This is a genomic window from Pseudomonas tremae, from assembly GCF_001401155.1.
GTDB classification, from domain to species: domain Bacteria; phylum Pseudomonadota; class Gammaproteobacteria; order Pseudomonadales; family Pseudomonadaceae; genus Aquipseudomonas; species Aquipseudomonas tremae.
Genome location: NZ_LJRO01000194.1, coordinates 1 through 40,615 on the forward strand (window position 1 = coordinate 1; position 40,615 = coordinate 40,615).

The 40,615-nt window shown below is 59.0% G+C and carries 44 protein-coding genes and 1 riboswitch; of the genes, 22 read left to right on the forward strand and 22 right to left on the reverse strand.

Features of this window, described 5'->3' with window-relative positions:
- From ALO43_RS13805 to ALO43_RS13830, 6 genes are all read left to right on the forward strand, one after another.
- On the forward strand, positions 1 to 630 hold a 630-nt coding region (locus tag ALO43_RS13805; protein WP_459550561.1), incomplete at its 5' end, for a glutamyl-tRNA reductase.
- Entirely contained in the window at positions 627 to 1,709 is a 1,083-nt protein-coding gene (gene prfA / locus ALO43_RS13810) for a peptide chain release factor 1 (protein ID WP_053480649.1), read from the forward strand. The genes ALO43_RS13805 and prfA, both read left to right, overlap by 4 nt.
- A complete protein-coding gene (gene prmC, locus ALO43_RS13815) occupies positions 1,710 to 2,543 on the forward strand; it encodes a peptide chain release factor N(5)-glutamine methyltransferase (RefSeq protein ID WP_054997680.1) in 834 nt (277 codons plus the stop codon).
- Complete coding sequence (locus ALO43_RS13820; protein ID WP_162235586.1) at positions 2,537 to 3,307, forward strand: molybdopterin-synthase adenylyltransferase MoeB; 771 nt, start codon at positions 2,537 to 2,539, stop codon at positions 3,305 to 3,307. Before prmC ends, ALO43_RS13820 begins: the two co-directional genes overlap by 7 nt.
- Complete coding sequence (murI, locus tag ALO43_RS13825; RefSeq protein WP_054997682.1) at positions 3,300 to 4,115, forward strand: glutamate racemase; 816 nt, start codon at positions 3,300 to 3,302, stop codon at positions 4,113 to 4,115. Before ALO43_RS13820 ends, murI begins: the two co-directional genes overlap by 8 nt.
- 116 nt (positions 4,116 to 4,231) lie before the next feature.
- Complete coding sequence (locus ALO43_RS13830; protein ID WP_005891163.1) at positions 4,232 to 4,750, forward strand: acyloxyacyl hydrolase; 519 nt, start codon at positions 4,232 to 4,234, stop codon at positions 4,748 to 4,750.
- Positions 4,751 to 4,888: 138 nt separating this feature from the next.
- On the opposite strand, the gene ALO43_RS13835 is transcribed toward ALO43_RS13830, so the two are convergent.
- The 12 genes from ALO43_RS13835 to ALO43_RS13890 form a co-directional block, all read right to left on the reverse strand.
- Positions 4,889 to 5,203, reverse strand: a complete 315-nt coding sequence (locus ALO43_RS13835) for a YkgJ family cysteine cluster protein (protein WP_032618548.1) — start codon at positions 5,201 to 5,203, stop codon at positions 4,889 to 4,891.
- Positions 5,200 to 5,721, reverse strand: coding sequence for a DUF2878 domain-containing protein (locus ALO43_RS13840; RefSeq protein WP_053480651.1), 522 nt, complete (start codon positions 5,719 to 5,721; stop codon positions 5,200 to 5,202). The genes ALO43_RS13835 and ALO43_RS13840 overlap by 4 nt, the downstream gene beginning before the upstream one ends.
- Positions 5,714 to 6,982 carry an SAM-dependent methyltransferase gene (locus ALO43_RS13845; RefSeq protein WP_053480652.1) on the reverse strand — a complete coding sequence of 423 codons (1,269 nt, stop codon included), beginning with the start codon at positions 6,980 to 6,982 and terminating at the stop codon, positions 5,714 to 5,716. The genes ALO43_RS13840 and ALO43_RS13845 overlap by 8 nt, the downstream gene beginning before the upstream one ends.
- A complete protein-coding gene (locus ALO43_RS13850; protein ID WP_024690451.1) occupies positions 6,969 to 7,769 on the reverse strand; it encodes a DUF1365 domain-containing protein in 801 nt (266 codons plus the stop codon). The genes ALO43_RS13845 and ALO43_RS13850 overlap by 14 nt, the downstream gene beginning before the upstream one ends.
- A complete protein-coding gene (locus tag ALO43_RS13855) occupies positions 7,766 to 9,013 on the reverse strand; it encodes an NAD(P)/FAD-dependent oxidoreductase (RefSeq protein ID WP_005891178.1) in 1,248 nt (415 codons plus the stop codon). Before ALO43_RS13855 ends, ALO43_RS13850 begins: the two co-directional genes overlap by 4 nt.
- Positions 9,010 to 9,798 carry an SDR family NAD(P)-dependent oxidoreductase gene (locus ALO43_RS13860; RefSeq protein WP_053931895.1) on the reverse strand — a complete coding sequence of 263 codons (789 nt, stop codon included), beginning with the start codon at positions 9,796 to 9,798 and terminating at the stop codon, positions 9,010 to 9,012. Before ALO43_RS13860 ends, ALO43_RS13855 begins: the two co-directional genes overlap by 4 nt.
- Entirely contained in the window at positions 9,795 to 10,217 is a 423-nt protein-coding gene (locus ALO43_RS13865; protein ID WP_005891187.1) for a nuclear transport factor 2 family protein, read from the reverse strand. The genes ALO43_RS13860 and ALO43_RS13865 overlap by 4 nt, the downstream gene beginning before the upstream one ends.
- Entirely contained in the window at positions 10,210 to 11,658 is a 1,449-nt protein-coding gene (gene phrB / locus ALO43_RS13870) for a deoxyribodipyrimidine photo-lyase (RefSeq protein WP_054997683.1), read from the reverse strand. Before phrB ends, ALO43_RS13865 begins: the two co-directional genes overlap by 8 nt.
- A gap of 9 nt (positions 11,659 to 11,667) precedes the next feature.
- On the reverse strand, positions 11,668 to 12,579 hold the full coding sequence (locus tag ALO43_RS13875) for a MerR family transcriptional regulator (RefSeq protein WP_024670460.1): 912 nt from the start codon (positions 12,577 to 12,579) through the stop codon (positions 11,668 to 11,670).
- A 5-nt stretch (positions 12,580 to 12,584) separates the two neighbouring features.
- A complete protein-coding gene (locus ALO43_RS13880; protein WP_005891200.1) occupies positions 12,585 to 13,541 on the reverse strand; it encodes a YbgA family protein in 957 nt (318 codons plus the stop codon).
- Positions 13,542 to 13,703: 162 nt separating this feature from the next.
- The gene (locus ALO43_RS13885) at positions 13,704 to 13,919 is read right to left on the reverse strand and encodes a TIGR02450 family Trp-rich protein (protein ID WP_005891201.1); all 216 of its coding nucleotides are present in this window, start codon (positions 13,917 to 13,919) and stop codon (positions 13,704 to 13,706) included.
- A complete protein-coding gene (locus tag ALO43_RS13890; protein ID WP_024690448.1) occupies positions 13,916 to 14,902 on the reverse strand; it encodes an NAD(P)/FAD-dependent oxidoreductase in 987 nt (328 codons plus the stop codon). The genes ALO43_RS13885 and ALO43_RS13890 overlap by 4 nt, the downstream gene beginning before the upstream one ends.
- A 273-nt stretch (positions 14,903 to 15,175) precedes the next feature.
- On the opposite strand from ALO43_RS13890, the gene ALO43_RS13895 reads away from it, so the two are divergent.
- Both ALO43_RS13895 and hemH read left to right on the forward strand, forming a co-directional pair.
- Positions 15,176 to 16,078: a TIGR01777 family oxidoreductase gene (locus ALO43_RS13895; RefSeq protein ID WP_024670458.1), complete on the forward strand. Its 903-nt coding sequence runs from the start codon at positions 15,176 to 15,178 to the stop codon at positions 16,076 to 16,078.
- A 23-nt stretch (positions 16,079 to 16,101) separates the two neighbouring features.
- The gene (gene hemH / locus ALO43_RS13900) at positions 16,102 to 17,124 is read left to right on the forward strand and encodes a ferrochelatase (protein WP_005891208.1); all 1,023 of its coding nucleotides are present in this window, start codon (positions 16,102 to 16,104) and stop codon (positions 17,122 to 17,124) included.
- Between the two features lie 90 nt (positions 17,125 to 17,214).
- Here hemH and ALO43_RS13905 read toward each other — a convergent pair whose 3' ends face one another.
- Together ALO43_RS13905 and upp are read right to left on the reverse strand one after the other, a co-directional pair.
- Positions 17,215 to 18,492 (reverse strand): uracil-xanthine permease family protein, encoded by a 1,278-nt coding sequence (locus tag ALO43_RS13905; protein WP_005891209.1) that lies wholly within the window; start codon positions 18,490 to 18,492, stop codon positions 17,215 to 17,217.
- A 4-nt stretch (positions 18,493 to 18,496) separates the two neighbouring features.
- Positions 18,497 to 19,135 carry a uracil phosphoribosyltransferase gene (gene upp / locus ALO43_RS13910; RefSeq protein WP_002552170.1) on the reverse strand — a complete coding sequence of 213 codons (639 nt, stop codon included), beginning with the start codon at positions 19,133 to 19,135 and terminating at the stop codon, positions 18,497 to 18,499.
- Between the two features lie 208 nt (positions 19,136 to 19,343).
- Here upp and ALO43_RS13915 point away from each other — a divergent pair, with 208 nt between their 5' ends.
- From ALO43_RS13915 to ALO43_RS13925, 3 genes are all read left to right on the forward strand, one after another.
- The gene (locus tag ALO43_RS13915) at positions 19,344 to 19,901 is read left to right on the forward strand and encodes a hypoxanthine-guanine phosphoribosyltransferase (protein ID WP_005615224.1); all 558 of its coding nucleotides are present in this window, start codon (positions 19,344 to 19,346) and stop codon (positions 19,899 to 19,901) included.
- Positions 19,902 to 19,967: 66 nt separating this feature from the next.
- Positions 19,968 to 20,471 (forward strand): hypothetical protein, encoded by a 504-nt coding sequence (locus tag ALO43_RS13920; RefSeq protein ID WP_005891214.1) that lies wholly within the window; start codon positions 19,968 to 19,970, stop codon positions 20,469 to 20,471.
- Positions 20,472 to 20,537: 66 nt separating this feature from the next.
- Positions 20,538 to 20,825: a PA4642 family protein gene (locus ALO43_RS13925; protein WP_024670455.1), complete on the forward strand. Its 288-nt coding sequence runs from the start codon at positions 20,538 to 20,540 to the stop codon at positions 20,823 to 20,825.
- A 225-nt stretch (positions 20,826 to 21,050) separates the two neighbouring features.
- Here the strand turns inward: ALO43_RS13925 and ALO43_RS13930 are convergent, their stop codons facing one another.
- Together ALO43_RS13930 and ALO43_RS13935 are read right to left on the reverse strand one after the other, a co-directional pair.
- Positions 21,051 to 21,884 (reverse strand): amino acid ABC transporter permease, encoded by an 834-nt coding sequence (locus ALO43_RS13930; RefSeq protein ID WP_024670454.1) that lies wholly within the window; start codon positions 21,882 to 21,884, stop codon positions 21,051 to 21,053.
- Positions 21,881 to 22,702 (reverse strand): ABC transporter substrate-binding protein, encoded by an 822-nt coding sequence (locus tag ALO43_RS13935; RefSeq protein ID WP_005891219.1) that lies wholly within the window; start codon positions 22,700 to 22,702, stop codon positions 21,881 to 21,883. The genes ALO43_RS13930 and ALO43_RS13935 overlap by 4 nt, the downstream gene beginning before the upstream one ends.
- Positions 22,703 to 22,812: 110 nt before the next feature.
- Between ALO43_RS13935 and ALO43_RS13940 the strand changes: the two genes are divergently transcribed.
- A complete protein-coding gene (locus ALO43_RS13940) occupies positions 22,813 to 23,709 on the forward strand; it encodes a homocysteine S-methyltransferase family protein (RefSeq protein ID WP_005891220.1) in 897 nt (298 codons plus the stop codon).
- Positions 23,710 to 23,788: 79 nt separating this feature from the next.
- Here ALO43_RS13940 and mqo read toward each other — a convergent pair whose 3' ends face one another.
- Together mqo and ALO43_RS13950 are read right to left on the reverse strand one after the other, a co-directional pair.
- A complete protein-coding gene (gene mqo, locus ALO43_RS13945) occupies positions 23,789 to 25,342 on the reverse strand; it encodes a malate dehydrogenase (quinone) (RefSeq protein ID WP_005891221.1) in 1,554 nt (517 codons plus the stop codon).
- A gap of 720 nt (positions 25,343 to 26,062) precedes the next feature.
- Entirely contained in the window at positions 26,063 to 26,296 is a 234-nt protein-coding gene (locus ALO43_RS13950; RefSeq protein WP_005891223.1) for a hypothetical protein, read from the reverse strand.
- A gap of 204 nt (positions 26,297 to 26,500) precedes the next feature.
- On the opposite strand from ALO43_RS13950, the gene ALO43_RS13955 reads away from it, so the two are divergent.
- The gene (locus ALO43_RS13955; RefSeq protein WP_005891224.1) at positions 26,501 to 27,082 is read left to right on the forward strand and encodes a YajG family lipoprotein; all 582 of its coding nucleotides are present in this window, start codon (positions 26,501 to 26,503) and stop codon (positions 27,080 to 27,082) included.
- Positions 27,083 to 27,155: 73 nt separating this feature from the next.
- Here the strand turns inward: ALO43_RS13955 and ALO43_RS13960 are convergent, their stop codons facing one another.
- Both ALO43_RS13960 and ALO43_RS13965 read right to left on the reverse strand, forming a co-directional pair.
- Positions 27,156 to 27,362, reverse strand: coding sequence for a hypothetical protein (locus ALO43_RS13960; RefSeq protein WP_024690445.1), 207 nt, complete (start codon positions 27,360 to 27,362; stop codon positions 27,156 to 27,158).
- Positions 27,363 to 27,559: 197 nt separating this feature from the next.
- Positions 27,560 to 28,726: a 1-acyl-sn-glycerol-3-phosphate acyltransferase gene (locus ALO43_RS13965; protein ID WP_032618611.1), complete on the reverse strand. Its 1,167-nt coding sequence runs from the start codon at positions 28,724 to 28,726 to the stop codon at positions 27,560 to 27,562.
- Positions 28,727 to 28,831: 105 nt separating this feature from the next.
- Here ALO43_RS13965 and ALO43_RS13970 point away from each other — a divergent pair, with 105 nt between their 5' ends.
- The 4 genes from ALO43_RS13970 (at position 28,832) to ALO43_RS13985 (ending at position 30,936) form a co-directional block, all read left to right on the forward strand.
- The gene (locus ALO43_RS13970) at positions 28,832 to 29,014 is read left to right on the forward strand and encodes a CPXCG motif-containing cysteine-rich protein (RefSeq protein ID WP_005891229.1); all 183 of its coding nucleotides are present in this window, start codon (positions 28,832 to 28,834) and stop codon (positions 29,012 to 29,014) included.
- A complete protein-coding gene (locus tag ALO43_RS13975; RefSeq protein ID WP_005891231.1) occupies positions 29,014 to 29,274 on the forward strand; it encodes a putative signal transducing protein in 261 nt (86 codons plus the stop codon). The genes ALO43_RS13970 and ALO43_RS13975 overlap by 1 nt, the downstream gene beginning before the upstream one ends.
- A gap of 29 nt (positions 29,275 to 29,303) precedes the next feature.
- Positions 29,304 to 29,933: an SOS response-associated peptidase gene (locus ALO43_RS13980; protein WP_005891232.1), complete on the forward strand. Its 630-nt coding sequence runs from the start codon at positions 29,304 to 29,306 to the stop codon at positions 29,931 to 29,933.
- 184 nt (positions 29,934 to 30,117) lie between these two features.
- Positions 30,118 to 30,936: a M48 family metallopeptidase gene (locus tag ALO43_RS13985; RefSeq protein ID WP_005891233.1), complete on the forward strand. Its 819-nt coding sequence runs from the start codon at positions 30,118 to 30,120 to the stop codon at positions 30,934 to 30,936.
- A 53-nt stretch (positions 30,937 to 30,989) separates the two neighbouring features.
- On the opposite strand, the gene ALO43_RS13990 is transcribed toward ALO43_RS13985, so the two are convergent.
- Together ALO43_RS13990 and ALO43_RS13995 are read right to left on the reverse strand one after the other, a co-directional pair.
- On the reverse strand, positions 30,990 to 31,574 hold the full coding sequence (locus ALO43_RS13990) for a TMEM165/GDT1 family protein (RefSeq protein ID WP_005891234.1): 585 nt from the start codon (positions 31,572 to 31,574) through the stop codon (positions 30,990 to 30,992).
- 69 nt (positions 31,575 to 31,643) lie between these two features.
- Positions 31,644 to 31,782: riboswitch (yybP-ykoY riboswitch) on the reverse strand.
- 39 nt (positions 31,783 to 31,821) lie between these two features.
- Positions 31,822 to 32,820: a class I SAM-dependent methyltransferase gene (locus ALO43_RS13995; RefSeq protein WP_024670451.1), complete on the reverse strand. Its 999-nt coding sequence runs from the start codon at positions 32,818 to 32,820 to the stop codon at positions 31,822 to 31,824.
- A 261-nt stretch (positions 32,821 to 33,081) separates the two neighbouring features.
- Here ALO43_RS13995 and ALO43_RS14000 point away from each other — a divergent pair, with 261 nt between their 5' ends.
- The 5 genes from ALO43_RS14000 to ALO43_RS14020 all read left to right on the forward strand — a co-directional run.
- Entirely contained in the window at positions 33,082 to 33,714 is a 633-nt protein-coding gene (locus ALO43_RS14000; RefSeq protein ID WP_005891236.1) for a LysE family translocator, read from the forward strand.
- Between the two features lie 193 nt (positions 33,715 to 33,907).
- On the forward strand, positions 33,908 to 35,590 hold the full coding sequence (locus tag ALO43_RS14005; protein ID WP_024690102.1) for a fatty acid--CoA ligase: 1,683 nt from the start codon (positions 33,908 to 33,910) through the stop codon (positions 35,588 to 35,590).
- Positions 35,591 to 35,898: 308 nt separating this feature from the next.
- On the forward strand, positions 35,899 to 37,836 hold the full coding sequence (locus tag ALO43_RS14010; RefSeq protein WP_054997684.1) for a DUF1302 domain-containing protein: 1,938 nt from the start codon (positions 35,899 to 35,901) through the stop codon (positions 37,834 to 37,836).
- Positions 37,837 to 37,863: 27 nt separating this feature from the next.
- Positions 37,864 to 39,228 (forward strand): DUF1329 domain-containing protein, encoded by a 1,365-nt coding sequence (locus ALO43_RS14015; protein WP_054997685.1) that lies wholly within the window; start codon positions 37,864 to 37,866, stop codon positions 39,226 to 39,228.
- 221 nt (positions 39,229 to 39,449) lie between these two features.
- The coding region (locus tag ALO43_RS14020; RefSeq protein ID WP_459564954.1) for a MalT transcriptional regulator family protein at positions 39,450 to 40,615 on the forward strand (1,166 nt) is incomplete at its 3' end.

Consider the following 40,615-nt stretch of genomic DNA (forward strand, 5'->3'; position numbering starts at 1 on the left):
GCCAGCATGCTGGCCGCAGAGTTCGGTGCTCATGCCGTGCTGTTGTCGGATATTCCGGCTGAACTGGTCAACAGCGACATCGTGATCAGTTCGACAGCCAGCCAGTTGCCGATTCTTGGCAAGGGCGCGGTGGAGAGTGCGCTGAAGCTGCGCAAGCACAAGCCTATCTTCATGGTCGACATCGCTGTACCCCGCGATATCGAGCCTGAAGTGGGCGAACTGGATGACGTTTATCTCTACAGCGTCGATGATCTGCACGAAGTGGTGGCAGAGAATCTCAAGAGTCGCCAGGGCGCTGCGCTGGCTGCCGAGCAATTGGTCAGCCTGGGTGCCGACGATTTCATGTCGCGTCTGCGCGAGCTGGCAGCAGTCGATGTGTTGCGCGCGTATCGTCAGCAAAGCGAACGTCTGCGTGACGAAGAATTGAGCAAGGCACAACGCATGCTGGCCAACGGCAGCAATGCCGAAGATGTACTGGTCCAGCTGGCGCGTGGCCTGACCAACAAATTGCTGCATGCGCCTAGCGTGCAGCTCAAGAAGCTGTCTGCCGAAGGCCGCGTCGATGCGCTGGCCATGGCCCAGGAACTATTTGCCCTCGGTGAGGGCTCGACGGATAAAACCCCGCAATGAAAGCTTCACTGCTCAATAAGCTGGATGTTCTCAGCGACCGTTTCGAGGAACTGACCGCGCTGCTCGGCGACGCCGAAGTCATCAGCGATCAGACACGCTTTCGCGCCTATTCCCGTGAATACGCCGAAGTGGAGCCGGTCGTTGCGCTCTATAAACAGCTGATCAAGGTGCAAGGCGATCTTGAGGGTGCGCAGGCGTTGCTGAAGGACAGCGACCCCGACATGCGTGACATGGCCGTCGAGGAAGTCCGCGAAACCAAGCAGCAGCTGGTCGAGCTTGAGGCGCAACTGCAACGCATGCTGTTGCCCAAGGACCCGAACGACGGCCGCAACGTGTTTCTGGAAATTCGCGCCGGCACCGGTGGTGACGAGGCGGCGATTTTCTCCGGCGATCTGTTCCGCATGTATTCGCGCTATGCCGAACGACGAGGCTGGCGGGTGGAGATTCTGTCCGAAAACGAGGGCGAGCATGGCGGCTACAAGGAAGTCATCGCCCGGGTCGAAGGCGACAGTGTCTATGGCAAACTGAAGTTCGAATCAGGTGCGCACCGTGTACAGCGTGTGCCCGAGACCGAGTCCCAGGGCCGCATTCATACGTCGGCCTGTACCGTGGCGGTGCTGCCCGAGCCCGATGAGCAGCAGGCGATCGAGATCAACCCGGCCGACTTGCGCGTCGACACTTATCGCTCGTCGGGCGCCGGTGGTCAGCACGTCAACAAAACCGACTCGGCCATCCGCATTACCCACTTGCCATCGGGTATTGTCGTCGAGTGTCAGGAAGAGCGTTCGCAGCACAAGAACAGAGCCCGTGCCATGTCCTGGCTGTCTGCCAAGCTGAATGATCAGCAGACCAGCGCGGCAGCCAACGCCATTGCCAGCGAGCGCAAACTGCTCGTGGGGTCCGGTGACCGTTCCGAGCGCATACGTACTTACAATTTCCCTCAGGGGCGAGTGACTGACCACCGCGTGAATCTGACCCTGTACTCGCTGGATGAAGTGCTGGCAGGCGGAGTCGACGCAGTGATAGAGCCCCTACTCGCTGAATATCAGGCTGATCAACTTGCGGCACTGGGTGATTAAATGACCATCATCGCAAGTTTGTTGAGAAGCGCCGAGCTTCCCGAATCGCCGACTGCACGGCTCGATATCGAACTGTTACTGGCGGCAGCGCTGGGTAAACCGCGCAGTTTTTTGCACACGTGGCCCGAGCGCATTGTCAGCACCGAAGCCGCTTTGGCCTTTGCCGGTTATCTGGAGCGGCGACGCGCTGGCGAGCCGGTGGCCTACATTCTCGGTCAGCAAGGTTTCTGGAAGCTTGATCTGGAAGTCGCACCGCATACCCTGATCCCGCGTCCCGAAACCGAAATGCTGGTCGAGGCGGCACTTGAGCTGGTGCCTGCCTTTGCGTCTGCGCAGGTTCTTGATCTGGGCACCGGCACCGGCGCGATAGCACTTGCTCTGGCCAATGAGCGTCAGCAATGGAAAGTCACTGCGGTCGATCGGGTGCCCGAGGCCGTCGCGCTGGCCGAACGCAACCGCAAGCGGCTGCATCTGGACAACGCCGAGGTGCTCGACAGCAACTGGTTCAGCGCGCTGCAAGGGCGGCAGTTCGATCTGATCATCAGCAACCCTCCGTATATTGCCGATGCCGATCCGCATCTGGCTGCCGGAGATGTGCGTTTCGAGCCAAGCAGTGCATTGGTGGCCGGTTCCGACGGGCTGGATGACTTGCGTGAGATCATCCGGCAGGCGCCGACGCATCTCAATGCGGAAGGCTGGCTGCTGCTGGAGCACGGCTACGATCAAGGCCCTGCGGTGCGTGAGCTGCTGATTCGCCAGGGCTTCGAGCGCATCCAGACCCGCCGCGATCTGGGCGAGCACGAGCGCATCACCTTCGGATGCAAGCCGTGCTGAGTGATCAGGAGCTGCTGCGTTACAGTCGGCAGATTCTTTTGCAGCATGTCGATATCGACGGCCAATTGCGCCTCAAACACGGTAGTGCGCTGATTGTTGGCATCGGTGGCCTTGGCTCGCCGGTTGCCCTTTATCTGGCCGCTGCAGGGGTCGGCACGCTGCATCTGGCGGACTACGACCATGTCGACATGACCAACCTGCAGCGTCAGATCATTCATGACACGCAGAACATCGGGCTGGCCAAGGTTGACTCGGCGATGACGCGGCTCAAGGCTATCAACCCCGAAATTACCCTGGTTGCCCATCGCGATGCTCTGGACGCCGACTCACTGAGCGCAGCAGTGGATGCTGTGGATGTGGTGCTCGACTGCTCGGATAACTTCGCCACACGCGAGGCCGTCAATGCTGCCTGCGTTGCAGCGGGCAAGCCACTGGTCAGCGGTGCTGCCATTCGGCTTGAAGGACAGTTGTCGGTGTTCGACCCGCGCCGCGCCGAAAGTCCCTGTTACCACTGCTTGTATGGCCACGGCAGCGAAGCGGAACTGACCTGCAGCGAAGCCGGCGTCATCGGCCCGCTGGTGGGGCTGGTTGGCAGCCTTCAGGCGCTTGAAGCCCTGAAGCTGTTGGCCGGGTTTGGCGAGCCGATGGTCGGGCGCCTTTTGCTGATCGATGCCCTGAGCACCCGTTTCCGTGAGCTGAAGGTCAAGCGTGATCCGGGCTGCGGTGTGTGCGGTCTGGCGAGCGGGCAGGGCGCGCATGCCTGACGTTCATATGAGCCATGGTTGCAACGCGCCGGTCGGCATTTTCGATTCCGGTGTTGGCGGTTTGTCAGTGCTCAATGAAATCCGTCAGTCATTGCCCAATGAGTCGCTGCTGTATGTGGCGGACTGCGGGCATATTCCCTACGGCGAGAAAACTCCTGAGTTCATCATCGAGCGTTGCCTGACCATCGCCGGGTTCTTCCGTGAGCAAGGTGCCAAGGCATTGGTTGTGGCCTGCAATACTGCGACGGCTGCAGGCGTGGCGCATTTGCGGCAGCGCTATCCGGATTGGCCGATCGTGGGGATGGAACCTGCCGTCAAACCGGCTGCCGAGGCCACTCGCAGCGGCGTGGTGGGTGTACTGGCAACCACGGGCACCTTGCAGAGCGCACGGTTCGCGGCGTTGCTGGATCGCTTTGCAAGTGATGTGCGGGTGGTGACCCAGCCGTGTCCTGGCCTGGTCGAATTGATTGAAACCGGTGATCTGATAAGCCCGCAGATTCGGCAGTTGTTGCAGCATTACGTCGAGCCTTTACTGGCGGCGCAGTGCGACACCATCATTCTGGGCTGTACCCATTACCCCTTTCTCAAGCCCTTGTTGCGGGAAATGCTGCCTGAATCGGTCACGCTGATCGACACCGGGGCCGCCGTAGCACGCCAGTTACAGCGGCTGTTGTCTCGCTCCGGTCTGCTGGCCAGCGGTCCTGCGCGTGACACTTTGTATTGGTCTAGTGACATACCGGACAATTTCAGAAAAATCCTACCTTTTCTATCGCAAAGCTCCTGCAATGTGAGAAGCTTCCGTTTGTAAAAAAAATGTGAAAAAAGCGCTTTGGGGCTGAACTTACTTCTTATCGCTGGCTTCTATACGTGCGACTGACGAATTCCAATATTTTCTACAACTTCATACAATTTAGGACGTTTCTCATGAAGAGACTCTTTTGCCTGGCCGTGCTCTCGGCCCTTATGGCAGGCCAGGCTTCACTGGCGCAGGCCGACGGCGTTGAATTTTCGGTTGGGCAGACCGGCGAGTCCACAATGGCTTATCGCCTGGGCGTGCAATTCGACTGGGACAAGACCTGGCTGCAAAGCGACATCGGTCGTCTGACCGGTTACTGGGATGGCGCTTACACGTACTGGGATGGCAAGGACTATAAGGACAACCACAGCCTGTCGTTCTCCCCGGTTCTGGTCTATGAATTCGGCAACGGTAACGTCAAGCCTTACGTAGAAGCCGGTATCGGCGTCTCGGTGTTCTCGAACACTCAGGTTGAAGATCGCAAGTTCGGTTCAGCGTTCAACTTCGAAGACCGTATCGGTTTCGGTTTGCGCTTTGCAGGCGGTCACGAAGTCGGCATTCGCGCCACTCACTATTCCAACGCCGGCATCAAAGAGCCGAACGATGGTATAGAAAGCTACGCCCTGCACTACAAGATGCCGTTCTGATCGGTATATACAACTTTTGTGGGAGCGAGTCTGCTCGCGAAGAGGTCCGTGCAGCCCCGGTAACATGGGGTATTTAAATGTACGCCTTCGTGAGCAAGCTCACTCCCGCAGAAACTCATGTTCAGCCAGCAACACTGATCAAAGATAAGCCGTCGCAATCCCTTTGCGTTCATTCAGGCAGTCTTCCGCCCCGGCTTCGAATTCGCGGCAGATCAATGGTCGTTTCTCGTAGATCGTACACATCATGGTGTTGCGATCCAGTGCTGCACACCAGCCATCGTCCAGCCGTAACATGACCTCGCCACCCCATTCATCGTTATCGATGTAGCGTTCAGGCACGCCCGTGTCAGTGATCAGCATCACTTCCAGTTGGCAGCAACAGGCCGCGCAGGTCGAACAGGTGACTTCCGACTCGACGGGCACCTCTGCGAGCGGAATAAGCGTGGGGTTCAGAGCGTGTCTCCCGGGTGTCTGGCTGAAGGGCTGAGGGTTCGCGCGGCGAGCCATTGGAGCAGGGGGAATACACCTGCCCAGACCAGAGCCAGCACTATCATGCTCGGCCACAACCCGAGGGGAAGGTGGACCTGCGCCAGCTGCGAGCCGGCATAGTACGACATCGGGCCGCCAATAGCGCCCAGCACGACGGCTCGCCATACGGGTTTGGCAGTCCATGCCAGGCAATGATTGAGCGTGGTACCCATGACTGCCCACAACAACGCCAGCCACAGGGGAAGCAGATAGCCGTCGACGCCGAAGTCGAACACCCCGAGCGCCATCAGGGCACTGTCGATCACGATGCCGACCAGCGTGACCGTCAGAATCAGCCGGCCTTCCGCTGCCCAGGAGCTGATCCACAGGAAGTGAATGGCCAGCACGCCGACCGCAATCAGCAGCCAATAGCTGTTACCGCCCAATACACAGGCAAACCAGCCGATCTGGAAGAGCACGGCATTGGCGAGTGATTTAAGCATTGAAACGCCCAAGCAAGGGTTCGCGCAGTGCTTCCGGCTTGGCCAGCAGCAACTGAGCCGTACCGATCGTTCGCTCCAGAAAGCCACCTTCGCAGTAGCACAGGTAAAACTCCCAGAGGCGCAGGAAATAGTCGTCATAACCCAGTTCGGTGAGTCTGCCGTGCGCGCTCTTGAAGTTGTCGTGCCACAGGCGCAGCGTACGGGCGTAGTGCAAGCCGAAGTCTTCCATGTGCAGCAGATTCATGTCTGTGTCGCTGCCAACGATGTCGAGCATCTTCGCTACCGAGGGCAGGGCGCCACCCGGGAAGATATAGCGCTGGATGAAATCGACGTTGCGTTTGGCCTGTGCATAACGCTGCTCGCGAATAGTGATCGCCTGCAGCAGCATCATGCCGTTGCTCTTGAGCAGGTTCGCGCATTGCTTGAAGTAGGTCGGCAGAAAGCGATGGCCCACCGCTTCGATCATTTCTATGGACACCAGCTTGTCGTATTCACCGGTCAGGTCGCGGTAGTCGGTCAGCAGCAGCGTGACGCGATCCTGCAAGCCCAGCTTGATCAATTGTTGCTCGGTATAGGCAAACTGCTCTTTCGACAGTGTGGTGGTGGTCACGCGACAGCCGTAATGTTGCGCGGCGTAAATGGCCATGCTGCCCCAGCCTGTGCCGATCTCCAGCAGGTGATCAGTAGGTTTGAGGGCCAGTTTCTGGCAGATGCGCTCCAGCTTGTTCAGCTGGGCCTGTTCCAGCGTGTCGCTGTCGCTGAGGAACTGCGCCGCTGAATACATCATGGTAGGGTCGAGGAACTGCTCGAACAGCGTATTGCCCAGATCGTAATGGGCCGCAATGTTTTTCTGCGAGCCTTCGCGGGTGTTGCGGTTGAGCCAGTGCAAACCATGAATCAGCGGCCGCGTCAGGCGCGCCATGCCGCCTTCCATTGCGTCCAGCACATCCAGATTGCTGACAAACACCCGGACTACTGCGGTCAGATCCGGCGTGGTCCAGTAGCCGTGGATAAATGCCTCGCCTGCACCGATGGAGCCAGTGCTGGCGATCATGCCCCAAGCGGCGGAGTCAACGACATGCACCTCGGCCTGAATCAGCGCGCCGGTCTTGCCGAACACATGTCGCTCGCCCCTTTCAACGACCACCAACTGACCGTTGCGCAGGCTTGCGAGTTGACGCAGCACTCCGCGACGCAGAATGTTTGCCGTCAGACCATTGGTACCCAGATTGGCAGAAAAACTACTGCTACTGCTTTTCATGGTGTTGATCCTTGGATTGCGCGGCGGCTGCACGGTATTCGCCGTCGGCGGCCTGATGAGAAAAAATGGGAATGCGTTTTACCAGCAGACGCATTGCCTGCCAGTAAATCGCCAGACAGGTTTTTGCGGTCATCCATGGATAAGTGATCAGGTAGCGATGCAACGTCTGGCGGCTGAGGTCCTGACGCGTGAGATTGAGCGTGGCGTCGAACATTTTCAGGTCGCCTTGCCAGTCAGCCATGTGGACACCGATCCTCTCGCCCGGCTGGCGGAAACTCATGCGGTATTCCAGATCGCGCGGCAGAAACGGGGAAACATGAAAGGCTTTGGCCACCGCAAAGTATTGATGGCCGGCCCCGGTCGCAGGCAGGACGTAGCTGTAACGCTCGCCCCACGGCGTATTGGTGACTTCGCACAGAATCGCAGCCAGTGTGCCGTCAGCCTCGTGGCAGTAGAAAAAGCTCACCGGGTTGAACGACAGGCCCCAGCTGCGTGCTTGCGTCAGCAGGCAGACACGACCCGACGGCGTGCGGCCCAGCGCCTTGCCGACGCTCTCGCGGACGGCGTCTATGAGCGACGTGCCGTGCCCAGTCAGCTCCGGTAGATAGTCGCGTTCGCGAAACGAGAACGGCGCGAAACGTTTGCGCCCTGCCAGCGGTGAAAGCCCCAGCACGGTGTCCTGTTCGTCCAGGTCCAGGTAGAGCAGACCTATGCGATAGGTGAACTCATGGGCACGGGGCGAAAACCGTCGATGGCTGATCCAGCCGCTGTAGAGCGCGCTGTTCACAGTGTTTCACCAAAGGCTTCGGCCACCCGCAACCCGCTGACCACGCCGTCTTCGTGAAAGCCGTTGGCCCAATAGGCGCCGCAATACCAGGTGTGGCTGACGCCGTTGATGTCCTGCCAGCGCGCCTGCGCGGCTATGGCCTCAAGGCTGTATTGCGGATGCGCGTACTGATAGCTACCGAGGATTTTCGCCGGATCAATGGCTGATGTCTGGTTAAGGCTGACGCAGAACGTGGTATCGCTTTCGATGCCTTGCAGGATGTTCATGTCATAGGTGACGGCGGCCTGCTGTTGCTTTGCACCGCCAAGACGGTAGTTCCAGCTTGCCCAGGCCAGGCGGCGGTCAGGCAGCAAGCGGGTATCGGTGTGCAGCACCACGTCGTTCTCGGCATAGCGCAACGCGCCGAGGATCGACTGTTCGGCGCTGGACGGATCGCCCAGCAGTGCCAGTGCCTGATCGCTGTGACAGGCGAACACCACTTTGTCGAAACGCTCACTGCCTGCAGCACTGTGTATGGTCACGCCTTCACTGTCGCGCTCTACGCGGGTGACCGGGCACGACAGACGAATGCGATCCCGGAATGAAGCGGTCAATGGTCCTACATAGCTTCGCGAGCCGCCCTCGATCACGCACCATTGCGGACGATGCGTCACCGACAAAAGGCCGTGGTTCTTGAAGAAGCGCACGAAGAATTGCAGGGGAAAGCCGAGCATGTCGGCCAGCGACATGGACCAGATCGCGGCGCCCATGGGCACGATGTAATGATCGATGAAACGTTGGCCGTAGCCGCCGCTTTTCAGGTAGTCGCCGAGTGTGGTGTCTGCGGCGATGCGCTGCTGTTCCAGGTCATCGACCGATTGGCGGTTGAAACGCAGGATATCGCGCAGCATGCCCCAGAACCTGGGCGAAAACAGATTGCTGCGCTGGGCGAACAGACTGTTGAGGTTGTTGCCGTTGTATTCCACACCGGTGCGCGGGTCGTGCACCGAAAAGCTCATTTCAGCGGGTTTGAAACCTACGCCCAACTGACCCAGCAGGCGAATGAAATTCGGGTAGGTCCAGTCGTTGAAGACGATGAAGCCGGTATCGACAGCATAAGGACGCCCTTCGACCACTACATCCACGGTGTGGGTGTGCCCGCCGATCCAGTCGGACGATTCGAAAACCGTCACTTCGTGAGAGCGATTGAGCAGGTAGGCGCTGGTCAACCCTGAGATACCGCTGCCAATGACTGCGATTTTCATGGAGTGTCCTTATGGCCTGTCTCGCTGCGCGCCATGCGTTTGCCGATGGCCAGGCGGGCGCGTACCGGGAGCAGGGCCAGCAGACGCATGGCGAGGATGAACACAGCAGGGAAGGAGACTTCCAGCGGACGACGAGTACGGCTCAGGTTATCGGCAATGTAGCGAGCTGCCTTTTCGACCGGCCAGCGCATAGGCATCGGGAAATCGTTTTTTTGCGTCAGCGGGGTGTCGACAAAACCGGGACTGACGATCGTGACGTCGATGTTTTCGCTGGCCAGATCAATGCGCAGAGCTTCGTAAAGGTAGCGCAGGCCCGCTTTTGATGCGCCATAGGCTTCTGCCCTGGGCAGCGCCAGGAATGTCACCGCGCTGGCAACGCCCACCAGGTGTGGCTGGTTGCCGTTGCGCAACAAAGGCAGGGCTTCTTCAATGCAGTAACTGCTGGCGAGCAGGTTGGTGCGCACCACGCGCTCTACCATCGCTGCCTCGAAGTGGCGGGCGTCTATGTATTCACACGTACCGGCATTGAAGATCGCGGTGTCCAGCGCTCCCCATTCCTGCGCGATACGCTCGGCCATGGCTTTGACTTGCGAGCTGTCGGTAATGTCACCCGTGACCAGCAATACCTGCAGCGGGTGGCTGTCTGCCAGTTTCTGCAGGGGGTCCAGCGTCCTGGCGGTCAAGGCCAGTCGATGCCCGGCGTCGAGCAGCTCTTTGGCCAGCGCCAGACCGATGCCGCTGCTTGCTCCGGTCAACCAGATGCGTCGTGCAACAGGAGTGTTCATCCCAACCTCTTCTTCAGCCAATGGATGACTCGACCCATCACGGGCAGATGTTCATAGAGCAACGCGCCGGCATCGAAGTAATCCCGATGGCGGTAAACCTTGTCGCGCCACTTCAGGTGCGAGCAGCCTTCTACCCGAATCGTCCGGCCACCGGCAAGACGTGGGTGCGAGTAGCTCATGGTCCAGACCAGATAGCCCTCGCCGGGACGTACTTCGTCGAAGGCATGGAAGTCGAAATGCAGATCGTGCACGTTGGCATATAGCTGCGCGAAATAGCGCTGCATGGCCGCAAGGCCATGAATGTCATGCATCGGGTCGCTGAAGGACACATCTTCGCTGTAAAGCTCGGCCACCCGCTCAAGGTTATCCTTGTTCAGTGCGGCAAAGCCTTCGGCAAAGCTATGCAGGAATTCAGCCATTGTCGGGTCCTGCAGCAGGCTGGCGGGCTGGAAGCGCCTTGAAGGCGGCCAGGGCGCGAGCGCGGCTTTTGCTCAAGTCGACGATGGGTTTCGGGTAGTCGGCAGCGCCGAACAAACCGCCGATAGATGAAGGGTCATGCAGCTGCTTTTTGTTCAGGTCGGCCAGCTCTGGCAGCCAGCGCTTGATGAACACGCCTTCGGGGTCGAACCTTTCTGATTGCGATAGCGGATTGAAGATACGGAAATACGGGGCCGAGTCGGTGCCAGTGGAGGAACTCCATTGCCAGCCGCCATTGTTCGACGCCAGGTCGCCGTCAATCAGGTGGCGCATGAAAAAGCGCTCGCCTTCGCGCCAGTCGATCAGCAGGTTTTTAGTGAGAAACATTGCAACGACCATCCTTAGCCGATTGTGCATCCATCCGGTTTCCAGCAACTGGCGCATCGCGGCGTCGATGATCGGCAGGCCGGTGCGCGCTTCTTGCCAGGCCAGCAGTTCATCGGGCGCATCGCGCCATTTGAGAGCCTCGGTTTCTGGCCTGAAGGCGCGATGACGTGAAACCCGCGGAAAGCCCACTAACGTGTGTTTATAGAACTCCCGCCATAGTAGCTCGTTGATCCAGGTCACGGTGCCGACATCGCCAGTTTCGAACTCACCCTGATTGCTGGCCAGAGCGGCATGCAGGCACTGGCGTGGCGAAATCACTCCTGCTGCAAGATAAGCCGACAACTGGCTGGTGCCAGGTTTGGCCGGAAAATCGCGGTCGGTCTTGTAATAACTGATCTGCTCATCTGCGAAGGCAGCCATCCGGCGACTGGCTTCGGCTTCTCCTGCTGGCCACAGATCACGCAACGCTTTTGACGGCGTGGCAAAACCCTTTACCTGCTCCGGGATCGCATCGCTTTTAACCGACAGTGGCTGTTGCGCCGGCGGCGTGCGCACCAGGCGCGGCATGGCCTCGTGCAGACGGGTATAGCAGACTTTCTTGAACTGGGTGAAAACCTGAAAATAGTTACCGGTCTTGGTCAGAATGCTGCCCGGCTTGAACAGCAATTGATCCAGATGGTGGGTGACGTGAATGCCGTCTTTTTCCAGGGTCTGCTGTACCGCTTGATCACGACGGGTTTCGTTGACGCCATATTCCTGATTGAGGTGTACGCCTTCGACCTTGAGCTCTTTGCACAACGTCGACAGCACTTCGGGCACCTTATCCCAGGTGTCGGCTTCGCGGATCAGCAGCGGCACATTCAGTTTGCCAAGCGCTTTTTCAAGTTCCACCAGATTGCGCAGCCAGAAATCCACTTTGCAATCGGCGTCGTCGTGGCTGCGCCACTGCGCCGGGCTGAGCAGGTACACCGCCAGCGTCGGGCCCCGCTGCAGGGCGGCCGTCAGGGCAGTGTTGTCGTGAACGCGCAGGTCGCTGCGCAGCCAGATCAGTTGCATGGGAAGTCCTTAGATAAGTCCGAGCCTGCCTAGCTCGATCTGCGCACTGAGCGCGTCGTGGGCGAGGGTCAGGCCAGTTATCTCGTTTGCATGTACGAGCAATTCGGCGTTATGGATCTGCACCGTTGGTCCGCCGAGCACTACAGGGCAGGTAATATTGGCCAGCAGCCGCGGCAGTTGGGCGACGTTCAGCGCTTTGCTGGAGTAGAGCAATATGCCGCGTGGCTTCAAGTACTCGGCGGCCAGTGCCAGCTCGCCGACCGGCAGCGGCCAGTCGAACACTTCTACCGGGCAATCAGCGCTGCTCACCAGCCAGGCTGCGAGCCACAGGTGCGGTTCGAGCGGCAGGTCGGACTGATTGACCAGCAACAAGGGGCTGCCGCTGAGCTGGCGATTGTTGTGGTAGATCCGTGCGCCAAACTTGCTGCGCAGCCACGAAAAGAAGAACGTACGCTCCAGACGGGCGCCGAATTTGCCTTGCCAGCGCTGTTCCAGTTCGGCCAGCAGGGGCAGCAGCAATTGTTCGCACAACGTTCTTGGCGGGTAGAGAGCCATGGCCTGATTAAACACGTCATCGACGCGCCGTTCGGCCAGTTCACCGATTGCGATCAGCAGCGTCTGACGCAACGCGTCCCAATCGTTGGTGGGGGGCAGGGCATCCTGCGCATTGTCGTCAATCAGGCCTTTGACCTGACTGACCGACACGCCACGGTTGAGCCAGGTGAGGATCTTCATGACGCGCTGGACATGTTCGTCCGAGTACAGCCGGTGGCCCTTGGCTGTGCGGTGCGGGACGATCAGGCCATAACGGCGTTCCCATGCACGCAGGGTGACCGCGTTGACGCCTGTCTGCCGGGCAACTTCCCGAATAGGCAGCCAGTCGCCCGGCAGCTCGGCGTCTTTTTCTGCTTCATTACTCATGAGTGTCAAATCGCATTTCGCAAGCTGAGGTTTTCCGGGTGGGGCTGCATGTAAACCTGCAGTGCCACATAAGGATCAGGGTGTTGGCGAAAATGATGCTTGAGCAGGGTCAGCGGTACGATTAGCGGCACGATGCCCTGATGGTACTGACTGATCACTTGCTGGATTTCCTGTTTATCTTCACTGGTGATGGTCTGCTTGAGATAACCGCAAAGGTGCTGCAACACATTGGTGTGGGTGCTGCGGGTGGCGCACTTCTTCAAGGCTGCCATCAGTTCGCTGAAATACAGAGGGGCTATTTCGTTAGGGTCACTGCGGCCCATGCTGCCCAGCATCTTGCCCAGCGCCTTGTACTGCACCGGGTCGTTGGCCATCAACTGATATTTGTAGCGTGAGTGGAATTCGGTCAGCGCGCGTCGGGTAACGCCATCTTTCAACAGTTGCTGCCAGGCCGCGTAGGCAAATACCCGCGTCACGAAGTTTTCCCGCAGTACGGCGTCGTTGAGACGCCCGTCTTCCTCGACCGGAAGGTTGGGGTGGCGCTCGCAAAAGGCTTGCGCATAGATACCGCGCCCGCCGCCGTCGACCGGCGCGCCGTTCTCACGGTACACCTTGACCCGCTCCAGACCGCAGGACGGGGATTTCTGCATGAAAATGTAACCACAGATATCGCCCAGCTCCTCGGCCATCTGTACGCCGTACTCCGCAAGGGCCTCTGTAACATCCAGCTCGCGATTGACCGAGCCCAGCGCTTTAGGGTTTTCTGCGTCGCCAACCAGCCTGATCGGCTCTCGCGGAATACCCATGCCGATCGCCACTTCAGGGCAGGCCTGGACGAAATCGAAATATTTGCTCAGTGCCTGCGTACACAGGTGAGACTCCTTGTGTCCGCCATTGAAACGAACCTCGGCGCCCATCAGGCAGGCACTGATGCCGAGTTTGGGTTTTTCGATTGCAGGCATGGGCATCAATCACCTCTACAGAAGACTTGTACAGATTAACTGTGCTGTACAACTTCTCCTCATCATAGGGGGATAGGTGTACAAGTCAAATTCTTTGTAGAGGGTTTTAAAGGCTGCTGCCGACTGCCTTTGATTCTCGTTCCGCACGTATTGGCACGAAAATCATTTCCAGCCCATCTGCCAGATGTCCGACTGCTGCAGCACCTGCCACGGCAGCCGCTCGCTGCGCTGGGTCAGTACGGCTTGCAGTTCGATCTCCAGCACGGTGCCTTCTTCATCCTTGAACAGTTCAGTCACCAGAAAGTGCTTTTCACGATTGAGCGGGGTGGCTGCGGTCCATTTCGACAGCAGCAGTTTGCGCGGGTTTATCTGGTTCATTGCATGTGTTCCAACAAACGGCGTGCGGCTTCCTGGCCACTGAGCCAGGCACCTTCCACGCGTCCGGACAAACACCAGTCGCCGCAGACATAAATGCCCAGGTCGGCATCCGACAAGGCGCCCCATTCATGTGAGCCGGCAGGTCGGGCGTACAGCCAGCGGTGCGCCAGACTGAACACCGGGGCGGGGATCACGCAGTCGATCAATTCGGCAAAGGCGCCATGCAGGTGCTCGATGACCTGTTCTCGTGAAGCGTCGAGGTTTTGCCTGCTCCATTGACTGGTGGCGTGCAGGACCCAGGTGTCGAGGGTGTCGTCACGTCCGGGTTTGCTGCGGTTGCGGGCCAGCCAGTCGAGCGGGCTGTCCTGAACGAAGCAACCTTGCATGGGAGTCTGCAACGGCGTCTCGAAAGCGAGCGCGACCGCCCAGGTCGGGTCCATCTTGACGCCTGCGACCACGCTGGCCAGTTTCGGGGCGGCAGCCAGCAATGCACTGGCCTGCGGGGCAGGGGTGGCGATGATGACATGGCTGAACGGGCCGTGATTCTTGCCTTCGGCATCCAGCAGGTTCCAGTGCTCTTCACCGCGAAACACTTCGGCGATGCGGCACGAGAATGACACCGGCAGGTCGCCACGCATGGCGCGGGTGATTGCGCTCATTCCGGGCTTGCCGACCCAACGCACTTGTTCATCCGGAGAAGGGCTGAGCCTGCCACCGTGGAAGTTATAGAGCAGCGGTGTCCATTCGGCAACATGCCCTTGGGCCTGCCACTGCTTGACTGCTGTGGCGAAGCGTCGGTCACGCGCGGTGAAATATTGTGCACCCATGTCCAGCGACCCCGCATCGCTGCGCTTGCTGGACATCCGACCACCGCTGCCGCGGCTTTTATCGAATAGGTGTACTTGATGCCCGGCAGATGTAAGCGCCTGGGCTGCTGAAAGTCCGGCGATACCGGTACCGATGATTGCGATAGGGACAGTCATAGGGGCCTCGTTACCTTGTCTGTACAGACTACGCCGTAGTGAAAACCTGTACAATCTTCTTGTTTGGTATAAGTTGCAGTGGTTTTTGAGTCTGCACAGTGAGTCACATTGCAACCTGCAAGGTCGAACCGTCAGCCACCGGGCAAACGGTCAAAACAGCGACCTGTTCAGGTGTGGCCTATGGTTCAGCAAACAGTTTCCTTTTCCTGACAAGCGAAGCTGTTGAAGATAAGACTGTTCAATTGTCATGCACGCCACGCGAGGTTATCTGCCATGCATATATTGCTGACCGGTGGTACTGGTCTGATAGGACGGGCACTCTGTCGTTTCTGGTCCGCTCAAGGCCATGAGCTGACCGTGTGGAGCCGAAAGCCTGCTGATGTGCCCGAGCTGTGCGGTCCGTCCGTGCGTGGCATTGCCGGTCTCGATGAGCTGGGTACACAGTCGGTGGATGCCATTATCAATCTGGCTGGCGCACCGATTGCCGATCGCCCCTGGACCCGCAAGCGCCGTCTGCTGCTGTGGGAAAGCCGTATCGGCCTGACCGAACAGTTGTTGACCTGGCTGGGCACCCGCTCGCAAAAGCCTGCGCTGATGATCTCCGGCTCTGCCGTGGGTTGGTACGGCAACTGCGGCGAGCGGGAAATCGACGAAACGTCACCACCTGCCAAAGAAGATTTCGCCAGCCAGCTGTGCAACGCCTGGGAAGAAACCGCGCTGCGTGCCGAGTCATTGGGCGTGCGTGTGGTGCTGATACGTACCGGGCTGGTGCTGTCGGACCGGGCCGGTTTCCTGCAACGCCTGTTGCCGCCCTTCAGGTTCGGCATGGGCGGGCCTATCGGCAACGGCAGGCAGTGGATGCCGTGGGTTCACATCGATGATCAAATTGCGGCGATTGATTTTCTGTTGAATCTGAATGAAGCAAAGGGTCCTTATAATGTCTGTGCGCCGTCACCGGTGCGCAACCAGCAGTTTGCCAAGACACTGGCAGGCATTCTGCACAGGCCAGCGTTCATGCCCATGCCTGCACTGGCCTTGAAAGTGTTGCTGGGTGAGCTCTCGGTGTTGCTTCTCGGCGGCCAGCGCGCCAGGCCGGAGCGTTTGCAGGAAGCCGGTTTCACGTTTAGATACACCGAACTCGACACTGCCCTGCAGGAATTGCTGGGCCGCCACTGAAAGCCTTTGAAATAGGATGTTGCATGACTGATCACGCTTTGTTGCTGGTCAACCTGGGTTCGCCTGCCTCTACTCAAGTGGCCGACGTGCGCAGTTACCTAAACCAGTTCCTGATGGACCCGTATGTGATCGATCTGCCATGGCCGGTGCGCCGGCTGCTGGTGTCGCTGATTCTGATCAAACGCCCCGAACAGTCCGCTCACGCCTACGCCTCCATCTGGTGGGATGAAGGTTCGCCACTGGTGGTGCTGAGCAAGCGGCTGCAAGCGGCCGTGAAGAAAGAGTGGTCGCATGGCCCGGTCGAGCTGGCGATGCGTTACGGCGAGCCCTCTATCGAAACCGTGCTGACACGCTTGTCGGAGCAGGGCTTCAAGAAGGTGACGCTGGCCCCGCTTTATCCGCAGTTCGCTGATAGCACGGTGACCACAGTCATCGAAGAGGCCAAGCGCGTGGTGCGGGCCAAATCGCTGAAAATGCAGTTCTCGGTGCTGCAGCCGTTCTACGACCAGCCCGAGTACCTGAGTGCGCTGGTAGAAAGCGTGCGCCCGCACCTGGAGCAGTCTTACGACCACCTGCTGCTGAGCTTTCATGGTTTGCCCGAGAGGCACCTGCACAAGCTTGATCCGACCGGCAAGCACTGCCTGAAAGACGATTGCTGCATGACCGCGCCAGCCGAAGTGCTTGCCACCTGCTACCGCGCTCAGTGCATTCAATCGGCGGCAGCATTCGCAAAGCGCATGGGCATTCCGGATGGCAAGTGGTCGGTGTCGTTCCAGTCGCGTCTTGGGCGCGCCAAGTGGATCGAACCCTACACCGAAGCACATCTCGATGAGCTGGCGGCGCAAGGCGTGAAGAAGCTGCTGGTCATGTGCCCGGCGTTCGTGGCGGACTGCATCGAGACGCTGGAAGAGATTGGCGATCGCGGGGCAGAGCAGTTCAAGGAAGCGGGAGGCGAGGAGCTGATACTGGTGCCGTGCCTGAACGACGATCCGAACTGGGCAAAAGAACTGAGCAGGCTATGCGAGCGTGCGCCGTTGATGTTGTGACGTGCTGAACATCAAAGGTGGACGCAGAGCGCCCAGAACTGCATGCCCACGCGGAGCATGGGCACGATAGTGTTCTGCAAGCGCCAGGCGTTACGGCAACTGATCATCCAGTTGCTTGTTCTTCCAGCTGTCATTCCCGGGCAATATCAGGTTCAGGACGATCGCGGTCACGGCGCACAGGGCGATGCCTTTCAGGCCGAAATCGTTCGGGCCGTTGCCAGTGCCGATCAGCACGCCGCCGATACCGAACACCAGGGTTACTGAAACGATCACCAGGTTGCGTGCTTCGGCCAGGTCGATCTTGTGGCGGATCAGCGTGTTCATCCCCACTGCGGCAATCGAGCCGAACAGCAGGCACAGAATCCCGCCCATCACTGGTACCGGAATGCTTTGCAGCAGTGCGCCGAACTTGCCGATAAACGCCAGGGTAATCGCGAAAAACGATGCCCAGACCATAATCTGCGGGTTGTAGTTTTTAGTCAGCATCACCGCGCCGGTCACTTCAGCGTACGTGGTGTTGGGTGGTCCGCCAAACAGACCGGCAACAGTTGTCGCCACGCCGTCACCAAACAGGGTGCGATGCAGGCCCGGTTTCTTCAGGTAATCGCGACCGGTCACGCTGCCGACTGCTATAACGCCACCGATGTGTTCGATGGCCGGGGCCAGCGCGACCGGGACGATGAACAGAATCGCCTGCCAGTTGAATTCCGGCGCCGTAAAGTGCGGCAGTGCGAGCCAGGCTGCGTCAGCAATCTTTTTGGTATCGACCACGCCGAAATAGAACGACAGCGCAAACCCCACCAGCACGCCGGAAATGATCGGCACCAGACGGAAGATACCCTTGCCGAATACTGCCACGATCAAGGTCGTCAGCAGCGCAGGCATCGAAATCAGCATGGCGGTCTGATAAGGAATCAGCACTACGCCATCGCCGGTCTTGCCCATCGCCATGTTGGCTGCGATCGGCGCCATGGCGAGGCCGATCGAGATGATCACCGGCCCGATCACTACCGGCGGCAGCATGCGGTCGATGAAACCGGTGCCTTTGATTTTCACCGCCAGACCAAGAAAGGTGTAGACGAAGCCTGCCGCCATGACACCGCCCATGGTCGCGGCCAGACCGAATTGGCCTTTGGCGAGAATGATCGGCGTGATGAACGCAAAGCTCGATGCCAGAAAGACCGGCACCTGGCGCCCGGTGACGATCTGGAACAACAGCGTGCCGAGACCTGCAGTAAACAACGCGACGTTGGGGTCTAGCCCGGTGATCAGCGGCATCAGCACCAGCGCGCCAAATGCCACGAACAGCATTTGCGCGCCTGACAGAATGGTGCGCCACAGTGGATCGTTGAACTCCTGCTGCGTCATCGGGTTACGCGTCCTTCTGTTTTGTGCCGAAAATCTTGTCACCGGCATCGCCCAGACCGGGAATGATGTAGCCGTGTTCGTTGAGGCGCTCGTCGATGGACGCGGTGTAGATCATCACATCCGGGTGAGCCTTCTCGACCGCAGCAATGCCTTCCGGCGCAGCCACCAGCACCATCGCACGGATTTCCTTGCAGCCGGCTTTTTTGAGCAGGTCGATGGTCGCGACCATTGAGCTGCCGGTCGCCAGCATCGGGTCGATGATCATGGCCAGACGCTCGTCGATTTCCGGTACCAGCTTTTCCAGGTACGTATGGGCCTGCAGGGTCTCTTCGTTGCGGGCGACGCCTACAGCGCTGACCTTGGCGCCCGGAATCAGGCTGAGCACGCCGTCGAGCATGCCGATGCCGGCCCGCAGGATGGGCACAACAGTGATTTTCTTGCCAGCGATCTTCTCGACCGACACGGTACCCGCCCAGCCCTGAATATCGTAGTTTTCAAGGGTAAGATCGGCTGTCGCTTCGTAAGTAAGCAGAGCGCCGACTTCCTGAGCCAGCTCACGGAAATTCTTGGTGCTGATATCGGCGCGGCGCATCAGACCGAGCTTGTGGCGGATCAGCGGGTGACGGATTTCACGAATGGGCATGGGGGAAAGCTCCAGCGGGGCAAAAAATCGGCCTAGATTAATCTATTCAGCTGTTACTGTCTTAACGCACGTGCAGTATTGTCCTAAGGCTTCGACGTTCGCTACTTTTAGAAGACACTCGCAACGTTAGTCCAGAATCGCTTGCTCTGGCTTGAACGGATGCGTACCTTTGCCCGCTTTTCTTGAACCGCCATAACTGGAGAGCGTCATGTCCGCTGATCTCGAGCATATCCGTCAAATCATGCGCGAGGCTGACTGCCTGTACACAGAGGCCGAAGTCGACGCTGCCATTGCCCGTGTCGGTGCGCAGATCAACGCCGAACTGGCAGACCGCAACCCGGTCGTGTTCTGCGTCATGAACGGCGGCCTGATCTTTTCCGGCAAGCTGCTGACCCATCTGAATTTCCCGCTGGAAGCGTCCTACCTGCACGCAACGCGCTATCGCAACGAAACCACGGGTGGCGATCTGTTCTGGAAAGCCAAGCCCGAAGTCTCGTTCATTGACCGTGATGTGCTGATCATCGACGACATCCTCGATGAAGGCCACACGCTGGGCGCCATCATCGACTTCTGCAAACACGCCGGTGCCCGCGCTGTACACACCGCGGTGCTGATCGACAAGGACCACGACCGCAAGGCCCGCCCGGACCTGAAAGCTGATTACGTTGGGTTGCCATGCATCGACCGTTACATCTTCGGCTTCGGCATGGACTACAAGGGTTACTGGCGTAATGCTGCCGGCATCTATGCCGTCAAGGGGATGTAAGGCATTCTGACGACCGCTTCTGCGAGAAGGGGCGGTCGTCGATTCGCAATTATCTGGAACTCCCGAATGAAGCTACTGATTCCCGGCGCCGTGGCGCTGGTGCTGTTGTCTGGTGTGACAGTCGCAGCGCCCGCTGCGCCGGTTTCAGTCAGCCCCATGCACGAGCAATATCTGCCGCCTGATGACCTGAGCCTGCGTGACGGTGCGCCGGAGCAGCAGCAATTGATGCAGGTCACCGAGTACACCATTGTTGCCGGTAATCAGCGGCAATCCAGTCAGCAGCCGATCCCGGTGACCTCGCCGTTGTCGCTGCGCCTCAACGGCAAGTCGCTGAACAAGGGCGCGTCGATCTCACAGGTGCTGGTGCATTTCGATGGCGGCGAAAGCAAAAGCCTGAAAAAGCCCACCTATGACGAGCCATCCCGAACCCTGACCCTTTATTACCCGCTGTCTCAGTATCGGGTGCTGGTGGACCTGCTGCGCAACGAAAAGGTTTATTGCCAGTACCTGAGCTACGCCAACGGCCATATCTGGGCCGACCTGCACACCACATCAGCACGTACGCGTTGAGCCCTGCGCTCACCGGGGGGTAAACTGCGCACCCGTGAAAGTGTCCGCGACAAGCTGGAGCCTGCAATGCGTAAAGACAAGAAGCAGTTGATTGGGGATGAGATCGGCGATGAGCAGATCAAGTTGTTCCTGAACTTCGAACCGTACGATGCCACCTCGCCGTCACTGCACAAACTGATCAAGGCCTACCGTGGCCTGCGCATCAATGACTTCGAGCGTTTTCTGGTGTTCTTCAAGGAAGCCGGCCACGACTTTGATGGCAAGGACGAACACGGCAACGACTTCATCGGCCTGATCAAGGATCAGCGCAATGCCGATGAGTACATCGAACTGATCGAAAAAGCCCGCGGCTGATAGTTAGTGAACGCCACAATCTCTAGGAATTGCAGGCGCGGACCGCGCGATGCTTCGCTCGTCCGGTCTGCCTGAATCGTAGGAGCGGACTTGTCCGCGATCTGTCGTGAACCGGCAGTAAAACCAGTGCATAGGATACATCAGGTATAACCGAAGTCACCGGTTTCAGGGGGGGGGCAAAGGCACTTGGCCCCCACACCCCCGCTGGCAGAAGCCTACCTTTGCTTACTTGCGCGCCTGATACGCCTTGCCGTAATGCCTCTCCAGCCTGGACTGCAATAGTTCCAGGCCGATCGACATGATCCAGTAGAGCACCGCAGCGGTGGTCAGCATTTCGATGTAGCGATAGCTGGACCGGCCATACGATTGCGCCAGAAACATCACTTCCCAGACCCCCATCACTGAGATCAGCGACGAGTCTTTGAGCATGGAAATGAACTGGTTGGTGGTCGGCGGGATGATGGTGCGCATCGCCTGAGGCAGGGTTACCCGCCAGAAGATCTGTGCCGGACGCAGGGCCAGGGCCAGTGCAGCTTCACGCTGCCCGGCAGCAACGCCAATGATGCCGGCGCGGAAGATCTCGCTCAGGTAAGCCCCGTAATTGAGTGACAGGGCTATCACCCCGGCCATGATCGCGCCCGGTACGATTCCCACCTGCGGTAACCCCAGGTAAATCAGCAGAATCTGGATCAGCAAGGGTGTACCGCGAAAGAATGACGCGTAAAAGCTGGCGATACCGAATGCTACTGCGCTGCTGGACAGTCTCGCCAGCGCTGTGACAAAGCCCAGCACCACCGACACGATGATCGAACACAGCGACACAAACAGCGTCAGTGCTGCCCCCTGAAGAAACCCGTTGGGCGCAAGATGCAGGCCGATCAGGTTCGGCAGCTTGTCGAGGATGATCGACAGCTTCAGATCGAAGCTCAGGAAAAACCCGGCGAACAGCACAAACATGACCAGCCAGGTCAGGTAAAGCCGTGTGCGGAACCCGAAGATGCGCTTGAGCAGGCTTTGATCGGCCTGCTCGGGTGGACGTTGCGGCTCGAAGGAAGTCATTTGCTGATGTCAGCACCGATCCACTTTTGCGACAGCTTGCTCAAGGTGCCGTCTTTCTTGAGTTCAGCAAAGACTTCACGCACTTTGGCATCCCATTCCGGGTCATCTTTCTCGATGGCCACCGAGTTGGGCTCTTCGTACAGCGACTCGTCCGCCAGCTTGAAACGTTTGTCTTGGTCCAGGCGCGGTTTTGCCGTCACCAGGTTGGTCAGTATCGCGTCCAGACGCTTGCCCGCGCCCAGCCCGAGGTCCTGAAACGCTACGTTGTCGTTGTCGTAAGGGGCGATCTGCACGTCTTCGAACGGGTATTGCAACGGCTTGTCTTCCGCGCCGTCGATCACCAGGTTCTTGTTCAGGTAGCTTTCGTAGCTTGATGCGCTGGTCAGGCCGACCTTTTTACCGCTCAGGTCCTTGGCCGAGTGAATGCGGTCATCCGTAGCGTTGACCACGATCACCGCTGGCGATGCGTAGTACTCGACCGGAAAACTGAAGACTTCAGCGCGGGCCTTGCTTGGGGTCATTGAGCAGACGCAGATGTCATAGCGCCCACTCCAGTGGCCTGCAGCGATCACGTCCCAGGAAGGTGTCTCAAGGCGCAGCTTGACGCCGAGTTTTTGCGCCACGGCCTTGGCGACGTCCACATCGAAGCCGTCCAGTTCGTTCTTGTCATTCAGGAAGGAGAAGGGCGGGTAACTTTCCATGAGGACGTTAACCAGCTCTTTGTTTTTCTGCACGCGGTCCAGCGTAGCGCCAGCCAGGGCTTGAGTCGAGGCAGCCAGAGTCACAAGGCCAATGCCCAGCAGAGCGCGATAGTTCACAGATATCCCCCGAAAAAGTGTTTGTAGTTTGATGTAAGGGCCGTATTAAATACGTTATACAAGACTGACTCATAATGAGTTTTTTTCATATACATATAAGCAGATCACCTATGACCCAAGGCACCACTGTAATTCTCGATGGCGGCATGGGCCGCGAGCTACAGCGTCGCGGCGCGCCTTTTCGTCAGCCCGAATGGTCGGCACTGGCGTTGAGCGAGGCGCCTGAGGCGGTCAGTGCGGTACACACCGCTTATATCGACAGCGGCGCGCAGGTCATCACCAGTAACAGTTACGCGGTTGTTCCGTTTCATATCGGTGAAGAGCGTTTCGCCCGCGAAGGTCAGGCACTGGCTGCGCTGGCCGGGCAACTGGCGCGTGCGGCAGCCGATGCGTCGGGCGGCCGCGCGCGGGTGGCGGGTTCCATTCCACCGCTGTTCGGCTCCTATCGTCCTGACCTCTACAAGCCTGAACAGGCGGCCGACGTGCTCAAGCCGTTGGTGGCAGGGCTCTCGCCCCACGTCGATCTGTGGCTGGCCGAGACCCAGAGCTGCATTCTGGAAGCGCAGACCATTCGTGCCGGTCTGCCTGCCGATGGTAAACCGTTCTGGCTGTCGTTCACCCTTCAGGATGAAGACACCGATGAAGTCCCGCGCCTGCGTTCCGGCGAGCCGGTTGCCGACGCCGCCAAGGCTGCTGTCGAGATGGGTGTTGCAACGTTGTTGTTCAATTGCAGCCAGCCTGAAGTGATCGGTGGCGCGATCGATGCGGCGCGTGAGGTGTTTGAAGCGTTGGGCGTCGATATCGCTATCGGCGCCTACGCCAATGCCTTTCCCCCGCAACCCAAGGACGCCAAGGCGAACGACGGTCTGGATGAATTGCGTGAAGACCTCGACCCTGAGGGTTATCAGCAGTGGGCGGCGGACTGGGTGAAGCGCGGTGCCACGCACATTGGTGGTTGCTGCGGAATTGGCCCGGAGCACATTGCGGTGCTGTCGCGAAGTCTCTGATCCCGGCAAGCAACCGGCAAACAAAAAGCCCCGTGACTCGCCAGGTGTCACGGGGCTTTTTGTGGGCAGGCCTGGTGATTTACGGCGTATTCAGCTTGTGCCGCTCGTCGATGTGCCCCTCAGTCGTGGAGAAACTCTGCACCTGGCTGCTTTTATCCAACAGTTCCAGGGCTTCGTCGTTCCGGGTGCTGACACGCTCATACAGCTGCGCATCGGTTTCCAGAATCTTTTCCCGGGCCGGGAAAATCTCGTCGAGCTTGCCAGCCCATTCAGTGCGGGTTTTTTCCGGGAAGCAGCGTTCCAGAAGTTCGAGCATGATCGACACGGTCACCGAGGCGCCAGGTGAAGCGCCGAGCAGGGCGGCCAGCGAACCGTCGCTTGCAGAAACCAGCTCTGTACCGAATTGCAGCACACCGCCCTTTTTCGGGTCTTTCTTGATGATCTGCACCCGCTGGCCAGCTACTTCCAGGCGCCAGTCTTCAGCCTTGGCTTCCGGGTAGAAGCGCCGCAGCGATTCGAGGCGTTGCTCCATCGACTGCATCACTTCGCTGACCAGGTATTTGGTCAGGTCCATGTTGTCGCGAGCGACTGCCAGCATCGGCTTGATGTTGGCGATGCGAACCGAGAGCGGCAGGTCGAGGAACGAGCCGTGCTTGAGGAATTTGGTTGTGAAACCGGCATAAGGTCCGAACAACAGGGACTTCTTGCCGTCGACCACGCGAGTGTCCAGATGCGGAACCGACATCGGCGGCGAACCGACGGCTGCCTGGCTGTAGACCTTGGCCTGATGGTGCTTTACCACTTCCGGGTTGTCGCATCGCAGCCACTGGCCGCTGACCGGAAAACCGCCGAAGCCTTTGCTCTCTTCGATGCCTGACATCTGCAGCAAGGGCAGCGCTGCACCGCCGGCACCGAGGAACACGAACTTTGCGTCGATCTCACGCGTGCCGCCGCCGTTCACGTCCTTGACGGTCACTGTCCAGCCAGCACCCTTGCGGGTCAGGTTGGTGACTCGGCTGCGGTACTTGATTTGCGCGTCCGGCGCGCGGGAGAGGTGATCAAGCAACTGGTTGGTCAGCGCGCCGAAATTGACGTCCGTGCCGTTCATCATGCGCGTTGCGGCGACTTTCTCATCTGCCGGGCGGCCGGGCATCATCAGCGGCATCCACTCAGCCAGTTTCGCCTTGTCCTCGGTGTACTCCATCGAAGAAAACGCGTGATGCCTGCTCATCGCTTCAAAACGGGTCTTGAGGAAGGAGATGCCTTTTTCACCCTGTACGAAGCTCAGGTGAGGGACCGGATTGATGAATGATTTTGCCGAACCGAACGTGCCTTTGCGCATCAGGTGAGCCCAGAACTGTTTCGAGACCTCGAACTGGGTATTGATGTGCACCGCTTTCTTGATGTCGATGGAGCCATCTGCCGCAGGTGGCGTGTAGTTCAACTCGCACAGACCAGCGTGACCGGTGCCGGCGTTGTTCCAGGGGTTGGAACTCTCTGCAGCACCGGAATCCATCAGCTCAACGACTTCCAGCTTGAGGCCGGGGTCGAGCTCTTTGAGCAATACCGCCAGAGTGGCACTCATGATGCCGGCTCCGACCAGTACTACGTCGACTGCTTCGTTATGCGCCATTAACGCGTCTCCAAAATCTGCAGCACCAAATTGACGGCATACGATCCTGAGGCTGTTTGCCAGGTGTCGGGGCTTGAATCAAGGTAGTGCCCTCGTTTTCCTGGCCAGGATCGCCTGACCGATTCTTCGCAATTTTTCGCATCTAAAGCGCAGGTCCCGGTCAGGTTCGTTGATGGTTCATTATTAGCTCATGAACGCATTTTCAAGCCTGCAAGGCCATTCGACCAACGTCAGGGAGCCTGTCGCAAGACGGGCCCGCGACTAGGACGTCAGGCGCCGGACATGGAGGCGCAGTCGCGGCCGGTCCCGTTCAAAAAGGCCGGTTCAGACGCTGATGGTGCATGTTCAACCGCATACCTATTCATTTGCTCGCCACACTCTTGTGAAGTAGTGAAACTCGTTTTTCACGTCCTTTTGGGAACGTGAACCAAACCTCAAAATGGCTGCGATGACAGCGCTGGCAGGTCAGGTGCATAAAGAGTGAGGCGCTGGCAGGTGAGAAAGGTTCGATATGATTCGAGCATTCTTCACCTTTCATCGAGCACACTCGTGCGCAAATGACCTGTGTGGGCGGCTCTCTGTGGGCGATACGGAGGTGCTAATACAGTGATTAGCGATGCTGCGAGGCCCGATCAGGAGACGTCCTTATAATCGGGGGAAGATTATAGCGATGAAATGACAGGAATTGATCGGTTTAAATGACTTTTATTCGCCGTCGGGTCAGGCGGTGAGCAACTGACCGCGAGTTGAACGCGCGCTACGCTGCGCAACGCGTGCGCTGGCGGGCAGTGGCTGATTCAGCCAGCTCAGTCGCTGCTCGGTCACTTCGACCCACTCGATGCCGGATGGACGCTGGGCGCAGTGTTTGAACGCGCGGCAGATGCCAGCCTGGTCGATGTGGGCATAGTGGCGATGCTGACGACGGGCAGTGAACAGAGAACGGAACAGATTCATGGCGCAGCTCCTGTGACGTGGATGAACGTCTGTGCGATGAGGGCGAGTCTGCCGCGCGCATGTTACGCCCTGATTACATCGTGAGGCTTCGACCAGCAGCGGCTTGCGGCAATCCGGGCTTACCCGTCAGAGGCCACTGGTGAGTGCAGTGCGCACGCCGCTATACTGCTGCACATTCAGTGTCTGGCCCATGGAGAAATGAGCATGCTGCGTCGCATTTTGTTCGGTTTGCTTGCTGTAAGCAGTTTGACCCTGGTGGGGTGTGCCCACAGTCCGCAACAATTGAGTCCTACCCCCAAGATCAATGCTCAGCTTGCGGCCGTAGGTCGCGGCCAGCCTGTGGTGGTGCGCGTGGTCGACGGCCGTCCAGGTCCGACCCTGGGCACGCGTGGCGGGATGTACCCGGAAACCAGCGCTATCAGCGTCAACGGCGCGGACATCGTGCCCAAGTTGCAGGCCCAGGCCGAAGCAGCCGTACGTCTGCTGGGCTTCACGCCAACCCAGGGCGGCAGTGCTCCGCAGTTGACGGTGACCCTGGCGGACCTGAAATATCAGTCGCCTAAAGAGGGGCTGTACGTGACCGAGGCGACCATCAGTTCGACTTTCCGCGCTGACGTGCGCAACAACGGTCGTACCTACAGCGGTCGCTACGCAGCGTCCCTGGACCAGCGTTTCGGCATGGCGCCGAATCAGGAAACCAACACGAAGCTGGTCAGTGACGTGTTGAGCGACGCGCTGACTCGCGTGTTCCAGGACCCGACCATCGGTTCTACCCTGTCGCAGTAAGCGTCGGCGCTAAAAAGGCGCTAAACAAAAAGCCCGGCCCTTGTAGAAAGGGCCGGGCTTTTTGGTTTCTGGTTCAAGCCGCCTGCTGGTAAAAATCCAGAAAGCTGAAGCCGGTGTCCTGATCCAGATCCGGCAGATCATGATGAACGTGCCCACTCAGAGCGCAATAGACCAGCCAGTGGCGATCCTGAACGTTGAAGGCCAGACCACCGATCAACTCCTGCTGCTCATCGCTCTGGGCAATGAGGTACAGGCGGTCCTGATTGTTTGCATGCAGCATGACAAGCTCCAAAAAGAGTGAAGTCCGTTTCTCGAGGAGCCACACAATGCAGCCGCCGCGTTACGCTTGGGTGACAGCGGCAGAGAATTTTCATGCAGGATATTTCCGAGAGGCCTTCAAGATCGGACGCAGAGCGTCCAGAACAGCATGCCCACGCTGGAGCATGGGCACGATAGGCGATCTTTTGGGCATCTATCTTATGGCAGCGCCAGCCCGGCCTTGACGCGGTACTGGTTGCGGACCGGCGTTGCATATTGCTGGATAAGGTAAGGGCGGTGCTCAGGAGGCACACCTGCCAGTCGGCCGTCCCACTCGTCTCGGGCGCGCTCCAGCTCATCGGCCGGGAATAGAGCCTCTGCCTTTGGCACCTCTATCGCCGGATCGGCATCGTTCCATTGTGCATAAGCCAGGTAATGCACCGGAAAGAGTCGGTAGCCGCCGAGAATTTGCCGGTCCATTTCGATGGCCAATTGCTTGGTGTCCTCGAAATGCTCGGTTATCGGCGGTGCGAAGTTCACGTGTACCCGGCCCTTGTAGCCCGTGATTCCCAGCGCGATGCTGACATCGTCTTCGCCGGGCGTCTTGGCGTAGGAACCCGTCGTCGCCCGAATATAAAGCTCGCGGGCCTTGGCGCTGTCGCACGGATCGTACTCGTAGCTGATCGATACCGGGATCAGGTTAAGAGAGCGAATCACGTCGCCAAATGGTTCTTCCTTGCGGCTCATGTGGAACATCTTGAGGATCGCCGATTCGGTTCGGTCATCTCCGTCCTTCGCCCGCCCCTCAGCCTGAGCGATCCAGATCGACTGGCAATCCTTGGTGATCGAATGGTTGATGTAGGCCGACAACAGCTGGTAGGCCGCCATTTTCTCGCGGCGCCCGATGATTGAGCGATGCACGATGAAACTCTTGTTCAGGCGCATCAGGTCGCTGACAAACGGCTTTTGCAGCAGGTTGTCGCCAATCGCAATACGCGGTGTAGGCAAGCCTGCGTGGTACACGGCATAGTTGACGAACGCCGGGTCCATCACGATATCGCGGTGGTTGGCCAGAAACAGATAGGCACAACCGGACTTGAGCTGCTCCACGCCGGTATAGGTCACGCCGTCGGTAGCGCGTTCGATGGTGTGGTCGACATAGTATTCGACCTTGTCCTGCAGGGAGGCGACCGAGTCGATACCTGCGAACTCACGGCGCAGCTTGCGCGCCAGGGTAGGTTGCAGGATCCAGCCGAGTGCGCCCGCGAGGCGGGGGAAGCGGAATTTGGTCAGAATTGCGAGAAAGGCTTTGTCGCTCAGCAGGCGTGCCAAGACGGCGGGGACTTCTGCATCGTTGTAAGGTCGAATGGCATCGAATTCGCCCATCATGCTCTCTTGTCGGAAACGTGTAGGGTAAAAGAAGACAGTTTTGTTAAAACAGCCGTCTGAAGAATAGGCCAATTATACGCATAACTGATCCCGGAGACCCTGATGCAGGAATTACAGAGCTACGACTGCCCTTATTGCGGCGAACCTGTCGAGGCGGTGCTGGACTTGTCGGGTGGTGATCAGCAGTACATCGAGGACTGCCCGGTGTGTTGCCGCCCGATCATTTTCGATCTGCAGACCGATGGCCAGGACTGGAATCTGGATGTTCGCAGCGAGAACGAATGATGCAGAAAATCTACGAGCCCGAGAACCTGATGGAGGCCGAATTGCTGCAGACAATGCTCGCCAGTGAGGGCATCAGGGCGCATCTGGCCGGCCGTGACCTGCTCGGTGCGATGGGCGAGCTGCCAGGGCTTGGGCTTCTGGCAATCAAGGTGGAAGATGCGCAGGTCGAACGGGCGCGTGAGCTGATCACTGCGTACAATAGCGCTTCGCCCGTGTCTGGCGATGAGCCGGATGATTTTCCCGATGTACTGGTGTGCTGAGCACCCTCAAAAGAGTCTGATTAGCCCCCATGTGTGGACGCTTCGCCCTGTTTCGCTGGACCCCTGCCTTTGCTGCCTTGCCCGGTTTTCCGGCTGACCAGAAGGCGCAATGGAACATTTCGCCAGCGGACTGGGTGTTGATCATGCGCGCTGCCGAAAACGATCAGGGGATAGAACTGGTTCGAGCCCGTTGGGGTTTGACCCCGGCCTGGCTCACCGACTTGTCGAAAACTCCCGCTCATGCGCGTGCCGAAACCGTCGCCGAGCAGCCGATGTTTCGCGACGCATTTGCCCACCGCCGCTGCCTGCTCCCGGCCAATGGTTTTTACGAGTGGCGTGGCACAGTGCGCAAGCGCCCGTTCTGGCTGACGCCGGGCGAGGGCGCCGCGTTGTTTTTTGCTGCTATCTGGGAAGCATATCCGGTGCAGGGGCACACGTATCTGAGTGTGGCTGTGGTCACCCAGGCCGCCGCGACCCAGCGCCGTCCGCTGATCCTGGATGCCAAAGGCCAGAAAGACTGGCTGGCTGCCGACACTCCGCTCCCGACCCTTCAGGCGTTGCTGGCCGCGCCGCAGCTTGCCCTCAGAGAACGTCCCTTGGCGAACCTGGTCAACGACCCCAAGCTCGACGCCCCCGAATGCCTGACTCCCTTGAGTTAGGCGAGCAGGGCTAAAAGCGGCGAATAAAACAAATCCGATATCCGCCTCGAAGCGCATCTGATACAAACGTGCACACACGTCCGGGAACCTTCCACCTCTCTCGAAACCGAACATGCCATTTGGTCTGTATCTGGCGCGGAGGTCTGCCCCGGGAATGACCGTTTCACAAACAAGGAGATTCACCATGCGTCAGTCATTTGCCCTCTGTGCCTTGAGCGCTGCGTTGCTGCTCGGCGGGTGCCAGGCAGTCAATACCACCAGTGGCGACTCGGTCGGTGTGGAGCGCAAACAGTACATGTTCAGCATGCTTTCCACCGATGAAGTCAACAAGATGTACGCTCAGTCCTATCAGCAGACGGTGGGTGAGGCGACCAGCAAAGGTATCCTCGATACCACCAGCGCCAACGCCAAACGTGTCCACGCCATTGCGGATCGGCTGATTGCCCAGGCCCCGAAACTGCGGCCCGACTCGGCGCAATGGAAGTGGGAAGTCAACCTGATCAAAAGTGACGAGCTGAACGCCAACTGCGGCCCTGGTGGCAAGATCTTCGTTTACACCGGTCTTATCGACACCCTGAAACTGACTGACGATGAACTTGCGGCTGTCATGGGCCACGAGATTGCTCATGCCCTGCGCGAGCATGGCCGCGAAGCGATGTCCAAGGCATACGGTGTGGCGATGGCCAAGCAGGGTGCTGGCGCCTTGTTGGGGCTTGGTCAGGACAGCCTGGCGCTGGCCGACACCGTGGTGAACTACAGCCTGACGCTGCCCAACAGCCGCAGTAACGAAAACGAAGCCGACCTGATTGGTCTGGAGCTGGCCGCGCGTGCCGGTTACAACCCTAACGCCGCCATTACCCTGTGGCAGAAAATGACTCAGAACTCAGGCGGTTCGCAGCCCGAATTCATGAGCACTCACCCGGCGTCGGAAAGTCGTATTTCTTCACTGCAGGCGGCGATCCCCAAAGTGATGCCGCTGTATCAGCAGGCTGCCAAGTCCTGATTGAATGATTGTCCTGCGCTGCGGCATTCGCCGCAGCGTCCTTGCAGTGCCGATCAAACCCAGCCGCTGACCTGCATCGCCTTGTAGACAGCCACCAGTGCCAATACGAAAAACGCGCACGCCGCCAGACGGCGGATCAGCGTCAGCGGCAACTTGTCGGCTGCAAAATTACCCGCCAGAACTACCGGGACATTGGCCAGCAGCATGCCGATGGTGGTGCCGAGAATGACCAGCCACAGGTGCGAATATTGCGCCGCCAGCATGACGGTGGCGATCTGCGTCTTGTCGCCTATCTCGGCGATGAAGAACGTTATCAGCGTGGTCATGAACGGGCCGAATTTTCGCGCTGTGCTGGCCTCGTCATCGTCCATCTTGTCCGGGACCAGTGTCCACAGCGCCGTGGCGGTAAAGCTGGCGGCAAGAATCCAGTGCAGGACTGCGTCGGAAAGGAACGTGCTGAACCAGGCGCCCACAGCGCCAGCTGCCGCATGATTGGCCAGTGTCGCGGCGACAATGCCGGCGATGATCGGCCAGGGTTTGCGAAAGCGTGCGGCGAGAACAAGCGCTAGCAGCTGCGTCTTGTCACCGATTTCGGCGAGTGCGACGACAGCGGTGGGGACCAAAAATGATTCCAGCATCAGGATTCCTTGGGGGCGGGTCGACACGGCTATGACACGTACAGCCTTCCCGCCCCGGGTAAGGTGTTCGTGTCATAGGTCTGGTCAAACCACTGATCCGTCTGAGCGGATTCCGGGTCGCACGTACCATGGTCTGAGGACCAAGTATGTTGATACGTGCCGGACGAGCATGGCGCTCGTGGGAGACTACTCCCCTAGGACGGAGCGGATTCTGCCTTCGCGAATACGTTTGGGCAAGCGCTTATTTTCAAGAGCGTTTGGCGCTGTAGATCTTGAAACCATTGCCTTGAGCCTTGACGTGGCAGAACCCTACATGCTCTTCGATCAGTGGCTGATAACGCAGAAAGTTATTCGCAACCACGCGCAGTTCGCCACCTGATTTCAGATGTTGGCGTGCTTTTCTCAGCAGGTTTTCTGTTGCCATGTAGTCGGTATGCACCCCGACATGGAACGGTGGATTGCTCAAAATGGTGTTCAAACCCATCGGTGCGGCATCGATTCCGTCCCCGGTCAGGACTTGTGCTTCCAGGCCATTGGCGGCAAGGGTCAAGCGCACACTGGCGGTGGCGAATGCATCCACGTCGAGCATGATCACTTCGTTGTGCGGGTAGCGGCGCTTGACCGCTGCGCCGAGCACGCCGGCGCCACAACCGAAGTCGAGCAGGTTGCCACTGGGCAGTTTGTCGATGTTTTCCAGCAAGAGCGCCGAGCCACGATCAAGACGACCATGACTGAACACGCCCGGCAGGCTGACGACTGTCAAAGGGCCATCCTGCAGTTCGATATGGTAGGGCTTGGCGAGGCTTTCCAGTGCAACGGCTTGCGGGGCGTGTTCGACGGTGACCTGCCAGAGCTGGCAGTGGCGGGCGCTGTCGAGTTTGCGCGCGCGTCCGAAGGGGCTGAGTTGTTTGGCGGCGGCTTCGATCCCGCCACGTTTTTCACCGACCAGAAACAATTCACGTCCGTCGAGGCGGGCGGCTAGCGCGTTAAGCAGGTAATCGGTCAGGTCACGGGCTTTGGGCAGAAACAGTACGGCGGCATCAAAAGCAGCCTGTGGAACCTCGACGCCGAAATCGACGCGCCCCTCGAAACGCGCGTCCAGCGCAGCTTGATCGCCCGCATGCCAGCACCATCCACGCGCATCCGGCAGTTTTCCGAGCAGGTCGTCGGCGGGCAAGCCGACCAGCAACAGCGGGCCTTGAAACAGCTCGGGCTGACGGAGTAACACTTCACTGCGCGGGTCCATGGACTGGCTCCTGAAAAAGCGCGCAGTCTAACAGGATACGGCGGGGCAAACGCAGAGCGTCCAGAACGGCATGCCGACGCTTAGCGTCACACGACAGGCGTCCGAAATAACGTCGCACGATAGTAGAGGTTATCGTTCCTCACGCTCAGCGGGGGAATACCGTTCACGACGCTCTGCGTCGCAAAAAGGCTGGCACCTTTTAGGCAGGCATCAGACAGCGTAATCTGCCGAGTCAGACTTGAACCCTCCAGGAGGTCCCACATGTATTTGGCAGAATTTCTCACCGTCGCGCTAATCCACCTGCTGGCCGTCGCCAGTCCCGGCCCCGACTTCGCGGTCGTGGTGCGGGAAAGCGTGACGCACGGGCGCAAGGCGGGCACCTGGGCGGCGCTTGGCGTTGGCTCGGCCATCTTCCTGCATGTGGGTTATTCGTTGCTGGGCATCGGGATTATCGTTTCCCAGTCCATCGTGCTGTTCAACGCTCTGAAGTGGGCTGCCGCCGCGTACCTGCTGTACATCGGCATCAAGGCCCTGCGCGCCAAACCGGCTGCGGCGAATGACGAGGCGTTGACCAAGGCCGTCCTTGGCGAGCGCACCGCTCGCGGCGCCTACATCAGTGGCTTTGTCACCAATGGCCTGAACCCCAAGGCGACGCTGTTTTTTCTGTCGCTGTTTACCGTGGTGATCAACCCGCACACGCCGCTGCTGGTGCAGGGCGGCTATGGCGTTTACCTCGCGATAGCAACGGCCTTCTGGTTCTGCCTTGTGGCGCGGCTGTTCAGTCAGGCGCGGGTGCGTGCCGGTTTCGCGCGCATGGGGCACTGGTTCGACCGAATCATGGGCGGTGTACTGGTCGCGCTGGGGATCAAGCTGGCACTCACCGAGGTGCATTGAAACGTACAGGCCAGAGGGCCTTCGTCTCTCGGGGCGCAGGCCGGGCCGCTGCGCCCGAAGGCCCATTCGAGGCAGCATAACGTCAGGTCGATGCTCTTCAAAAAATCATACCTTTGAGCGATTCCGATGGCAGCCGACGGCTCTAGAGTCCATATTTCCAGCCTTGCCCGTGGACTTTGAAAAAGGTACCCATATGTTACAGACTCGCGTTCTTCCGCCAGCCGATGGCGCTTACCAGTACCCTCTGTTGATCAAACGCCTGTTGTTGTCCGGCAGCCGTTATGAAAAGACGCGTGAAATTGTCTACCGTGATTCCGTTCGCTACACCTATGCGACGCTCAACGAGCGCATCTGCCGCCTGGCCAACGCACTGACTGCCGCAGGTGTCAAAGCCGGCGATACGGTGGGCGTCATGGACTGGGACAGCCACCGTTATCTGGAGTGCATGTTCGCGATTCCGATGATTGGTGCGGTGATTCATACCGTCAACGTTCGGCTCTCTGCGGAGCAAATCGCCTACACCATCAATCATGCTGATGACCGCCTGTTGCTGATCAACAGTGAGTTCGTGGGGCTTTACCAGGCGATGTCTGGACACCTGAGCACCGTCGAAAAGACCCTGTTGCTGACCGATCAGCCGGAAAAGACCGCCGAGCTGCCCAATCTGATTGGCGAGTATGAAGCGTTACTGGCTGCAGCCAGCCCCACCTACGAATTCGAGGATTTCGACGAGCATTCGGTCGCGACCACGTTTTATACCACTGGCACCACCGGCAATCCCAAGGGCGTCTATTTCACCCACCGCCAACTGGTCCTGCACACGCTGGGCGTGGCAACCATCATGGGTTGCATCGACAGCACCCGGCTGCTCGGCACCGATGATGTCTACATGCCCATTACGCCGATGTTCCACGTGCATGCCTGGGGCATTCCGTATGCAGCGACCATGCTGGGCCTCAAACAGGTCTACCCAGGCCGTTATGAGCCTGAGTTGCTGGTAGAGCTGTGGCGCCGAGAGAAGGTCACTTTTTCGCATTGTGTGCCGACCATCCTGCAAATGCTGCTCAACGCCAAGTCTGCTCAGGACGTCGATTTCGGCGGCTGGAAAATCGTCATTGGCGGCAGCTCACTGAACCGCAGCCTGTATCAGGCGGCCAAGGCCAAGGGCATTCAGCTCACTGCCGCCTATGGCATGTCGGAAACCGGCCCCCTGATTTCAGTGGCGCACATCAACGAAGAGCTGAAGGCCGGCAGTGAAGACGAGCAGATAACCTACCGAATCAAGGCTGGCGTTCCGGGGATGCTGGTAGATGCTGCGATCATCGATCAGCAAGGTAATTTTCTCCCGGCCGATGGCGAAACCCAGGGCGAACTGGTGCTGCGCGCACCGTGGCTGACCGAAAGCTATTTCCGTGAACCCGAGAAAGGTGCCGAACTGTGGGCGGGCGGATGGTTGCGCACGGGCGATGTGGCCACGCTGGACGGCATGGGGTTCATCGATATTCGAGATCGTATCAAGGACGTTATCAAGACCGGAGGCGAGTGGATCTCTTCTCTGGAACTCGAGGATTTGTGCAGCCGACATCCTGCGGTTCGCGAGGTCGCGGTGGTGGGAATAGCCGATCCGCAATGGGGCGAACGACCCTTCGCCTTGCTGGTGATTCGTGACGGTCATCAGCTGGATGCCAAGGGGCTGAAAGAGCATCTCAAGCCTTTTGTCGAGCAAGGTCACATCAATAAGTGGGCCATTCCCGGCCAGATCGCGCTTGTTACGGAAATTCCCAAGACCAGCGTCGGCAAGCTTGATAAAAAGCGCATGCGTCTGGATATCGCAGACTGGCAAAATAACAACAGCGCGTTTCTTTCCAGCCTTTGACGCCGGTGTCAGCCGTAGCTGCTGGTGCGGCGCGTGTCTGCGCCGCAGGTTCTGATCGGTGACTTGCCAAATTTTCAATTTCAGCCATCCTCCCCGCCATACGCTTTGCGTGCCTTCCCGGAAACGGGCGGGCCAGACGCGCTGGTCCTGCAAATCACACTTTAGAGTGATCTAGTGGCCAGCCCTGCTGGCTATAGTCGGCACAGGGAACGAGCAAGAGCGGACCTGGCAACGTGAGTTGATTCGATGACCGAGTCGGTTTTGAGTTATCCCACGGCCATAACAATAAAACACACGGAGTAGCGTCGATGACAACCACATACCCCTTCTGGCGCCGGGCAAAACTGCCGCTGGCCGTTAGCCTTGCTTCGTCACTGGCCGGCCCGGCGTTCGGCGTGACATTCAACGTTGGCGAGATCGAAGGCAGCTTTGACTCCTCGCTGTCGGTGGGCGCCAGCTGGTCGACCGAAAACGCCAACAAAAACCTGATTGGTGCCAACAATGGCGGGCGTGGGTTGTCGCAGACCTCCGATGATGGTCACTTGAATTTCAAGCGTGGAGAGACGTTTTCGAAGATATTCAAGGGTATTCATGATCTGGAACTGAAATACGGCGATACCGGTGTTTTTCTGCGCGGTAAGTACTGGTATGACTTCGAGCTTAAGGATGAAAATCGCGAGTTCAAGGACATCAGCGATTCAGGCCGTAAAGAGGGTGCCAAGTCCTCCGGGTTCCAGCTGCTCGACGCTTTTGTGTATCACAACTATTCGATCGCGGATCAACCGGGCGCCGTGCGTTTCGGCAAGCAGGTCATCAGTTGGGGCGAAAGTACCTTCATCCAGGGGGGGATCAACAGCGTCAACCCGGTCGATGTCTCGGCCTTTCGGCGTCCAGGTTCGGAAATCAAGGAAGGCCTGATTCCGGTCAACATGTTCTACCTGTCCCAGAGCTTGACCGACAACCTGTCGGCCGAAGGCTTTTATCAGCTGGAATGGGACCAGACGGTCGTCGACAACTGCGGCACCTTCTTCTCGCAGCCGGACGTGATCGCCGATGGCTGCAACAACAACCTCGCGGTACTGCGCAGCCGCAGCGGCCTGAACAGTTCGTTGAGTGCCGCCGGACTGCCGGCGGGTGCGCGTGGTGCAGTGTTCAACTCGCTGTCGCAGCAGGGCGTGGTGTTCGGCAACCCGGATGAAGGCGCCGTCGTGCGCCGTGGCCCTGACCGCGATGCGCGAGACAGTGGCCAGTTCGGGTTTGCCTTGCGTTATAACTACGAACCGCTGGACACCGAGTTCGGTGCCTACATGATGAACTACCACAGCCGCGCGCCGATTTTCAGTGGACGCGGTGGCTCGGCTGCATCGTTCAGCCCGCAAGGGCTGGTCGGCTCGCTGGTGCGCAACGGTCTGCCTGCAAGCACTGCTGCAGCGCTTGCCCCGACCCTGCTGCCGGTGGTGGTGGCGGGCAACTCCAGCTACTACGTCGAATACCCTGAAGACATCCGTTTGTATGGTTTGAGCTTCTCGACCACCTTGCCTACCGGCACCGCGTGGAGCGGCGAGATCAGCTACCGCCCGAACGCACCGATTCAGGTCAATACAACCGACATCCTGTATTCCGGCATTTCCCCGCTCAACCCGAATGTATCGCTGCTGAACGGGCAACCGAATACCGATCAGCCCGGCTACCGGCGCAAGGAAATCACCCAGCTGCAGACCACGTTCACCCAGTTTTTCGATCAGGTCATGGGCGCAGAGCGTCTGACCCTGGTGGGCGAAGTGGGCTGGACTCACGTCGGTGGCCTCGAAAGCACCTCGAAAATCCGCTACGGCCGCGACCCCGTTTATGGGCCGGGTCCATTGCCGGGCGGCCAGTGCGCAACCCTGAACGCGGGTACGCTGACTGGTGCCGAGCAGAACAACCTGACCCGTTACTGCGAAGACGACGGCTTCACCACGTCCAACTCCTGGGGTTATCGCGGGCGCGCCATCTGGGATTACAACAGCGTTTTTGCCGGGGTCAACCTCAAGCCCAGTGTTGCCTGGTCACATGATGTGAAGGGTTATTCGCCCGGCCCTGGTGGCAACTTCGAAGAAGGACGCAAGGCCGTCAGCCTCGGCCTTGACGCCGAGTACCAGAACACCTACACCGCGAACCTCTCCTACACCAACTTCTTTGACGGCAGATACACCACCGTCGATGACCGGGACTTCGTGGCGCTCAGCTTTGGCATGAACTTCTAAGCACATGTTTTCAGGATGACGACGAACATGAAAATAACAAAAAATCTGTTGCAAGCCGGTGTATTGGGGCTGTCATTGCTGGCCACCGGGGTGATGGCGGCGGTGTCCGCATCGGACGCGGCAAAGCTGGGTACAGCCCTGACACCCATGGGGGCGGAAAAGGCCGGTAACGCCGCCAATACGATTTCAGCCTGGAGCCCGATGCCGAAAAACGCCGGGGCGGTCGATAGCCGCGGTTTTCTTGCCAACCCTTACGCCAGTGAAAAACCGTTGTTCATCATCAAGGCGGCCAACGTCGAGCAATACAAGGACAAGCTGGCGCCTGGCCAATACGCCATGTTCAAACGTTACCCGGACAGCTACCGTATCCCGGTTTATCCGACTCATCGCGGTGCCACAGTGCCGGATGAAGTGTTTGCTGCGATCAAGAGAAACGCCACCACCAGCAAGCTGGTCGGTGGCGGCAGTGGTCTCGAGAATTTCGATACGGCTGTTCCGTTCCCGATTCCTGCCAGCGGTGTCGAAGTCATCTGGAACCACATTACCCGTTACCGCGGCGGCAGCGTGAAGCGTCTGGTTACCCAGGCTACTCCGCAGCCGAACGGCTCCTACAGCCTGGTGTACTTCTCCGACCAGTTCGTGTTCCGCGACAAGATGAGGGATTTCGATCCGAAAAATCCAGGCAACGTATTGTTCTACTTCAAGCAGGAAGTGACTGCCCCGGCACGTCTGGCCGGTGGTGTGCTGCTGGTACACGAAACCCTGGATCAGGTGGCCGAACCTCGCTCGGCTTGGCTGTACAACGCCGGTCAGCGACGTGTGCGCCGCGCGCCGCAGGTGTCCTACGATGGGCCGGGCACGGCGTCCGACGGGTTGCGGACCTCCGATAATCTGGACATGTACAACGGTGCCCCTGACCGCTACGACTGGAAGCTGATTGGCAAGCAGGAAATGTACATCGCAGCCAACAGCCACAAGCTGGACGACCCGACGCTCAAGTATGCCGACATCATCAAGGCCGGCCATATCAACCAGGACCTGACACGCTATGAACTGCGCCGCGTCTGGCACGTGACCGCCACCCTCAAGGAAGGTCAGCGGCATATCTATGCCAAGCGTGACTTCTTCATCGACGAAGACACCTGGCAGGCTGCAGTCATCGACCATTACGACGGGCGAGGTCAGCTATGGCGCGTGGCTGAAGCGCACTCCGAAAACTACTACGACAAGCAGGTGCCGTGGTACGCGATCGAGACCCTGTATGACTTGCAGTCCGGTCGCTACGTGGCGCTGGGCATGAAAAACGAAGAGAAGAAGGCCTATGAGTTCGGCTTCACGGCCGGTACCAGCGACTTCACCCCCAACGCGCTGCGTCAGGAAGGCGTGCGTTGAGCAGAGGGTTGTAACGCAGGTCGATACAGGCCGCAGGCCGATCAGTGACCGATACACAGGAAGGCCCCTTGAATGGGGCTTTTTTGCGCCTGTGTATCGGCCTTATAAGCTGTAGGAATTTTGTTACAGTCTTTTCGGTGATGAACTTTCAAAAGTGCAGATTTAACCGCTAGTCTCCGAACACCGCGATGCCGAAACACTGATCCCCACACGAGCCGGCCATGACTGATCTGTCCCGAATGCAAGGGTTCACAGACAGCGCGATTCCTGCGTTGGAGGGGCGTTTTTTTCGCCCACCACTTCCCGAAGGTTACGTTCCCCGTTCCCGCCTGTGCCAGCGCCTCGACGAGGGGCTGGGCGGTCGGTTGCTGCTGGTGTGCGCCCCGGCCGGTTTCGGCAAGAGTTCGCTGGCAGTCGAGTTCTGTGAGGGGCTGCCGGGTAAATGGCAAAACGTGTGGCTCGGACTGAGCGCACGCGACAGCGACCCTGGCCGTTTTCTGGAGCGGCTTCTGGCTAGCCTTCAGCAGTTGTTTCCACAGTTGGGCGCCCAGGCGATGGGGCTGGTGAAGATGCGTCAGCGTCATCAGCCGTTCGCATTCGAAGAATGGCTCGACAGCCTGCTCGACGAGCTGGCCCTGCATTTGCTGTTGAGCAAACCGCTGTTGCTGGTGCTGGATGATTACCACCTGGCTCAAGGCCCGGTGCTTGACCGCTGTTTGCAGTTCTTCCTCAACCACCTGCCGGTCGGCCTGGTTGTGATGGTCACCAGTCGGCAGCGTCCGGAGTGGCACCTTGCACGTTTGCGTCTGACCCGGCAGTTGCTTGAAATCAATGAACAGGACCTGCGCCTGACCCATGCGGAGTCCGTTGCCGTGCTGGCCCGGCCAGGTCGTTCGCTGGACGGCGAGGCGCTGCAAAGCCTCATTCAGCGCAGCGAAGGCTGGGTGGCCGGTTTGCGATTCTGGTTGCTGGCAGCTTCCGAAGCTGACGACGAAAGCGCCTTGTCGCAGGCGCTGCGTGGCAGTGAGGTATTGATTCGCGAGTACTTGCTTGAAGAAGTGATCGACTGCCTGCCAGCCGATGTTCAGGCTTTTTTGTACGACACTGCCTGTCTGGAGCGTTTTTGCGCCGAGCTGTGCAATGCGGCGCGGGACACCCATGACAGCGGCGAAATACTGCGCTACCTGCAGGCGCATCAAGTGTTTCTCGTGCCGCTGGACGAGCAGGGCCACTGGTTTCGCTATCACCACCTGTTTTCCGATCTTTTGCGCGCGCGACAGGCAGCAGGCCCGCAGCCCACTCGTCTGCACCTGAATGCCTGCCGCTGGTTCAGTGCTCAGGGCCTGCTCGACGAGGCGGTCGAACAGGCCCTGCGCGCAGGGCATCT

Coding starts and splice junctions, on each gene's coding strand:
- prfA (WP_053480649.1), top strand. CDS start 627: ATGAAAGCTTCACTGCTCAATAAGCTGGATGTTCTCAGCGACCGTTTC.
- prmC (WP_054997680.1), top strand. CDS start 1,710: ATGACCATCATCGCAAGTTTGTTGAGAAGCGCCGAGCTTCCCGAATCG.
- murI (WP_054997682.1), top strand. CDS start 3,300: ATGCCTGACGTTCATATGAGCCATGGTTGCAACGCGCCGGTCGGCATT.
- ALO43_RS13830 (WP_005891163.1), top strand. CDS start 4,232: ATGAAGAGACTCTTTTGCCTGGCCGTGCTCTCGGCCCTTATGGCAGGC.
- ALO43_RS13840 (WP_053480651.1), bottom strand. CDS start 5,721: ATGCTTAAATCACTCGCCAATGCCGTGCTCTTCCAGATCGGCTGGTTT.
- ALO43_RS13845 (WP_053480652.1), bottom strand. CDS start 6,982: ATGAAAAGCAGTAGCAGTAGTTTTTCTGCCAATCTGGGTACCAATGGT.
- ALO43_RS13855 (WP_005891178.1), bottom strand. CDS start 9,013: ATGAAAATCGCAGTCATTGGCAGCGGTATCTCAGGGTTGACCAGCGCC.
- ALO43_RS13860 (WP_053931895.1), bottom strand. CDS start 9,798: ATGAACACTCCTGTTGCACGACGCATCTGGTTGACCGGAGCAAGCAGC.
- ALO43_RS13865 (WP_005891187.1), bottom strand. CDS start 10,217: ATGGCTGAATTCCTGCATAGCTTTGCCGAAGGCTTTGCCGCACTGAAC.
- phrB (WP_054997683.1), bottom strand. CDS start 11,658: ATGCAACTGATCTGGCTGCGCAGCGACCTGCGCGTTCACGACAACACT.
- ALO43_RS13875 (WP_024670460.1), bottom strand. CDS start 12,579: ATGAGTAATGAAGCAGAAAAAGACGCCGAGCTGCCGGGCGACTGGCTG.
- ALO43_RS13880 (WP_005891200.1), bottom strand. CDS start 13,541: ATGCCTGCAATCGAAAAACCCAAACTCGGCATCAGTGCCTGCCTGATG.
- ALO43_RS13885 (WP_005891201.1), bottom strand. CDS start 13,919: ATGAACCAGATAAACCCGCGCAAACTGCTGCTGTCGAAATGGACCGCA.
- ALO43_RS13890 (WP_024690448.1), bottom strand. CDS start 14,902: ATGACTGTCCCTATCGCAATCATCGGTACCGGTATCGCCGGACTTTCA.
- ALO43_RS13895 (WP_024670458.1), top strand. CDS start 15,176: ATGCATATATTGCTGACCGGTGGTACTGGTCTGATAGGACGGGCACTC.
- hemH (WP_005891208.1), top strand. CDS start 16,102: ATGACTGATCACGCTTTGTTGCTGGTCAACCTGGGTTCGCCTGCCTCT.
- ALO43_RS13905 (WP_005891209.1), bottom strand. CDS start 18,492: ATGACGCAGCAGGAGTTCAACGATCCACTGTGGCGCACCATTCTGTCA.
- upp (WP_002552170.1), bottom strand. CDS start 19,135: ATGCCCATTCGTGAAATCCGTCACCCGCTGATCCGCCACAAGCTCGGT.
- ALO43_RS13915 (WP_005615224.1), top strand. CDS start 19,344: ATGTCCGCTGATCTCGAGCATATCCGTCAAATCATGCGCGAGGCTGAC.
- ALO43_RS13920 (WP_005891214.1), top strand. CDS start 19,968: ATGAAGCTACTGATTCCCGGCGCCGTGGCGCTGGTGCTGTTGTCTGGT.
- ALO43_RS13925 (WP_024670455.1), top strand. CDS start 20,538: ATGCGTAAAGACAAGAAGCAGTTGATTGGGGATGAGATCGGCGATGAG.
- ALO43_RS13930 (WP_024670454.1), bottom strand. CDS start 21,884: ATGACTTCCTTCGAGCCGCAACGTCCACCCGAGCAGGCCGATCAAAGC.
- ALO43_RS13940 (WP_005891220.1), top strand. CDS start 22,813: ATGACCCAAGGCACCACTGTAATTCTCGATGGCGGCATGGGCCGCGAG.
- mqo (WP_005891221.1), bottom strand. CDS start 25,342: ATGGCGCATAACGAAGCAGTCGACGTAGTACTGGTCGGAGCCGGCATC.
- ALO43_RS13950 (WP_005891223.1), bottom strand. CDS start 26,296: ATGAATCTGTTCCGTTCTCTGTTCACTGCCCGTCGTCAGCATCGCCAC.
- ALO43_RS13955 (WP_005891224.1), top strand. CDS start 26,501: ATGCTGCGTCGCATTTTGTTCGGTTTGCTTGCTGTAAGCAGTTTGACC.
- ALO43_RS13960 (WP_024690445.1), bottom strand. CDS start 27,362: ATGCTGCATGCAAACAATCAGGACCGCCTGTACCTCATTGCCCAGAGC.
- ALO43_RS13965 (WP_032618611.1), bottom strand. CDS start 28,726: ATGGGCGAATTCGATGCCATTCGACCTTACAACGATGCAGAAGTCCCC.
- ALO43_RS13970 (WP_005891229.1), top strand. CDS start 28,832: ATGCAGGAATTACAGAGCTACGACTGCCCTTATTGCGGCGAACCTGTC.
- ALO43_RS13975 (WP_005891231.1), top strand. CDS start 29,014: ATGCAGAAAATCTACGAGCCCGAGAACCTGATGGAGGCCGAATTGCTG.
- ALO43_RS13980 (WP_005891232.1), top strand. CDS start 29,304: ATGTGTGGACGCTTCGCCCTGTTTCGCTGGACCCCTGCCTTTGCTGCC.
- ALO43_RS13985 (WP_005891233.1), top strand. CDS start 30,118: ATGCGTCAGTCATTTGCCCTCTGTGCCTTGAGCGCTGCGTTGCTGCTC.
- ALO43_RS13990 (WP_005891234.1), bottom strand. CDS start 31,574: ATGCTGGAATCATTTTTGGTCCCCACCGCTGTCGTCGCACTCGCCGAA.
- ALO43_RS13995 (WP_024670451.1), bottom strand. CDS start 32,820: ATGGACCCGCGCAGTGAAGTGTTACTCCGTCAGCCCGAGCTGTTTCAA.
- ALO43_RS14000 (WP_005891236.1), top strand. CDS start 33,082: ATGTATTTGGCAGAATTTCTCACCGTCGCGCTAATCCACCTGCTGGCC.
- ALO43_RS14005 (WP_024690102.1), top strand. CDS start 33,908: ATGTTACAGACTCGCGTTCTTCCGCCAGCCGATGGCGCTTACCAGTAC.
- ALO43_RS14010 (WP_054997684.1), top strand. CDS start 35,899: ATGACAACCACATACCCCTTCTGGCGCCGGGCAAAACTGCCGCTGGCC.
- ALO43_RS14015 (WP_054997685.1), top strand. CDS start 37,864: ATGAAAATAACAAAAAATCTGTTGCAAGCCGGTGTATTGGGGCTGTCA.